The following is a 55,553-nucleotide window of genomic DNA, read 5'->3' on the forward strand; positions in this document are numbered from 1 at the left end:
CTGCGCCGCGTCCGACCGAACTGACCTTCCTCACCTACGACTTTCCCGGCTGGACAGTCTATCTGAACGGGGAGCGCGTTCCTCATCGTCGCGCCGGGCCTCACGCTCTGATTGCGCTCGATGTTCCCGCGGGGGAGCATGTCGTCGCTGCTCGCTTCGAGCATACGCCCGTTCGGCTCGCGGGCGAACTGATCAGCGGGGTCACCCTCCTCGGGCTGCTTGCTCTTGCGCTTGGTGTCCTCTGGCGCCGCGCTGCGCGTGCGGTCAATACGTGCCTCGCCGCCGGGCGCTAGTTGCACTGGCCGATCGCTTTGGATACAGTCAAAACAGCAGACCCGTGAGGATAAGTAGAGGAAGTGCGCCGTGGCCCCGAAGACCATGTTCGAAAAGATCTGGGACGCGCATGTTGTCTATGAAGAGCCGGGCAAGCCGACGCTGATCTACGTCGACTTGCACCTCATCCATGAGGTCACGTCGCCTCAAGCGTTCGAGGGACTGCGGCTTGCGGGACGGCGCGTTCGCCGGCCGGATCTCACCGTTGCCACGGTTGACCATGCCGTCCCGACGTGGTCGCGCGATCTGCCGGTGACGGACCCGATCGCCGCTACCCAGATCGCGACCATGGCGGCGAACGCCCGCGAGTTCGGCATCACCTTCTACGACATCCGCTCGCCTAACCAAGGGATCGTCCATGTCATCGGGCCGCAGCTCGGCTATACCCAGCCCGGCAAGGTGATCGTCTGCGGCGACAGCCACACCTCGACCCACGGCGCCTTCGGCGCATTTGCGCTTGGCATCGGCACGAGCGAGGTGGAGCATGTCCTCGCGACCCAGACGCTGCCGATCGTGAAGCCGAAGACGATGGAGATCCGCGTCGAAGGGACGCTGCCGCCCGGGGTTACGGCGAAGGACCTTATCCTCGGCATCATCGGCCGGATCGGCACTGCCGGCGGCACGGGCTACGTCATCGAATACACCGGCGAAGCGATCCGCTCCCTCAGCATGGAAGGGCGGATGACCGTCTGCAACATGTCGATCGAGGCCGGGGCGCGCGCCGGCATGATCGCTCCGGACGAGAAGACCTTCGACTACCTGCGCGGCAAGCCCCACGCGCCCCAAGGCGCCGACTTTGACAAGGCGGTGGCGGCGTGGCGGTCGCTCGTGAGCGACCCGGGCGCTGTGTACGACCGGACCGTCATCATCCGCGCTGAGGAGCTGGAGCCGTATGTCACGTGGGGCACCACCCCCGGCATGGTCGCCCCGATCACGGGGCGGGTTCCTCAGCTCGAGGAGTTTGCCCCCGGACCGCAGCGCCAGAGTGTCGAGCGCGCGCTGCATTACATGGGCTTGCAGCCCGGCACGCCGATCCGCGACATCGCCATCGACCGGGTATTTATCGGCTCCTGCACCAATTCGCGGATCGAAGACCTGCGCGCTGCCGCCGCGATCGTGCGCGGGCAGAAAGTCCATCCCAAGGTGCGGGCGATGGTCGTTCCTGGCTCAACGGCGGTGAAGCGCCAAGCGGAAGCGGAAGGCCTAGACCAGATCTTCCTCGAGGCGGGCTTCGAATGGCGCGAAGCTGGATGCTCGATGTGCCTCGGCATGAACCCGGATATTCTCGCGCCGGGCGAACGCTGCGCCTCCACTTCCAACCGTAATTTCGAAGGGCGGCAGGGCAGAGGCGGGCGCACCCATCTCGTCTCGCCCCAGATGGCCGCTGCCGCCGCTATCGCGGGGCACTTTGTCGACGTCCGCGAATTCGTCAAGGAGCGCTGAATGGAACCGCTGCGCGTCGTTACCGGGATCGTCGCCCCTCTTGACCGCCAAGACGTTGACACCGACCAGATCGTCCCCAAGCAGTTCCTGAAGCGGATCGAACGCACCGGCTACGGCCCGGCGGCGTTCTACGACTGGCGCTATCGGGAAGATGGGTCCGAAAATCCGGATTTCATCCTGAACAAGCCGGCCTATCGCGGCGCGAGCATCCTCGTGACGGGCAAAAACTTCGGCTGCGGCTCCTCGCGGGAGCATGCGCCTTGGGCCCTGCTTGAGTACGGATTCCGCGTCATCATCGCGCCGAGCTTCGCGGATATCTTCAACAACAACTGCCTCCAGAACGGCATTTTGACGATCACGCTGCCGGAAGAGCAGGTGAACGATCTCATCCGCCGCGCTCTCGAGCAGCCGGGGATGCAGTTGACGGTCGACCTCGAGAAGAAAGAGATCCGCGGCGACGGCATTCACCTCCCCTTTGAGGTCGACGAGTTCAAGCGCTACCGGCTGCTGAACGGCCTCGACGATATCGGGCTCACCTTGCAGCATGAGGACGCTATCGCCGCCTACGAGCAGCGCCGCCCGGAATACCTCACGTACGGGAAATAACGGCTCGGCCGCCGGCCGTCATCCGCGCGGCGCGCTAGAAGCGCAGCCGCACTCCCTTCGGCAGTTTCCCAGCGCGCAGCGGCCCGCTCGTGGTCATCTGCTTCATCAGTTTGCGCATCTCCATGAACTGCCGGATCAGTTCGTTGACATCAGCGGGGGTGGTGCCGCTGCCGCGAGCGATGCGGCGGCGCCGACTGCCGTTGAGAATTTCAGGATGGCGGCGCTCTTCTGGGGTCATTGAATAGATAATCGCTTCGATCCGCTTCAGCTGGCGGTCATCGAGCGCGCCCGAGGGCAGGCTCTTGGTGAGACGGTTCATGCCCGGGATCAGCTCGAGGATCTGCTGCAGCGGTCCCATCTTCTTCAGCTGCTGAAGCTGCGCCAGAAAATCTTCGAGGTCGAAGGTCGCCTGACGCATCTTTTTCTGCAGCTTGAGCGCTTGCTCCTGGTCGAAGGCGGCCTGCGCCCGCTCGATCAGCGTCAGCACATCGCCCATGCCGAGAATGCGCGAGGCAAGCCGGTCGGGGTGGAAGGGCTCAATGGCATCGGCCTTCTCGCCGACGCCAAGGAACTTGATCGGCACGCCGGTGACGGCGCGGATCGAGAGCGCCGCGCCGCCCCGCGCGTCCCCGTCAATCTTGGTCAAGATCAGCCCGGTCAGGCCGACCCGCGCGTGAAAGGTCTCCGCCGTGCGGACCGCGTCTTGCCCCGTCATCGCGTCGGCCACCAGCAAGGTCTCGTGCGGTGCGAGGGCATCCCGGATTGCAACCAGTTCGCCCATCATCTCCTCATCGATCGTCAGGCGGCCGGCGGTGTCGAGCAGGAGATGCGTGGCGTTCAGCTCGCGGGCACGGCGAAGGGCGTTGCGGCAGATTGCGAGCGCGCCGACGGCGGGAGGCTCATGATGCACGGGGACATCGAGCTGTCTGCCGAGAGTGACGAGCTGGTCGATAGCGGCAGGACGCCGGACGTCCGCGGCGACGAGCAGCGGCCGCTGGCCCGCGCGGCGGAGGTGAAGCGCAAGCTTGGCGGCGGTCGTCGTCTTGCCGGAGCCTTGGAGGCCGACCAGCATGATGATCGTCGGCGGTTGCGGCGCATGTTCGAGGCGGCTGTTCCCGCCGCCGAGGATCGCCACGAGTTCTTCATGGACGATCTTGATCACCTGCTGGGCGGGAGTGAGGCTGCGGAGCACCTCCGCGCCGAGCGCCCGCTCCTTCACGCGCGCCTCAAACTGGCGGACCACCTTGAAATTGACATCCGCTTCGAGCAAGGCGCGCCGCACTTCCTTCATCGCCTCGTCGATGTCACGTTCATCGAGGCGGCCTTTGCCCGAGAGCTGGCGGAAGACGGCCTGCAGTTTGTCGGAGAGCGAGTCAAACATCGTAACCCTCGTTCTGCTCGATTGTACGGCACGGGCGGCCCGCGGGCAGGCGACGCCGTGGGGAGCGTGCTGGCGAATGCGGATGCTTGCAGGCGCCGTGCGGCGGGTGCTACGCTGCGCGTGGTATGGCGCGGTTTTTGCTCCTTCGCGGAATCCAGCTCGTTGTCGTCATGTTCGTCGTCTCGACGCTGCTGTTCCTGCTCCTGCGCGCCTCAGGCGATCCGGTCATCCTGCTTGCGGGCGAGGGGGCGGATCCGCAGGTTGTCGAGCGGATCCGCGAGGCCTACGGCTTCAACGACCCGCTCTATGTGCAGTATTGGCGGTTCATCTCCGCGGCGATGGTTGGCCAGTTCGGCGACTCGATCGCGGCGCGTCGGGATGCGATGGGGCTCGTGCTGAGCCGCGTGCCGGCCTCTGCCGAGCTCGTCGGCGCCGGGTTTGGGATGGCGGTCCTCATCTCGATCCCGCTCGGGGTGACTGCGGCGGTGCGGCGCGGCCGGGTGACCGGCGTGCTCGCCCAGACCATCGCGTTCGTCGGCCAGAGCGTGCCGACGTTTGTGCTCGGCCTGCTCCTCATCCTCGTCTTCGCCGTTCAGCTCGGCTGGTTTCCTCCCTTTGGCCGCGGCTCCCCCGGGCAACTGGTCCTGCCGGCGGTCACGCTCGGAACGGTCCTGCTTGCCAAAACGACGCGGCTTGTCCGCTCGGGAATGCTCGAGGTGCTCAGTTCCGACTACGTGCGGACAGCGCGGGCGAAGGGGCTGAGCGAACGGGCGGTCATCTGGCGGCACGCGTTGCCGAACGCGCTTATCCCTGTCGTGACGGTGCTCGGGCTGGACCTCTCGACCCTGATCGGCGGGACAGTGATCGTCGAGACGATCTTTGGATGGCCCGGCTTGGGACGTCAGATCGTCGATGCCATTTTCATTCGGGACTACCCGGTGGTGCAAGCCGCAGTCTTTCTGATCGCCATTGCGGTCGTGCTGATCAACACCGCTGTCGACCTGGTCTATCGTATCCTCGATCCGCGCGTTCGGGTGAGCGCATGACCAACCTTGCTCCTGCGGTGCCGCCGATTGTCACGCCAGCCCGACTGCCTCGCGGCCGCGGCCTCCTCTCGCGGCTTGTCGCGGGGCTGCTCCGCAACCCGACGGGGCTGCTCGGCCTCGCTATCGTCATTGTCGTGGTCATCGTTGCCCTGTTCGCGGGGCAGTTGGCGCCGCAAGACCCGATCCAGCAGCGGATTGTGGCGCGGTTGCGCCCGCCGGGCTATGTCTCGGCGAACAATGTCACCTATCTCCTCGGTACAGACCAGTATGGGCGCGATATTCTCAGCCGCCTGATCTTCGGCGCCCGCGTCTCTCTCAGCCTCGGCTTCTCGGTAGTCATTCTCGGAACGCTCATCGGCGTCACGATGGGCCTCGTTGCGGGGCTCGTCGGCGGGGTTGTCGAGGCAGTCGTGATGCGGGTTGTTGACGCGCTCGTGTCGGTGCCGTTCCTGATCGTTGCTGTCGCCGTAATCGCGGTGTTCGGTCCGGGCCTGCAGCAGCTCATCATTCTGCTGACGATGTTTGTCTGGGGCCAGTTCGCTCGCCTTGTGCGCGGAGATGTGCTCTCGGTCAAGGAGAAAGAGTATATCGAGGCGGCATTTGCGATCGGCGCATCACGGCTGCGGGTAGCGTGGCGGCATGTGCTGCCGAACGTCATCTCGCCGGTAATCGTGCTTGCAACCTTCAGCGTCGCGCAGCTGATCGTCGCTGAAGGCGCTCTTTCCTTCCTCGGGCTGGGCGTGCCGCCGCCGACCCCGTCCTGGGGCTCAATGCTGAGCGAAGGGCGCGGCTATATCGACAGCGCGTGGTGGCTGAGCGTTTTTCCGGGGCTGGCGATCACGCTCACGGTCGTTGGCGTCAACTTCCTCGGCGATGCCCTGCGCGATATCTTCGACCCGCGGCAGCATCTGTAATCCCCCTTTTTGACCACGGCGGAGAGGACGAAGTTAGGACTAGGAGCGCTCTCTGCCGACGCCGCCCCACCGATAGACTGAAAACGTACGGAGGAAGCGCCCAGCGCGCGAAGCAATCATGCGGAGATCAGCTGCCACGCTGACGTGGCCGCGCCGACCCAATCGCCGGTGGCCGCGGTGGGACTAACGTTCGCCGCTCATCCACTCCCCTCGCTGATCGGCGCGATCCTGACGGGCGGTCTCGTCCTCTTCGTCGCGATGCGCCGGCGCTCAAACGCGATAACCCCGATTTTCGCGCTACTCTGCGGCGCGGCAGCCGTCTGGTGCGCCGGCAACGCGCTCGAGTTCAGCACCACTGCCCTGGAATGGCGTGTCCTCTGGGGCAAAACGCAGTATCTCGGCTCGCAGTCGGTGCCGGTCCTGTGGCTCCTGTTTGCGGTGATCTACTCCGGCCACGGGGCGTGGCTGCGCTGGTGGAAGATCGCGCTTCTCTCGGTCGTGCCGGCGCTCACCGTTGCTGCTGTCGCCGCTTATCCCGCAAGTCAGCTCGTTTGGGTCTCCTTCGGCCTGCGCGAGGATGGCCAATTCGTTGAGTCGGCGACTGTTCGCGGGCCGCTGTTCTGGCTTGCGGCGGCATACGGCTACGCGCTCGTGCTGACCGGGATTGCGCTGATCGCGCTTGTGGCATTCCGCTCGCCCGCGCTCTACCGGCGGCAGGCGATGACGCTGTTGCTCGGCGCGGTCGTTCCGCTCCTTGCCAACATGACCTTCGTCTTCGGGATGCGGCCGCTGCGCATGGATACGACACCGTTCGCCTTCGCGTGCGCCTGTCTCATCTTCGCGCTCGGCTTGTTTCGCTACCGCCTCTTCGACCTTGCGCCGATCGCCCGCGAAGTCGTTCTCGATAATTTGAGCGACGCGGTCGTGGTGCTTGATAGCCGCGGGCGGATCGTCGACGCAAACCCAGCGGCGATCCGCCTCATCCGGGCGCCGCTGAGCGAACTGCTGGGCATGCCGGCGGCGGTTCGGCTGCCATTCTGGTCCGCCCTTTCCCGCTATCTCAGCGACCCCGCGCGAACGCCGGAGACGGTGGTCGACGAGCGGTACGGTCAGGTCTATGAACTGCGCGCGGCGCGCATTCTCGCTGCGGAGAATACCGTTGCCGGCCTCGTCGTTCTCCTCCGCAACGTCAGCGACCGCTGGCAGGCGGAGCAGGCGCTCCAGCGGGCGAATGCGGAGCTGGCAGAGCGCGTGCGCGAACTGGAGCGGCGCCACTCCGAGCTCTCGCTGCTTGCCCGCCTCGCCGAGCAGCTGCTGTCGGCGGCGGACCAGCAGGCGATCGTCGACGCTGTCGCGGCGATTGCGCCTCAGCTTTTTGTCGGCGAGTCGGGGCTGGTTGCGCTGCGCGAGCACGATCGATTTCGGGTTGTCGCGGCGTGGGGCGATGGGGCGCGCGTCGGCGAGTCGCTCGCCGACGACTACAGCGGCAGGCCGTGGCTGCCGCTGCCTCCGCAAATTACGGCGCCGCTTCTCGATCAGGGAGAGCGGGTCGGGCTGTTCGTCGTGACCCAAACCTGCGCTCGTCGCGATCCCGAAGCGCTTCTCCAGTTGACGACGACTGCCGCCGACCTCATTGGCTTGGCGCTTGCCAACCTCCGCTTGCGGGATCGGCTGCGGGAGGAGTCGCTGCGGGATCCTCTCACGGGGCTGTTCAATCGCCGCTTCCTCGATGACGCGATCGCGCGGGAGATCCAGCGGGCGGACCGAACAGGAACCTCCCTCGCCCTCCTCATGCTCGACCTCGACCATTTCAAAGCGTTCAACGACCGCTACGGGCATGCGGCGGGCGACAGTGCGCTGCAAACGCTTGGTCGCTTCCTGACTGCGCGGCTGCGCGCGACGGACATTGCCTGCCGTTACGGCGGCGAGGAGTTCACGCTGCTCCTGCCTGCTACCTCCCGCGAGCAGGCGCTCCGCATCGCTGACCGGCTTCGCGAGCAGTTCGAGGCTGTGCCGATTGTCCATGCCGGCGCGCGCCTCTCCCCGCTCACCCTCTCAATCGGGGTTGCTCTCTATCCCGAAGACGGCTGCACGGCGCAGGGGCTGCTTGCAGCTGCCGACGGCGCGCTCTATATGGCGAAAGCGGCCGGCCGCAATCGGACGGCTGCCGGGGAGCCCTCGCAGCGAACCCCGCCCGCTGCCAACAGAGGCCAGCCGCTCCCCCGCCGCCCGCGGAGACTGCTCCTGCCGGACGGTCAGGAGGAGGGCGGCCAGACCCGAGCGCCGGCGCAGTAGGTCTCGATCACGCGGATGGCGGCGAGCGCATCGGGCGGGGTCGTGAAGGGATCGCGGTCAAGGACGATGAAATCCGCGGCCGCGCCGATGCGGAGCGCGCCGTCCTTCGACGCGGGGTCGAGCGCGGCGCGGCCGCCGACGCTGGCACGGAGCGCGGCGCGGAGCGGCAACGCTTCTGCCGGTGAGAGGAGCGTTCCATCGGCAGCGCGGCGCGTGACTGCTGTCGCGAGCGCCCCAATCGGGTCGGGCTCGCTCGCTGGCGCGTCGGAGCCGAACAGGATCGGAATGCCGGCGTCGAGAAAGCTCCGTCCGCGGTGGAGCCAGGGGAGGATCGCGGCGTCGACCTCGGCGAGATAGCGCGCTGCCCGCTCCCGAACCCAGCTTGGATGGACGACGACCGTAACACCGGCTGCGCGCGCCGGCGCGAACAGGTCGGGCGGCCATTCGGCGGCGTGCTCAATCCGCGCCGGGACGCCAGCTGCGCGCGCCGCTTCCACTGCGAGGCGCACCGCGGGATGAATGACGGCATGGATCGCGACCGGCCGGCCAATGGCGCTCAGCCGCGCGGCGAGGGCCTCGAGTGACGGGAGTTCGTCCGGCAGGTCGGGCAGCATCACCTTTGTCGGACCGACTGCAAGCAACGGCGTCGCGGGAAGCGCTGCCTCCGGTCCGAGAACGGTCGTCTCGCCGGGAAGGAAGAGCAATCGGAACGGCGGCGCCTGGTGAGCCCAGAGCGCCAGGCGCGCTGCGTCGTTCGTCGGGCTGGCGTCGTGGACCGCCGTGATGCCGCGGGCGAAGAGCGAAGCGGCGACCGATGCGAGCCCGCGGCGTATCTCCTCTGCGCTCAGGGGCGGCACGACCGCGCCCGAGAGCCAAGCGGCTGGTTCCCACAGGCGGCCGGTCGGCTCGCCATCCGCGCCATACTCGACATATCCAAGCTGCTGGCCGCGCTCCCACACTGCTGGCGGGATAGCGCGGAGGGCGGGCGAGTTCATCACGGCGAGATGCCCCGTGCGGTGCAGGAGGCGGACGGGCCGCGTGGTGGCGGCATCAAGGTCAGCGCGCGTCGGGTGGAGTGCGCCGAGGTCGTAGCCGGTGGCGCGCACCCAGCCAGTGCCCGGCGCGGCGGCAAGGCGGGCGAGCAGCGCTGGGAGCGAGGAGACGCCGCGGCAGTCGACGCCGACCGCGCGCTCAATCAGCGGAAAGAGATGGAGATGGGCGTCAGCGAAGGCCGGCAGCACGGCCGCGCCGGGCAGGCGGACCCGGGGGGCTTCAGCCGGCTCCTGAAAGCCGACGACCCTCCCCTCGCGGACGAGCATCGCCGAGCGCGGAGGGCCGGCGAGCGGCAGAATCCGGGGGTGGACGAAGCAGGTGAGGACCGACCTGGTATGTTTAGCCATGGCGGTGGCAACAATGGGCGACGCGTCGCGGATTCGCGAGGGGATTGTCGCTGGCGCTTTCGGCGCGGCGCTAGCGGCTGCTGTCTCGATCGGGCTCGGTCTTCTCCTCGGCGTGCCCTCGCTGCCGGAGCTGCTCTCCGACTGGCTGCTTGAGCGCACTCCGGGGCCGCTCTTCTCGTTCGCGCTCGACTGGCTTCAAACTGCTGCCAAGCCGCTGTTCTACCTCGCGATTGTCCTCGCCCTCGTCGCTCTCGGCGCGGCGGTCGGCGGCTGGGTCAGCCGGCGCGCGCCCTCATCGCTCTTGGGCGGCGCGCTGCTGGCCGCGCTCGCGCTTTGGGGCGTGCAGGAGCTGGTTGTGCTGCCGCTGGTCGGGGCGGGAGTCTTTGGGCAGGCGCCGCGGTTCGCCGGGCCGCTCGGTCCGGCAGTGCGGCTTCTTGCGCTGCTCGTCTACGGCAGCGCGCTTGCTGGGGTGCTCGCGCTGCTCCGGCCCGAGAGCCGCTTCCTGCCGACGCGGCGAGCAGCGATGCGGGCCGGCATCCTTGGCGTGCTCGCTCTCGTCAGCGGCGGGGCGCTCGCGCGGGCGCTGGGCGGCGCGCGCGCGATGGGCGCGGGAACACGCGTCACGCCGCGGCGAGGGACCGGCCTCCCCGAGCCGATCACGCCGGTCGGGCAGTTCTACAGCATCTCGAAGAACTTCTTCGACCCCGTTGTCGACCGCGCGCGCTGGCGGCTAGAGATCACCGGCCTCGTTCAGCAGCCGTTGCGCTTCACTCTCGATCAACTGCGCGCTCTGCCGCAGTATGACCAGCTCCAGACCCTGATCTGCATCTCGAACGAGGTCGGCGGCGATCTCATCTCAAACGGGGCATGGCGGGGCGTTCGCCTCGGCGAGCTGCTCAGTCGCGCCGGCGTTGCCGACGGCGCGGTCGATGTGGTCTTCATCTGCGCCGATGGCTATACCGACAGCATCCCGCTCGCGGTCGCGCTCGACCCGCGCACCCTGCTGGCGCTCGAGATGAACGGCCAGCCGCTGACCGACACCCATGGCGCGCCGCTGCGCTGCATTGTGCCGGATATCTACGGGATGAAACATGCCAAGTGGATCCGCACAATCGACGTTGTGGCGACGGACTACCACGGCTTCTGGCAGCGCCAGGGCTGGAGCGACCGGGCGGTCATTCACACGCTGTCGCGGATCGACTATCCCCGTGATGGAGCGCGCTTGCCGTTCGGCGAGATTGAGGTGGGGGGCATTGCGTTCGCTGGCGCGCGCGGCATCCGAGCGGTCGAGCTGTCGTTCGACGACGGCGCGACGTGGCGGCCGGCGGCCCTGCGCGAGGAGTTTGGCCCCCTCAGCTGGCGGTTTTGGACGTCCCGGTGGCGGCCGGAGCGGCCGGGACCGCATGCGGTTCTCGTCCGCGCGACGGACGGGAGCGGCGCGCAGCAGACAGCAGTTCGCGCTGGGCCGTTTCCGGACGGGGCAACAGGCTATCACCGGGTAGTTCTCCATGTCCAGGATCGCTGAGGAGATCCACGTGATGGGCAGGGCCGTACACTTGGGAAAAGAGCTGGCCGACGCGCCATGCGGCGACCGTGACCGCCGGGCGGGCCGCCGATGATCGACTATCAGGGAGCCGAGGACGAAGTGCTCGTTGCCCGTCTTGCCGCAAAAGATGCAGCCGCCCTCGAGGCGCTGTACGACCGGCATGCCCGTCCTGTCTTCTCGCTCGCCCTCAGGATGCTCGGCGACGTGACCGCCGCCGAAGAGATCGTCCAAGAGGTTTTCCTCAAGCTCTGGCGGAGCCCGGAACGCTTCGTCGCCAGCCGCGGCACGTTTCGATCGTGGATCCTCGGCGTCACGCATCACCGCGCGGTGGATGAACTGCGGTCGCGGCGCGCGGAGTCGCTGCGGCGCGTTGCTGGAGGAGAGGCAGAGGCGGAAACGCTCCGGGTCCCCGACACCGCTCCCGACCCTGCCGAAGCGGCGTGGCGAGGAGTGCAGCACCAGATCGTCCGCCGCGCGCTCGAGACCTTGCCAACGGAGCAGCGCGAGGTGATCGAACTCGCCTATTTCAAGGGGTTGACCCATTCTGAGATCGCGGCAACGCTCGGCGAGCCGCTCGGAACGGTCAAAACCCGGCTCCGCTTGGCCATCCAAAAGCTTCGTGCCGCCCTTGCGGCGGAGCAGCTCTGGGTGGGAAAGCGATGACCTGTGCTGACGTTCGCGACCTGTACGAGGCAGCGGCGGTGCGCGCTCTCGACCTGCCCGACTGGGAGACGCTCAAGCAGCATCTCGCCGACTGCGCTGCCTGTCGTCAAGCGCTGGAGGCCGCCGAGGAGATCGCGGTCGTCCTTGCCATGACCGTTCCGCAGGTGACACCGCCTGCCCGCCTGAAGGAGCGGATCCTCGCCGCCGCGCAGCAAGAAGCGCACCCGGCTCCGGCTGCGCAGACGCCGAGACGCGTGCGACTGCCTGCGCCCTCGTTCGGCCGCCTCGGCATGCTTGCGACAGCAGCGAGCCTTCTCGCCGCGATCGGCTTTGCCCTGTTGGCCTTCACCCTCGCCAGCGAACTGGAAACCCAGCGGCAGTTGAACGCCAGCCTCACGCAGGGCCTGCAAGGCCAAGAGGACCTAGTTCAGCTCATCTCCTCGCAGCCGCAGCTGATGAGCTACCTCACCGGCACGCCGCAGTGGCCGACAGCGCGCGGCCGGATGTACGCTTCCGGTATCAACGATACCGCGCTTCTGCTCGTTGACGGCCTGAAGCCGTTGCCTCCAGACCGCGTCTATCAGGTGTGGCTGATGGAGGCCGGTCAGCCGCACAGCGGCGGCGTCTTTACGGTGGACACCAATGGGCAGGGGCGCTGGGTCGTGCGCGCCGACAAGCCGATCCTCCGCTACCAAGCCATCATCGTCACCGAGGAGCCCGCCGGCGGCTCCCCCATGCCGACCTCGCCGCGCGTCCTCACCGGCTTGTTCTAGGCTCCGCGCTGACCTGCTATCCTCGCGGGCGGTGACAGCGTTGCCGCATGTGGTGCTCTATACCGACGGTGCCTGCCTCGGCAATCCCGGTCCGGGGGGGTATGGCGTTGTGCTCCTCTATGGCGACAAGCGCAAGGAGCTGTCCGGCGGCCGCCGGCGGACGACCAACAACCGGATGGAACTGCTTGCTGCCATTGTCGGTCTTGCGGCGCTGAAGCGGTCCTGCCGTGTCGACCTCTACACCGACTCGCAGTATCTCTACAACGGCATCGTGCGCGGCTGGGCGGCGCGATGGCAGCGCGCGGGATGGCGCAAGGCAGATAAAACCCCGGTCAAGAATGTCGATCTCTGGGAGCAGCTTCTGGCGGAGCTCGCTCGTCACGAGGTGACCTTCCATTGGGTGCGTGGTCATGCCGGCACTGCCGAAAACGAGCGCGCCGACCGGCTGTCGCTCGCGGCAGCAAAGCGGCCGGACCTTCCCCCCGACGTCGGCTTTGAGGCCGCGGGATGACCTACTTGATGCCGGAGCGCAGGAAGGCGTCGATGATCTGGCGCTGGAGGACAAGGTAGAGCAGGAAGATCGGCAGACTGGCGATCGCGGCGGCAGCCATCAAGGCGCCCCACTGATTGCCCTCCTGCGTGAGAAACATCTGCAAGCCCACTTGGACGACGGTCTGCTCCGGCTTGTTGGTCACGAGCAGGGGCCAGAAGTATTCGTTCCAGCCGCCGATGAAGTAGAGAATGGCGAGCGCGGCAAGCGGCGCCCGCAGGTTCGGAACGACAATGCTCCAGAGCGTCCGCCAGCTGCCTGCGCCGTCGATCGCGGCGGCGTCGAACAGCTCGCGCGGGAACGCTTTCATCTGCTGCCGCAGCAGGATGATCCCGAAAGCGGTCGCCAGCTGCGGCACAACCAACCCCTGCAGCGTGTTCAGCCAGCCGAGCCGCGACAGCAAGACATAATTCGGGATCATGATCACCTGGAACGGGATCAGCCACGTGCCGAGAAAGGCGAAGAAGAGGAGCCGGTCGCCGGGGAACTGCCAGCGGGCAAGCGCATAACCGGCCAAGATGCAGATGAGCAGCTGCCCGATCGTGATCAGCGCTGCCATCAAGAACGTATTCAGCAGCATAGTGCCGATCGGAATGCTCCTCCAGACGAACAGATAGTTCTCAAGCGTGAGCGAGAGCGGAAGCGGGTTTGTCGAATAGAGCTCATTCTCTGGCCGAAAGGAGGAGAGGAACATCCAGTAGATCGGCCCGATCGAGAGGAAAGACAGCCCGATCAGCACAAGATGGCCGGAGATCGTACCAAGCGGGAGGCGATTACGTATCATAGATCGAAAACCGGTCGATCAGTCGGACAGCGAGAAAGGCGAGCACGCCGAAACCGGCAAAGAACAGCACTGCCGCTGCTGAACTCCAGCCGACATTGAAGGAGCGGAAGCCGAACTGCCAGAGGATGTAATACACATTCGTCGTCGCATCCTGCGGGCCGCCCTGCGTCAGCACATTGATGAGGGGGAATACCCACTGCGCGCCGAGCAGAACGGTCATCATCACCATGAAGGAGATGGTCGGTGTCAGCAGCGGAACGGTAATGTAGCGCGCTACCTGCCAGCTTGAGGCGCCGTCGATCCGCGCGGCTTCGACATACTCGCGGGGGATATTCGTCAGCCCGGCGGTGAAGATGAGAAAGCTGAAGCCGAGCAGCCCCCAGCCCGTGATAAACACGATGACTGGGAGCGAGAGCATGCTGTCGCGGAACCAGTTGATCGTCGGCAGGCCGAGCGGCTGCTGGAGCGCGTGGTAGACGAGCCCCTGCGTCGGATGCAGGATCCAGCGCCAGACAACCGCCACCACGACCGGTGCCATCAGCACGGGGGCGAAGATGACGGCACGGTATACCCCGCGAAGAGGGCCGCCGATGCCGGCGGTCACAATCGCGAACGCGAGCGGAAGGATGACCGAGAACGGCAGCAGCCCGATGACATACAGCGCCGTGTTGCGCAGCGCGATCCCCATCTCCGGCAGGGTGAGCACTTGGAGGTAGTTGTCGAAGCCGACGGGCACTTTCGGGCGCGTCGGCAGCAGGTTCCACCGGTAGAACGACAGCTCGACGGTTTGGATGAGCGGCCAGTACACCCAGACCCCGACGGCGAGCAGCGCCGGCAGCAGGTAGAGATACGGCTGGAGCTGGCGGAGCCGGCCGAGAAGCGCGCCCCTGCTGCGCACTCCGAGACGGGGCGAGGCAGGCGCGCGCTCGCGGAACGGCGTGTCGATCGCCATCAGTGCGCCCGCGACACGGCGAGGTCGGACATCCGGTAGGTGAAGAGAACGCGCTGGTCGCTCGGCAGCACGATGCTATTGACAATGAGGGTGCCGTCGCGCACCGTGCACAGGTTGAAGCCCGCCCCATTGAGCATCCGGCCGCCGTCGCGCGTCGAGGGGTCGCCGAGAAAGGCGGTCGCGGTGCCGGTAAAGGCCGTGGTACCGGCGAACGACGCCGCGGTGACGACGTGGGTGTGGCCGGTCAGGATGCCGAGCACCGACCGGTGCGTGAGGATCCGAGCGAGTTCGGCGCGGTCGCGCAGGATCAGGTCGTCTTCGCCAACGCGGATGATGCCTCGGTGAACGACCGGATGATGGACGACGAGAATGTCGCCATCCTCTGCCGGGTTGGCCAACTCGCGGTCGAGCCAGGCGAGCTGTTCCTCTCCGAGCTCGCCGTAGGTCGCGCCCGGCACCATCGAGTCGAGGACGAGGACGCGCACGCCGCCGAACCGCTGGCTGTAGTAGTACGGCGTTGCTTCGTCTATGCCGCGCTCGCCGAGGATCACGTCGCGGAAGGCGACGCGGTTGTCGTGATTGCCGAGGGAGAGGAGGACGGGCGCTCCGAGCGGCGCGAGTTCCTCCTCAATCAGAGAGCGCAGCTGCGCGTAGGCCGCCGGCGCGCCCGCATGCGCGAGGTCGCCGCTGATGACGATGAAGGCGGGCCGCAGGCCGGTCCGGCGGATTTCCGCCGCCACGGCGCGGAAGTTGGCCGCCGGGTCGACTTGCCCGAACAGCAGGTCCTCTGCCCCCCCCGTCAGGTGGGTATCGGTCAGGTGGAAGAAGATCAGCTCGTCCACGTCCATCCTCCAGCCGGTCATCGCCGTGGCATCAGCTCCTGCGCGCGGGTCTGCGCCTCGCGCATGGTTCGTTCCGGGTCCGCTCCTTGGAGCAGCACCGCCTGCTTCGCCTTCAGGTAGATGTCGCGGATCTGGACATGGTTGTCGCCGGGATAGGAGGTGCTCGCTTCCATGCCGTCGAGCTGTTCGAGGTTCGGGAGGACGAGCGCGGTCTGGGCCCAGCTCTTGAGGTAGCGGTCGTCCCGGATGAGCGAGGGACGGAGCGGCAGATAGCCCATCTGAGCGGTGATGACGTTGTAGGCGCGTTCGCTGGTCAGGAACTTCACCAGTTCCCACGCTGCGCGCTGCTTGAGCGGGTCGCGCGACAGGATGCCGAGCCCCGCGCCGGAGTTGGTCGGCTTCACCGGCTTTGCCCCGAAGGCCGGCATGCCCGCTGCGCGCAGCTCCCACTTGTCCTTTGCCGCCGCGATCAGGCGCGCCTGGACCGCGCTGGTCTGGAGATACATCGCCATGTTGCCAGCGGAGAACGCGTCAAGCGCTTCTGCTCCTGTCAACTTGACGTGCACGCCCGAATTGACGAGATCCTGCCAGATCCGGAATGCCTCGATGGCGGGCGGCTCGCCGAAAGTGACCCGTGTCCGATCGGGGCTGAGCACGCCGCCGCCGTTGCTCAGGAGGATCGCCTGCGAGCACCAGTCGAGCTCGATGCAGGCGATATACAGCCCCTGCTTGCCGGTCCGCTGGGTGATCTGCAGCCCCATCTGCTTGACCTCATCCCACGTCCGCGGCGGGCGGTTCGGGTCCAGCCCGGCCTGCCGAAAGAGGTCCGCGTTGTAGAACAGGGTCGGCGTGCTGAACACCCACGCTAGCCCGTGAAGGCGACCGTTGCGCCGCGTCAGGTCGATCGCCCGGGGATGGATCGGGAACTCGCCGCCAAGGTGCGCCTGCAGTTCGTCGGGCGGCACGATCTCGTCGAGGGGGATGGGCGCGATGTTTTCGACAACGAGGTCCCACTCCCGCAGCAGCAGCATCGACACATCCGGCGGATTGCCGGCCGCCAGTTGGGCGCGCACGCTCGGGATGATCTCTTGGTCTGGGGTCGCCTTCGTCTCGACCTTAATGTTCGGATGGAGCTTGGCGAACTCTTCCAGAAGCAGGAGCTGCGCGTCCCGGTTCGGCCCTGCGGTTGCCAGCAGGTAGCTCTCAAACCGGATCGTCACCGTCTGGTCCTTGGGGATCGGCGGAGGATACGTCCGGGGCGCCGTCGGGTCGCTCGGGCTTGGGGCGGCTGTCGGGCCTGCCGTAACGCAGGCGGTGACCAGCAGCGCCGTCAGTCCGGTCCAGAGCAGGCGGGGAAATGGCTGGAGCGTCATGCGCCTCCTTTCGTCCTCATTCGACAATGGCCTGGCGCAGCCGGTCGATCTCACGCCCGCTGAGGCCGGCGGAGCGCGCGTAGCGCTCCGCCCCGCCAAACTCGTGGCGGAGAAATCGCAGCGTCGCGAGCATCAGCTCCGGCGGGCAGATCAGAAGCTGCTGATAGTCTTCCCAGGCGATACCTGCTGCAGCCGCGCGTTGACGCGCTTCATCCCAATAGCTGTCGGTCTGGCACGCACGTGTCAGCGCATAGTCATGCGCGACAATTTCGTCCGGCACGCCCGCGAGCGACAGGACGAGCGCAATCACGATCCCCGTTCGGTCCTTGCCGGCAGTGCAATGGACAACGGCCGGCAGCGAGTCGATGAGCGTCCGCAGAACCGTCGCGAGGCGCGCTTGTCCCTCTACGAGGATCGTCCGATACACCTCGTCCAGCGAGCGCAGCGACCGCGCCGGCCCATCGTCGAGCAGCGGAATGGCGCGGCGGACCAAGCCGTCGCTGTCGAAGGCGTAGGGCGCGAGGGCAATCTCACTGGGACGCCGAAGATCGATCAGCGTGCGCACGCCGAGCGCGACGAGAGAGCGCCGCCCCGCCTCGGTCAGCCGATGCGGGCTGTCCGCTCGGTAGAGGGTCCGCCAGCGGGTCTGCCTGCCGTCACGCGTCGGGTAGCCGCCGATGTCGCGCAAGTTGCGGACGCCGGCGAGGTCGAGAGAGCGCGAAAGGGCGAGCGAATGCATGCAGCTCCTGGGAGGGGATCGTCCCTCCGTGGGAGGGTAGCGGGGCAGAGGTAAACCCACGGTTCGGGGAGGGTAAACGTTTGGCCAGATTCGTAAACGTTTACGAAACGGCCGGTCCGCAGATTGATTGCGGCTATTGCTGCGCCTACGATTGCAGGAGGGAGACGCCCTCCATGGCAACGGTCGAGTTCGAGCATATCGAGAAACGGTTCAAGACCAAACACGGGAGCGTGACCGCCGTGCATGACCTCACGCTCGAGGTGCGCGACGGCGAATTTCTGGTGCTCGTCGGCCCGTCGGGCTGCGGCAAGACCACCGCGCTCCGCCTCGTTGCCGGCCTCGAGGTGCCGACCGCCGGGCTGCTCCGCATCGGCGGCCGCGTCGTCAACGATGTGCCCCCCAAAGACCGTGACATCGCCATGGTCTTCCAAAACTACGCCCTCTATCCCCACATGAGCGTCTACGACAACCTCGCCTTCGGCCTCAAGATGCGCCGCCTGCCCAAGGCCGAGATCGACCGCCTCATCCGTGACGCGGCCGAGATGCTCGAAATCGGCGACCTGCTGAAGCGCAAGCCGAAGGAGCTGTCCGGCGGCCAGCGCCAGCGCGTTGCGCTCGGCCGCGCCATTGTCCGCCAGCCTCAGGTCTTCCTGATGGATGAGCCGCTGAGCAATCTCGATGCCAAGCTCCGGGTCCAGACGCGTGCCGAGCTGATCAAGCTGCATCGGCGGCTGGGGGTGACGACGATCTACGTCACCCACGACCAGACGGAGGCGATGACGATGGGGACGCGGATTGCGGTGATGAGCGGCGGAGTGCTGCAGCAGCTCGACACGCCGCAGCGGCTGTACGATGCGCCGGTCAACCGCTTCGTCGCCGGGTTCATCGGCTCCCCAAGCATGAGCTTCCTTGAGGGCGCGCGCCTCGATGACGGTGCGCTCTGGGTGGAAGGGGTGTCGCTGCCGCTGCCAGCCGAGGCGGCGGCCCGGCTCGCGGGGTACCGCGGGCGGACGGTCGTGCTCGGGCTGCGGCCGGAGGCAGTACGGCCGCCGCGACCGGGCGAGGAGGGGGCGGCGCTCTCGCTCCCGGTCGAGGTGGTGGAGCCGCTCGGCAGCGACGTCTACGTCACCCTGCGCCTTGGGGGGCAGACGCTGCTGGGCCGCTTCGACCCCCGATTGGCGCTGCGGCCGGGCGCGAACACGCCGGTCGCGCTCGACCTAGCTGCTGCCCGGTTCTTTGACCCAGCGACTGGGCTGGCGATCGGCCGCGCCGCCTGAGGAGTGCTACACTTCCTGCTCTAGCACGGGGCTTCCGTGGCGAGAACAGGAGCGCGCCATGCCTCTTCCCTTGCTCGACGCCACGCGCGCGAACCATGCCCTCGAACACGCGACAATCACCATCCTCCTCGGGCGGCTGTCGCGCCCGGTCCGCATGGTCGGGCGCGCTACTCCCGGAGGGTTTTACCTCCACGGCGACGTGCCGACCGCGGAGCTGACCGCGGCGGTTGAGGAGGCGCTCGCCCGCCTGCAAGCCGGCGAGGCGCGTCTTGCCATCTCGCCCCTCTGCGGCACCAACCTTGCTGTCGCCGGCGTGCTCGCCGGGCTGTCCTCGGTGCTCGCCTTCAGCGCCGCCAACCGGCCCGACCGCTGGCTGCGCGCTATCCTCGCGGCGACCGGCGCGGTGCTGCTCGCCCAGCCGCTCGGCCAGCTCGTCCAGCGCCACGTGACGACCTCGCCGAACCTGCGCGGAATGCGCATCAAACGCATTCTACGGACTGGCCGCGGGGCGTGGACCATTCACCGCGTCGAGACCGCCTGGTCGTAGCCACTTCGCTTCGATCCGATCGAGCGTTCCATCAGCGCGCATCGCGGCCAGCATCGCGTCGATCTCAACCAGCAGCCCCTCGTCGCCGCGCCGCGCCGCCACCACGAACGGCTCGAGCGTGAAGGGCGGACCGGCGATGACAACGCCGCTCGTTGGGCCGGCGGCCTCCACCGCCGACAACCGGTCGAGGATGCCCGCGCTCGCCTGGCCGTCGCGCACTGCCGCCACGACGGCCGCCGGCGAATCGCGGGTCAGCACCGCGATGTGGCCGCCGGCGGCCAGCCGTCGCCCTTCGATCTCGCCGGTGCTGCCAAGCTCAACGGCGATCGTGCCGCGCAGCGCCGCCGGACCGGGCGGCGGCGCCGTTCCAGCGCGGACAAGAATGACCTGCCCCGCGTTGAAATAGGGCGCGCTGTAGATCACGTCGCGGCGGTATTCCGGCAGCGGGGGGATGCCTGAGATGATGATGTCGAACCGGCGCTGAAGCAGGCCGTCGAACAGCGCCCCGATATCCATCCCGATGAAGTCCGGCCGCACGTTGAGGCGCCGCGCGAGTTCGACCGCGACATCGACGTCGAAGCCGGACAGGTTGCCCCGGCTGTCAAGCGAAGCGATCGGCGGGTAGCTCGGGTCTATCCCGATCTTGAGCACGCCCTGAAGACGCGCTTGGGCAGCCCGGGGGTTCGGCGGCGGAGCCGGCGGGCGGACGCTCGCGCCGAGGAGCAATGCGCCCACCACACTTCCGAAGGCAACAACCCCGATCGCGCGCAGCAGCCGGTCCATCGCCCCAATGCTAGCGGCTCGCGGCCGGACGAAGCCCGGGAAACCGTTACACTTCTTCCGGGGTCGATCCGTTCGTTCCCGACGAACCACTCTTGGAGATGGTGATGGCACGCCTCCGCACGGCGGTGATCGGCGCGACCGGCGTCGTTGGTCAGCAGTTCCTCGTGGCGCTGCGCGGGCATCCGTGGTTTGCGGTTGAGGGGCTGGTCGCATCCTCGCGCTCGGCCGGAAAGCCGTACCGCGAGGCCATCCGCGACGGCGCGGGCGCGCTCCGCTGGTACGTCGCCGAGCCGCCGCCGCCCGAATTGCTCGACCTGCCGGTGAGTGCGCTCGAAGACTTCGACCCGGAGCGCTACGACCTGATCTTCTCGGCGGTCGAGTCGGATTTGGCCAAGGAGATCGAGCCGCGCTTCGGCGCCGTCCGTCCGGTCGTGACGACGGCCTCGGCGTTCCGCTACTTCGAGGACACGCCGCTCGTCATCCCCGGCGTCAACAACGACCATATTCAGCTGGTCCGTCGCCAGCAAGCGGCGCGCGGCTGGAAAGGGTTTGTCGTTCCTCAGCCGAACTGCACCACCACCGGTCTCGCGATCACGCTCAAACCGCTGCACGATCGCTTCGGCCTCCGGCTCGTTGTGATGACCTCGCTCCAAGCGCTCTCCGGCGCTGGCCGCTCGCCCGGGGTCGCCGGGCTCGACATCCTCGATAACGTCATCCCGTACATCCCGAACGAGGAAGAGAAGGTGCAGCGCGAGACTCGGAAGATCCTCGGCACGCTGACGGACGACGGGATCGTGCCGGCGCGCTTCGCCGTCTCCTGCACCTGCACCCGCGTCAATGTGCTCGACGGCCATACAGAGACGGTTTTCGTCTCGCTCGACCGGCCGGCGACGCTCGACGAGGTGAAAGCGGCGCTTCGGGAATATGATGGGTTCGGCTCGCTGCGCTTGCCGTCGGCGCCGCCGGAGTACATCCTCGTTCACGATGACCCGTTCCGTCCTCAGCCCCGCCTCGACCGCGACACGAACGAGGGCATGACGACGGTCGTCGGCCGCCTGCGCGCCGACCCGGCGCTTGAGAACGGCGTCAAGTACGTGCTTGTCTCGCACAATACCAAGATGGGCGCAGCGCGGGGCGCGGTGCTGACCGCCGAGCTGCTTGTCTGCGAGGGGCTGCTGGGGTGAGCCCGGGCGCCCTCGCCGGCGTGCGCGTCGTCGATGCAGCGACCGGCTGGGCTGCCCTCGCAGGACGGCTGCTCGCCGACCTCGGCGCTGCGGTGGTCAAACTGGAGCCGCTCGCCGGCGAACCGGGGCGCACGGCGCCGCCGCTCGTCGCCGGCGAAAGCTTGCCCTTCTGGCGGCGCAATCTTGGAAAGCGGGTTGTCCGCCTGGCGCCGGAAGACCCTCGTCTCGGCGCACTGCTGGCGTCGGCCGATGTCGTGATCGAGGGCGGGCCGGCACAGCCCTTCGACCTCGCGCCGCTCGTCGCGGAGCGTCCCGACCTGATTGTTGCTGCTCTCCGTCCGTTCGGCGCCGGTCCGCGAGCCGCTTGGCGGGCGACCGACCTTATTGCCCAGGCGGCTGGCGGGATGCTCGCCCTCAACGGCGCGCCCGACCGCGAGCCCTTGGCTGTCGCCGGCGAACCAGCCTATGCCCTCGCGGCGCACTATCTCGTCGGCGGTGTGCTTCTCGCGCTCCGCGCGCGGCGCACGGTCGGCGTTGGCCAGCGGGTTGAGGTGACGCTGCAGGAGGCGGTCGCCTCGGCGATCGAGCCGGTCGGCGCGCTCTACAACGCCGAGGGCCGGGTCGTTCGCCGCAGCGGCGACCTCCATTGGGTGCGCGGCTACGCCATTGTCCCCTGCGCCGACGGAGATGTCGCCGTCGCCTGGAACCGCAATTTCCCGCATCTTGTCGCGCTGCTGGCGAGCGACGGCATGGCCGACGATCTCACCGATGAGCGCTATCTCGACCCGGCGGTTATCGACGCTGAGATCGATCATCTTCGCGCCGTGATCGGCCGTTGGGCGGCGACGCGGACACGCGCCGAGATTTTCCACCGCGCCCAAGAGCTGCGGCTGCAATGGGCGCCCGTCAACCGGCCGGCGGACGTGCTGGCCGACCCCCAGCTGGCGGCGCGCCGCTTCTTCACTTGGCTGCCCGGGCCGGGCGGGCGGCTGCCCGTCGCAGGAACGCCAGCGCAGCTTTCGCGGACGCCGTGGCGGCCTGGTCGGGCGGCGACACCGGCGTCCGCCGTCGCCCGGCAGGCGCTGCCGCGCCAAGCGCCCCCGCCCGGCGCACGGGGAGCGCTCGCCGGTATCCGCGTGCTCGACTTCACCTGGGTGCTTGCTGGGCCGTACGGGACGCGCATTCTTGCCGACCACGGCGCGGAGGTCATCAAAGTCCAGACCGACCGCAAGCTGGTCGGCTATGTCGGCGACGGCTACTTCGCGACGTGGAACCGCAACAAGCGCAGCATCACCCTCGACCTCGACTCCGCGGAGGCGCGCGCGCTGGCGCGGCGGCTGGTCGCGCTCTGTGATGTCGTCGCCGACAACTTTTCCGCGCGCGTGATGCGTCAGTGGGGGCTGGATGACGAGACGCTGCTCGCGATCAAGCCGGACCTGATCATCGCGCATCTGACCGGCATGGGACGGAGCGGCCCCTATGAGCACTACGTGTCCTACGGGCCGACGGCGCAGGCGCTCTGCGGCATGAGCGCCCTCACTGCCTACGGGCCGGGCGAGCGGCCGCTTGGTCTCGGCTTCTCGCTCTCCGACCATATCGCTGGGCTGGTGATGGCGAACGCGATCCTCGCTGCGCTCGACCATCGCGACCGCACTGGCGAGGGCCAGGTGATCGACGTCTCCCAGTTCGAGGCGTCCGCCAGTTTCCTCGAGGAGGCGTATCTTGAGGCTGCTGCCGGCCTCCCCGTCGACCCGCGCGGGAATAGGGGCGACCGGGGCTCGGTTGGGCCGGTCGGGCTCTTCCGCTGTGCCGGCGACGACCGTTGGCTTGCCGTGGAGGTCGAGACGAGCGAGCAGCAGGCGGCGCTCGCGCGACTGCTCGGCGTGCCGGTCGCCGACCTCGCTGCAGCGCTCGCGGCCTGGGCAAGCGAGCAGGACGCCGATGCCGCGATGCGGCTGCTCCAAGGCATCGGCGTCGCGGCAAGCGTTGTCGCGACCGCCGTCGACCTAGTCGAGCGCGACGAAGGGCTGCGGGAACGGGGGTTTTGGTGGATGGCCGCGCATCCGACGCTCGGCCTCTTCCGCACCGACGGGTCGCCGATCCGGCTGGAGAGAACGCCGCCGCCGGCGCCCCGCCCGAGCCCGCTGCTTGGTCAACATAATAGTGAGGTCTTCGTCGACCTCCTCGGCCTCGCTCCGGAAGAGGTCGCGCGGCTGGCAGCGGCGGGGGTGATCCGCTGAGGCGGCCTATAATCGTGGCCGGACGACCAGTACGATACGCTTGCCGGAGCGGTGCGGGGTGAGAGAGTGATGACGACGAAGGCAACAGTGTGGGTGTGCGGCGGCGTGGTGGGCGTGATGCTGGCGCTTGCGGCGTGCCAAGGCCCAGCGGTGACGCCCGGCCGTGCCGACCTTCCGCCGACGGCCGCGGCGTTCGCCACGGAGCTGAGCGCCGTCCAGACTCAGGTCGCGACCATGCTGCCCGGCATCCAAACCCAAGCGGCGACAGCGCTGCCCGCGCTGCAGACCCAAGCGGCGAATGCCGCGGCGACCGCAACCGCCGCTGCCCGGCGCTGAGCGAGGCGTTCGATGAGCAACCGACGCAGTATCTACGACCAGGTCGGCGGGGAGGCGACCTTTTTTGCCCTCGTCGACCGCTTCTACGCCGGGGTCGCGACCGACCCTATCTTGCGGCCGATGTATCCAGAAGGGGACCTCGCCGAAGCGCGGCGCAAGCTGGCGCTTTTCTTCATCCAGTATTTCGGCGGGCCGATGACCTATTCCGCGGAGCGCGGTCATCCGCGGCTGCGGATGCGGCACCTGCCCTTCCCGATCGACAAGGCCGCTCGCGACGCTTGGATGCGTCACATGCATCGCGCGCTCGATGAGACGCCGCTGCCGGAGGAGATCCGCGCAGAGATGCGCGCCTACTTCGAGCGGACGGCGACCTTCCTGATCAACCGAGTGCCCGACGGCACGCTGCCGGTCCGCAGCGTTGTCGAGCCGTCGGAGCACTAAAAACTCAATAGAAGGGTCATTATGCCCAGTTTTTCAGGAGCGCGGCCGCGCCGACGGACGAGAGCGCCCTGAGCGCAGCGCGCCGGCATCCGGGCAGCTCGTGCTGACTCGTCTTGGCGGCGCGCCGAGCGTGGAAGCCCGCGAACGCGCAGCGGAACCCGTCCCGCGCTAAGCGCTCGCGGGCGGCGCCTTTCAGCGCCGGAGCTCGGGATCGCTGTCCCCGCGCTCGGAGGGAGCGTTGCCTCACTCGGACGGCGCCTGCTCGCTGAAGCCGCACAGCTCCCCGCTCGGCGGACCGGCGATGGCGCGCCGCGGGGCAGGCGCGTGCATCGTTACGTCAACTTCCCGGCTGAGCGTGCCAGCTCCCAGCCGAAATCGTCGCTCTCGACTGGAGGGAGAGACCGCGCAGCGCGCCGGGCCTCCTCGAGCGTGGTCAGCGCGAACCGGACTGGATCGCCCGGCGCGCGCTGGGCGAGGAGCGGCAGGTCGGCCCGAATGACGACTGCCAGCACGGGATAGCCGCCGGTCGGCTGGTGGTCGGCGAGCAGAACGATCGGCTGGCCGTCGCCGGGCACTTGGATCGCGCCAAGCGGCAGCCCAAGCGAGGGAACATCGGCGCGGCGCGGGGCGATGGCTGGTCCCTCCAGCCGGGCGCCCATCCGGTTCGACTCGGGCGCGAGCCGCCATTCCGCCCCGACGAGCCGGGCGAGCGCGTCCGGCGGGAACCGCCGTCGGTGGGGGCCCGGAACGACGCGCACGGCCTCTTCGAGCCCGAGGTCGTGCTCGGCGGCGCGGCCGGCGCGTGCGGGCGGGTCCGGAATGAGGAAGGCGGCGAGCGTGTCACCCGCCTGAAGCCCTCGCCCGCCCAGCCCGCCGAAGCCGCCGGCAAGGTCGGTGCTGCGCGAGCCGAGGACGACGGGAACGTCGAGACCGCCGGCGACGGCGAGATAGGCACGCGCGCCGCGCCGGCGCTCGCCGAACGCGACCGTTGCGCCGCGCTGCGCTGCGACGCTCCACCCGGGCGAGACAGGACGCCCGTCGACCGTCATCCCGAGGTCGGCGCCGGCCAGCCCGAGGATGGCGGCACGGAGCAGGCGCAGCACAGGTCCCGCGAGGGTGATCTCCAGCAGCGCGGCCTCGTCGGCGTTGCCGGCGAGCCGGTTTGCCAGCGCCGCCGACCTAGCATCGAGCGCGCCACCGGCTGCGACGCCGAACTGGCCGAACCGTGCCCGCGGCCGGATATCCTGCACTGTCGTCAGCAATCCGCCTGTCAGCACCTCGAAGACGGGGGCGCTTCTCACGTCGCGATGAACCGCACCCGATCGCCCGGCATCAGCCGCGCCGGGGGCACGGCTGCCGGGTCGAAGAGGGTGACCGCCGTGCGGCCGACGAGACGCCAGCCGCCGGGGGTCGCCCGCGGGTAGATCCCTGCCCAGCCATCGGCGAGCGCGACCGCCCCCGCCGGCACGCGCACGCGCGGCGTTGCCAAGCGCGGGACCGCAAGCCGGCGCGGCAGCCCGATCAGATAGGGGAAACCGGGCGCGAAGCCGAGGAACGCAACTGTCAGCCGAGCGCGGACGAGCGCGTTGATCACGCCCTCGGGCGAGAGCCCGGCGAACTGAGCGACCTCGTCTAGATCTGGTCCGTCTGCGCCGCCGAACGCGACGGGAATGTGATGTTCGCGGCTCGCTGCCGCCGCCAGCGGCGCCGCCAGCGCTGCCCGCGCTGCGGCCGCGATCGTTTGCTCGTCAATGCTGTCCAGCTCGACGAGCACGCTCGTTGCGCCGGGAATAACGGCTGCAACGCCCGGCAGCCCATCGAGCGCGCAGCTAAGCTGGGCGACGCGGCGCGCCGCGGCAACGCTCGGCCGGCGCGCGATCTCGATCAGCAGCGCTCGCTCGCCGAAGGGACGCAGCCGCCACTCGCTCACGCCTCCATGGTATACCTTGCTCAAGACACGAGACAGCAGGGCCGATGACGATGCGTTCTGTAGACTTCAACGCCGATCTTGGCGAGAGCTTTGGCCGCTGGACGCTCGGCGACGACACGGCGCTCCTCCCGTTGATCTCGAGCGCGAACGTCGCCTGCGGGTTCCACGCCGGCGACCCGGCGGTGATCGACGAGACCGTTGCCCGCTGCCGCGAGGCTGGCGTCGCCGTCGGCGCCCAGCCGAGCTATCCCGACCTTCAGGGGTTCGGGCGCCGGTCGATGGCACTCACCCCCCGGGAGATCGAGCAAATCGTTCTTTATCAGGTCGGTGCCGTTGCCGCCTTCTGCGCCGCTCACGGCGTTCCGCTGACGCATGTCAAGCCGCACGGCGCTCTCTACAACGATGCGGTGACCGATCCCGTTCGCGCGCGCGCCATCGCGCGCGGCGTCGCCCGGGCTTGGCCCGGCCTCCCGCTGGTCGGCTTGGCGGGGTCAGCGCCGTTCGAGGAGGCGGCGCGCCGCGAAGGGCTGCCGTTCGTGCCGGAAGCGTTTGCCGACCGCCGCTACCTGCCCGACGGGACGCTGCAGCCGCGCTCCGCTCCCGGCGCGCTCATCGTTGACCCTGACGAAGCGGCAGAGCAAGCGCTCATGATCGCGCGCGACGGCGCGGTGCGCTGCATCGATGGCAGCGTCATGACGCTCCGGGCCGAGACGATCTGCTTTCACGGCGATACGCCCGGCGCGCCAGCCATCATCGCCGCGGCGCGCCAGCGGCTGGAACGTGCCGGGATCGAGGTCCGCTCCTTCGCGCTCAGAAGTCTGTGAAGCGAAACCACTCTTCCCCGCCGAGCACACCTTGGATGCGCAGGCGCTGGGGCAGATAGCGATAGGTGGCGTGCGCGTCCGGCCCGGTGCGATCGAGCAGTTCCTGCATGCGCGGACCGCTCTTCGAGATACGCCGCGCCAGCAGCCGCAGCTTCTCCTCGCCTTCCACCAGCTCGGCGATCGTGTCGAGCTGGATCAGCCAGCGCATCGGCTCGTGCTCGAGGTGGCTCCACGACCAGACGAAGGTCGCTCGCGGGTCGCGGGCGAGTTCGCGCGTTTTCAGGCTGCCTGCGCGCGTGAGCGTCTCGATCACCCAGCCCTGATTGAAATAGCCCATCAGCCGGATGCGCGGAAAGCCGCGCGCGGGATAGGTGATCATTTGGACGTTCTTCATCCGGCTGATGTGGTCGAGCGCGATGGCGCGCGCCCGCGCCGCCAGGTCGGCCGGCTGCTCCCTCATGAGATCCCTCCGCTCACGCAGTGTAGCCCATCGCTATAATCGCCGGAGCGGAGGCAGTCCTGCTGAGCGTCATCTTGCGGAATGGGCAGGCCTCATGACTGAGCGCGCTGATACGGTGATCATCGGCGGGGGGACCGCCGGCTGCGTTCTTGCCAACCGTCTCTCGGTTCACCCTGACCACACTGTCGTGGTGCTGGAAGCGGGACCCGACTTTGGCCCGGTTGCCGAAGGCCGCTGGCCGCCCGAACTGGTCGGCGGGGCCTATGTCGAAACCGACTACGACTGGGGCTACGAGATCGTGGTCCACGGTCAGCGGCTGCGCTACACCCGCGGACGGGTGATCGGCGGCTCGTCGGCAGTCAACGCCACCGGCATCAGCTGGGGGCTGCGGCGCGACTACGACGCGTGGGCGGCGGCGGGCAATCCCGGCTGGAGCTTCGACGACCTCGTGCCATTCTTCAAGCGGGTTGAGCGCTTCGAGGGAGAAGGGCTGCCCGCCCGCGGACGTGACGGCATGCTGCCGGTCACAAAGGTCGAGAGCACCTCGCCCTTTCTGGAAGCGCTCAAAGAGTCGTTCGAGGCCGCTGGCCTGCCGCCGGCTGATATCGGCGGCCCCGACGCGATCGAGGGGTACGGCGTGACGACGCGCAATCAGCGGGACGGCCGTCGCATCCACGCGGCCGAGGCGTACCTCGACCCGGCGCGCGGCCGGCCAAACCTGACCATTATCGACGAAGCGGTCGTCGACCGGATCGAGTGGCGGGACGGCCGGGCGACGGCGGTCCGCTACCTGCGCCGCGGCGAGGAGCGCGTGATCGCGGCGGGACGCGTCGTCCTCGCGGCCGGTGCAATCGGCGACCCGCTCGTGCTTCAGCGGTCGGGCATCGGCCCGGAGGAGCGGCTGCGCCGCCTCCTGCCGCCGGGGCGCGCCATCCATCCCCTGCCCGGGGTCGGGCAGAACCTGCACGATCACTTTGGCACCCGCGCCTACTACCGGCCGTCGCTCCAGTTCTACCGGCTGCTGGCCGAGCGCGATCCTGCTTTGCCGCCGGATGGCCGCTTCAGCATCTCGGCGCGCGTCCGCAGCGACCGTCGGCTCGACGCGTACGACCTGAACATCGGGATCGCCCATACTGCCCGGCCGCAGCGGCCGGCGAATCCGCTGGCGCCCCTGCCGGATGTCATCACCGCGATTGTCTTTCTCGTTCACCTGAAGGGGACCGGGTCGGTCGCAATTTCAGGACCGGACCCCGCCGACCCGCCGGTCATCGACCCCGGCATCGGCGACAACGACGATATCGAAGCGGTCGCGCGCGGGGTCGAATGGGTACGCGCGCGCTTTGCGCACCGCTCGATGTGGGACTGGGTCGGCCTCGAAGAGCTGCCCGGTCCGGCGGTGAACGGTCCCTCGATCCGCGCTTGGGTGCGCAATCATCTCGCGCTCTATCACCACCCGACCGGAACCTGCAAGATGGGTCCGTCGAGCGACCCCCTCGCGGTCGTCGACCAGGCCGGCAAGGTCTACGGATTTGACAATCTCTACGTTGCCGACGCTGCCATCATGCCGAGCATTCCGCGGGGCATGATCATTCTCACCGTCTATGCGATCGCGGAGAAGATCGCTGCGGGGCTCGCCGCCTAATAGCTTGCCAGCGGCACGAAGACGGAGAAGGCGGAGCGCGGGAGCGACCCGCTCGGCGCCTCCGGCGGCGCGGGGCGCGTCGGCGCAGGGGAGGCGGGAGTCGGTGTCGGCGTGGCGGTCGGGACGGGCGTTGGAGTGGAAGGGAGAGGCGTCGGCGTGGGGGTCGGATGGAGATTGCTGATCCGGCGCGCCCAGGCGGCAGCGTCAATCCGGCCCGCGCCATACTCGTCGTCGCGTCCCGGCGGGCCGAGATCGAGCGCCGTCTCAATGATCTGCTGGCGGACGTGGTCGGCGGTGAGCGAGGGCGTTCGCGACCAGATAAGCGCTGCCAGCCCGGCGACCATCGGCGAGGCCATCGACGTGCCCGAGAGGGAAAGATACCCGCCGCCGCGGTAGGTGCTGAGGATGCCGACGCCGGGAGCGGCGACGCCGACCGCGCTGCCTCGTGTGCTGAAGCTCGCTCGGCGGTCAGCGGCGTCGGTCGCGGCGACGGCGAGCACTCCTCGCGAGGCGCCAGGATAGACTGGGGTATTCCCGTTCGCGCCGGTGTTGCCGGCAGAGGCGACGATCAGCATGCCGGCAGCAGTCGCCCGATCGATCGCGTCTTGGAGCGCGACCGAGTTTGTCGTCGTCCCGAGGCTGATATTGACAATCTTCACCCCTCGCTCGCGGGCATACTCCAGCGCTAGGATCAGGTCGGACCCGTAGCCCGCACCGCTCCCGTTCAGCACTTTCAGAGGCAGGATCGGCACTCCCCAAGCCAGGCCGGCCACCCCGATGCCGTTATTGCCGGCAGCAGCGATGATGCCGGCAACGTGGGTGCCGTGGCCGTAATCGTCGTTCGGGGAGTCGTTTTTGTCGACAAAGTTCCATCCTGGCAGGATGCGGCCAGCGAATTCAGGATGGGCAAGGTCGATGCCCGAGTCGATGACGGCGACGGTGATCGCGGCAGTGCCGGTGATGATGCTCCACGCGACCGGCGCGCCGATCTTCGGCAGTGCCCATTGCTCTGGGTAGCGGTTGTCGTTCGGTTCGAGCTGAGCGTAGATCGGGAAATCGCGCTCGATGTGGCGGACGCGGGGGTCGCGCCGCAAAGCGGCAACGGTTGCCTCCTCGCTGCCGGGCGCGGGCGTGATGATTGCAACGTGCTCGGACTGCGCGAGGCGTGGTATCCCCGCGGGTCCCGGCGGCTGGGCGTCCCCCGTTACCGGCGCATAAAGCACGATCAGCCGCCCAGACGGGTTGTCTGGCTCGGCGGCTTGTCCGATCTCCGGCGCCCGGACAATGAGGAACCCCGCGCCGCCCGCCAGGACGAAACAGAGGAAGAGCAAGCTGGGACGCATGCCGCCCGCGCGCTCGAGAAATTGCGCCGCTCGGCCGAGAACTCCGGCGTCGCTGGATGCGCGCTCCTAGGGCGTATTTCGGTCTGCAGCGCTTCATTCCGAAGAGGCTCGCGCGAGAACTGGGCAAGAAATCCCACGGCGCTCTCGGAAAGAGCGTCTTGCGGATGGATCCAAAAAGTCCTACCGCCGGTAGCTCCACTCGCTTGACCGGTAGAAAGCGATCAAGGCGGGGAGGCGCTCGCGCTCCGCTGCGGTCAGCGTTCCCCGGTCAAGCGGTCCGACCGTTGCCGCAAACCCCGCGACGATCGCCGCGCAGATCGCTGCAAGCGGAGGGAGCGGGAGCAGTTCCTCGAGCGCAGTCGCCTCGCGCTCGAGGCGCGCGACCAGCGCCTCCCGGTCGCTAACCGCGAGCCGCTCCGCGAGGGCCCGACGGTCGAGCGAAAGAGGGAGGCTGCCGTGCTGCAGCACTGCGCCGTCCCGACGGAGCTGGGCGCTTCCGACAAGCTTGCGCCCGCCGGCAGTCAGTTCATAGGCTGAGGGGATGTCGTAGCACGCCGGTCCGCTCGGCCGCGGCGCGCGCGGACGCGGCAGCGCAATCGCCAGCGCCGGCACGCCAAGCTGCGCCAGCCCAGCGGCGAGCGCGGCGGCGATCCGCTGCGCGGCAAGGGCAATTCCGCCGACGACGAGGGGGTCGTCCGCGCGCGCGATGACCGCGTAGGTGATCTCGCGGTCGTGCAGCAGCGCTCGCCCGCCGGTTGGCCGTCGCACCCAAGCGCGGCCGGGCGTTCCCGGGGGGGCGGCGAGCGCTCGCTCCACCGCTTGGAACGCGCCGAGGGAGAGACAGGGCGGCGACCACTGATACAGCCGCAGAGTGGGCGGCGCCTGCCCAGCGGCGACCGCGTGGTGGATGGCGGTGTCGATCGCCATGTTGGTGGCGCCGTCAGCGGCGGGGTCAAGCAGGAGACGCCACGTCACTGCGTCGGTAGGATCGCTTCGATCAAGCGGTCGGCGGCGCTGTACGGGTCGAGCTTGCGCGCGGCCACCTCGGCGACCACCTCCTCGAAGAGAGTGCTGTCGCCGACCGCTCGGCTCAGGCGTGCCAGCAGTCTCGTCCGGGTCACTTCCAGCACGCGGCGCTCAGCTTGGCGCCGCGTCAGGCGGTCGAGCCGGCTGCTCGCCGCGAGATAGGCGAAGTGGGCGTCGATCTCTTCGCGCAGCCGGTCGACCCCCTCGCCCGTGGTCGCAACGGTAGGCACTATCGGCGGCGGTCGATCGAGCGGCGCGCCGAGCGCGATCATGGTGCGCAGCTGACGGACCACGGCATCCGCGCCCTCGCGGTCTGCCTTGTTGACGACGAAGATGTCGGCGACCTCGAGCAGGCCGGCCTTCATCGCTTGGATATCGTCGCCCATCCCCGGCACGAGCACGACGATCGTCGTGTGCGCCTCGCGGACGATGTCGACTTCGGCTTGGCCGACACCGACGGTCTCCACGACAATAACATCGTTGCCGACTGCGTCGAGGATGGTGATGACATCGCCGGTCGTCTCGGCCAGTCCGCCGAGCGCTTCGCGCGCCGCCATCGACTTGATGAAGACGCCGGGGTCGCCCGCGAGGTCTTGCATGCGGATGCGGTCGCCGAGCACTGCGCCGCCGCTCAGGGGGCTGCTCGGGTCGACCGGAACGATCGCCACGCGCTTCCCTTGCCGCCGCATGGCGAGCGCCAGCGCATTGACCAGTGTGCTCTTGCCAGAGCCGGGCGCGCCAGTGATCCCGACGACGTGGGCGTGTCCTGAGCGCGGATAGAGGGCGCGGAGGGCAGCGCGCCCGTCGGGAGTTCCGTCTTCGACGCGCCGCAACAGCTGTCCGAGCGCCCGGCGGTCTCCCGCAAGGGCGCGATCAACGAGGTTCATCGCTGCTCCTATCTCGAAGCAATTGTCGCGGATCGGCGCGCGGCGCGACCTCTACACTTTCTACCATGCCGAGCGCGGGCTCTCTCCTGACCGGTTCTTTCACCGCTCGGGTGGCGAAGACGCGGCTGACGCCCGGGCTGTCGCTCGTCGTGCTGGGCGGCGCTCTCGCGCTCGTTCTCTGGCCGCTCTTCGCCGTTTCGCTTCCGGTCACCCATGACGGGCTCAACCATCTGCAGCGCCTCGTCGCGTTCGACGCGCTGCTGCGGAGCGGCCTTCTCTATCCGCGCTGGTATCCGATGTTCGCCTCGGGCTATGGCTATCCCCTCGGCAATTTCTATCCGCCGCTCGCGCTGTATGTCGCGGAGCTGCCGCTGCTGGCGGGCGCCGGGCCGACGCTCGCGCTGAAGCTGGCGTTCGCCCTCGCCCTTGGCGGGGCGGCGGCGGGCGCCGCGCTCTTCATCGGGCGGGTGACGGGCGCTGCTCCCGCAGGGGTGCTGGGCGGGGTCGCCTTTCTTGCCGCGCCGTATTTCGTTGCGACGGTGTATGACCGCGGAGCTCTGCCGGAAGCGCTCGCGCTCGCGCTGCTGCCGTGGTCGCTCTGGGCGATCGATCGCTGGGGTGGCGGCCGAGCTGGCCTGCCGCTGCTCGCCGCTCTCCTTGCTGCTCTCGTGATGACGCACCTCGTCGTCGCTGCGGCTGGCTGGGCCCTTGCTGCGCTCTGGTGGGGCGCTGCCTCGCGGAGGCCGCTCTGGCGGCTGCCGCTGCCGTTCCTGATCGCGGCCGGCTTGTCGGCCTTCGTCTGGCTCCCCGCGGCACTCGAAGCGCCGGCGGTCTCGCTTGACAACTTTGCGCGGAGCACGAGCGCGGCGGCGAACGCGCTTCCGCTCCGCGATCTCGTCGATCGAGCGCTGATCTCCGAAGTGGGGACATTCCCCTACCGTTTGGGGCTGATTCAAGTTGTCCTTGCGGGGATCGGGTTCCTTGCCGCGCTGCCTGTCCGCGGCGCCCGGCGCGCGGCCGTGATTGCGCTTCTCCTCTTCGCAGGATGCGCTCTTGCGGCCACGACGCTCGCCGCCTCCCTCTGGGCCCAGCCGGCGCTCCAAGCAGTCCAATTTCCTTGGCGGCTGCTCGGCCCGGCGTCGCTCTTTGCGGCTCTGCTCATCGGATTCCTCGCCAGGGGCCGGTTGGGGTGGGGAATTGCGCTTGCCGGCGCGGCGCTGCTGCTCCTCGGGGGGGTGGGCGGACTGCGTCCGGCCGACCGCGAGGTTGACGACCGCACGCTCTCGGTCGGCGGGGCCGCCCGACGGGAGTGGACAGAGGGGACGATCGGCACCACCACCGCTGCCGAGTATCTGCCGGCCGCGGCGCGTGCGGCCTACGCGCCGGGCCCGCTGCCCGCAGCGATCACGGCTGACGCGCCGCCGCTCCGCTCGGCTCGCCTCGAGTCGTGGACCCCGCTCGGCTGGCGGCTGGCCGTCGTCGCGGACGAGCCGACCGTGCTTCGTCTCCATCAGTTTGCGTTCCCCGGCTGGTCGGCATGGGTCGACGGGGCGCCGACGCCGGTTCGCGCCGACGGGCCGCTTGGACTGGCCACCGTCGCGCTTCCCCCCGGGGAGCACACCGTTGACGTTCGCTTCACGACAACGCCCCCGCGGATGGCAGGAGCGCTGCTGAGCGGGCTGACAGCGGTTGGGCTGGGATGGCTGATCGCGCCGGCGGCGGCCGCCGGCGCTGCTGCCGGGATGCTCGCGCTGGGGATCGCGCTGGCGCTGCTGCCGCTGCCGCGCAGTTCGACGCTGACCCCGGCCGATCTCGGCGGCATCTGGCTGACCGGGGGCACCGCGGAGGCCGGGCATGACCGCGTGACGACGACGCTCATCTGGCTCGCGGCTCAGCCCGGGGGTGAGCGGCTGACAGTTCGACTCCGCGACGAGAGCGGAAGGCTGCTCGCCGAGGCGGTTGGGTATCCCCTGTGGAACACCGCGACCCGCTGGTCGGCAAACGAACTGATCTCCGACCAGCGGGCGCTGGCGATCCCGGCCGGCCCGGCGCGGCAGGCAACAATCGAGGTCGAGGCGGCGGGACGAACGGCTGTTGTCGGCAGCATCGCGCTGCCCGCGAGGACAGAGCGAGCGACCCCCCTTGCCAACCGGCTCGAAGCGCGTTTTGGGGAGCAGGTGGCCCTCACGGGCTGGGAGGTGACCGGCGTCGGCCCTGACCGGTCGCTCCAGCCGGGCGGCGCGGTCGACCTGACGCTCGAGTGGACGGCGCTCCGCAGCGTTGACGAGGACTATACGGTCTTCGTCCATCTAATCGGCCCGGATGGCCGCCGCTACGGCCAGTCCGACAGTCAGCCGGCAGCCGGGCTGGCGCCGACAACCCTTCTGCTGCCCAGCGCGCCGCTGCGCGAGCGGCGGCGGGTGCCGGTCGCGGCCGACGCGCCGCCGGGACGGTATCAGCTCGAGGTCGGCCTCTATCGGCTGGCAGGCGGCGACCGGCTGCCGCTGGCTGGCGGAGGCACAGCGGTCACGCTCGGGCCGTTCAAGATCGCGAGCCGGCCTGCTTCCCTGCCGGCAGTGGATCCGATCGAAGCGCAGTTCGGGCCGATTGCGCTTGCCGGCGGTCGTGCCGAACCGGAGGCGCTCACCCTCCTCTGGCGCGCTGTCGAGCCGCCGACCCGTGACCTGAGCGTTGCCGTGCACCTGCTGGACCCATCCGGGCGGCTGGTTGCCCAAGCTGACGGCCCGCCCGATGCCGGCCGCTACCCGACGAGCCTATGGTCGCGGGGGGAGCTGATCCTCGACCGCCGCCCGCTCCCCCGCGTCGCTGCCGACCGCGTCGCTGTCTGGCTGTATGACCCAGCGAGCGGAGCGCGGTTCGGGGAGCCGGCACTCCTCCCGCTCCTGCCGCGCTAGCTGCATCGCGCCCCCAGCAGCCTGCAGATGGCCGCCGACGCCATCGCTGGGAGCGGCAGGGGCAGATGTTGACTAACTTGACCTACAAGGTAGATACTGCCTTCATCACAGGTCGTCGCGACAAGCGCGTCAGGGTGGAGTGAGGAGAGAATGTCAGTGCAGGTTCGGCTTCCGGGCCCGCTCGAGTCGCTGACCGGCGGCAAGCGCGTGCTCGAAGCAGAAGGAACAACGGTGAGCGAGGTGCTTCGCCACCTGAGCGAGGTGTATCCCGGTCTGCGGGAGCGGGTCGTTGCCGAGAACGGCGAGATCCATCGGTTTGTCAACATCTACCTCAATGATGAGGACATACGGTTCATCGGCGGGATCGAGACCCCCGTCAAGGATGGCGATACGCTGGCGATCTTGCCGGCGCTCGCCGGCGGCGCCGACGATGAAGGTCGCTAATATCATCGAGGCGGTCGGCCGAACGCCGCTTGTCGAGCTCTCTACCCTCTCGCCGAAACCGGGGGTCCGGCTGTTTGCCAAGCTGGAGGGGGTGAACCCCGCCGGTTCGGTGAAGGACCGCGTCGCGCGGGCGATGATCCTTGAGGCAGAGGCGAGCGGGGCGCTCACGAAGGACAAGATCATCCTCGAGCCGACGAGCGGAAACACCGGGCTTGCCCTTGCTCTCCTCGGTCGACGGCTCGGCTACCGCGTGGCAGTCGTGCTGCCAGACAACGTCGGCCCCGAACGGCAGCAGGCGCTGCGCGCGTTCGGGGCCGAGATCATCTTTTCCGATGGGCGCTACGGCTCGAATGGCGCGATCCTCAAGGCGCAGGAGATCGCTACTCGCGATGCGCGCTATTTCATGCCGTTCCAATATGCCAATCCAGCGAACCCGCGGGCGCACTATGAGACGACCGGGCCGGAGATCCTTGCCGACCTCGAGGGCGAGGTCGATGTCTTTGTCGCCGGGCTCGGCACCGGCGGCACCTTGATGGGCGTCGGGCGCCGGCTGCGCGAAGTGAACCCGAAGGTGAAAGTCGTCGCGGTCGAGCCGCATCCCGGCGAGCAGGTCCAGGGGCTTCGCTCGCTCGCCGACGGCTATATCCCCCCCATCCTCGACCTCGCCCAGCTCGACGCGAAGTTCGTCGTCCGCTCGGCCGACGCCTTCGCCGGCGCGCGTCTCCTCTTGGAGCGGGAAGGGATCTTCTCTGGTGTCTCCGGCGGCGCGGTGATCCAGGGCGCGCTCCGCGCCGCGAGCCGCATCGAGCGGGGAAATGTCGTCGCGCTGCTCGCAGATGCGGGCTGGAAGTATCTCTCCGCAGGGTTCTGGACGGCGCCGCGCGACCAGTTTGAGCAGATGAGCGGCGACCAGCTCTGGTGGTGACCGGCGCCTCGACAACCGGTCCTGCCGGAGCGGCTGCTCGCCGGCGCCTCGCGGAGACGGCGCTCCCTCCGGCCGCGGAGGAGCTGCGCGCAGTGCGGTCTCCCCTGTCGATCCCGCGGTCGGCCCGGCGGCGGGCCATTCGCCGGCACGCATCCGCTCTCCCAGTCCGGCTGCGCGCCGACGGTCTGGGGGCGTCCTTTCGGACGAGGAGCAGCGAGGCGCAGCGTCTTCCGGGAGAGCGGAACCGTTTTCGCGGTCCTCGCGCCGCCGCGGCCTCCTGCTCGGCGTTCGGCCGATGACCGCCGCGGTGGCCTGCGCTGTCGTGCTCACGGCGTCAGAGAGCGTGGCGGTGAGCGCCCCAGTGGTGCACAACCCTCTCGCCAGAACTCGGCGGCCCGCCATCCCGGAGCGGCACGTTGCCGAGCTCTGGCTGCCGCCGGCGGCGAGCATGGGCAGAGAAACGCTCGTCTGCGCTGGCGGACGTCCCTTCCAGCGGGGGCGGCGCGCGCCGCGCCGTGTTGTGCGAAGTTCGGCCGGTTGGCTGGCCGCTCTATACTTCCTGCATGACGGTCGCAACGATCTTCCGCATCGTCCGCTTCAGCAAGAGCGACCTTGAGCACGAACGCAAGAAGCTGATCGCAACCTACTTCTCGGCCTATCGCCGTTTCCCGGAATATGCCTACCGCGATCCGGGCGAGGTCGAGGAGTACCTCAACTGGCTGTTTCGCGGGGACAAGAAGGGGTTTTTCGTCGCCCGGGCGGGGCGGGAGATAGTCGGCTGGATGTCGGTCCATGATTCATGGCGCGGCTGGCGAAGCGAGCAGCGGGAGGCGCAGGGCGAACTGCAGGAACTCGTTGTCGCTTCCGAATTTCAGGGGCAGGGGCTCGGGCGGCGGCTGCTCGCGCTCGCCATTCGTCACGTTGCGCACGCCAAGCGGCGCAGCATCGGCCTCTATGTTGGGGAGCGGAACGAGCCGGCGAAGCGCCTGTACGAGCGCTATGGCTTTACGGTCGAGTCACGCTGGAGTATTTGGCTCCGCATGCGCCGGCCAATCGACCCAGTCGTCGATGAGATGCTTGAGCGTATCCCGGACGACCCCAAGGTCTGACAGCCGCACGGTCTCGCGGTCGCTGTGCGCTGTGCCGAGCTCGCCGGCGCCGAACACCACCGCGGGGATCCCTTTCAGCACGAGGTTCTGCGCGTCGGTCCAGCTGGCCATCCCGCCGAGGCGTGGCGTCCTGCCGGCGCGCGCGACGGCTGCAGCAAGCCGGCGGACGATTTCCGTTTCGCTGTCCAACTCGAACCCGGGCGACTCGTCGAGGATAGTGAGCGTGCCCCCAAATTGGGCCACGACCTCGGCGACGGCCGCACGCGCCTCGGCGAGGTCGATGTGGGGCCAGATCCCGAGGTCGAAGCGGATGGTGCAGAACGGCGGCACCACGCCGACTTCGTAGCCGCCGGCGATGGTGCCGAGGGTGGTCCAGGGCGGGCCGAGAAGCGGATGGTCGGTGGTGAAGTAGGGAAGGGCGCAGATAGCGCGGTAGCAGTCGACAGCAGCGAGGATGGCATTGTGCCCGTACTGGGGCTGTGTCCCGTGCGCCGGCCGTCCCGGCATCCGCACCTCGCACTCGAGGAAGCCGCCTTGCGCCGGGCAGATCGCGAGGTCGGTCGGTTCGAGCACAACCGCCATCGCCGCTCGCGGCGCGAGCGCGAGCGAGCCGCGGCCCAGCCGCTCTTCATCAGCGGTGATTGCGACCTCACAGGGGCCGCGGCTCGCTTCGAGCGCGGCGAGCAGGGCGGCAATCTGCCCTTTGGTGTCGTTCACTGCTCGGCCGATGAGCAGGTCGCCTTCGCGCCGCAGCGTGAAGGGGTCAGGGTGGTCGTAGGGAGGGAAGGTATCGGCGTGGCTGCAGAGCAAAGGGCCGCCCTCGCCGCGCGTCGCGACGACATTGAATCGCCCCGGGAGGACCTCCTGCAGCTCGACCCGAAGCCCGAGCCGGTCAAGCGCTCGCGCAATGAAGCGTTGAACCTCAGTTTCGCTCTCGTGGGAAGGGAAGGCGATCAGCTCGGCGGTCAAGGCCGCCAGGTCGAGGCTCATCGCGCCGCGGCGAGCCGCCACGCTTCCGAGTTGAGGAGCTCGCTCACGGCGGCTCCCAGCTTGTCCGGGTCGTGACGGATGACCGTCAAGCTTTTATGGACGTCTCGCCCTTCCCGGTCGATGAACAGCTCTTCGCGCATGTCGGTCATGAGGTCTGCCTCGATGAGGAAGGCGCCTTCGATCAGCGTGAACTTGTCGGCGGTGTTCGCGAATGTCACCCGGCTGAGCATGGCCACGTTCGGATCGAAGACGACTTGCGACTGCTTCTTCTCGCGGTAGGCGGCGAGCAGCTTGTCGTTGGGCGGCCGCTTGTTCACCAGAATGTAGTCGATCTGGATCTTCGCCAGCGAGTGGATGGCGCGCACGTGATCGGCGACGGTGAACCCGTTGGTCTTGCCGGCCTGGGTCATGATGTTGCACACGAAGATCGTCTTTGCCGAACTGCGCCGAACGGCCTCGGCGATGTCGGGCACGAGCAGCGGCGGGATGACAGAGGCGAACAGGTCGCCCGGCCCGATGACGATAACTTCGGCCTTTTCGATCACCTCGAGGGCATCCGGGTTCGCCTCCGGCACGCCGCCGCCGACGCGCTGAACGCTGACGTGAGCGATCGGCTCGCCGCTCGTGCGTTGGAGGATCGCCGTTTCGCTCTCGAGGTGCGCGCCGTCGCGCGTGGTCGCCGTCACGATCACCTCATCGTTGCTGGCGCGCAGCACGCGGTCGCGCAGCAGGCCGAGCTCCGAGCGGGTGCGCGCTGGACCGCGGCCGAGAGTAATTCCCCACAGGTTTGCGGTCACGTTCTTCAGACCTCGGAGCGCGATCGAGAGCCCGGGCCCGCCGCCGATGCAGACGATGACCGGCGCGTTTCGCAGCGCCTTCTCGCGGTAGAGGATATCCACCAGCCGCTCGTCGCCGGTGGTCGCGAGGAACGGCTGAAGGAGGGAGCGGTTGAGGCGGATAATGGCGAAGGCAGTGAGGGCGACCCCCGCGCTGATAAAGAGCACGCCGCGGATCCACCGGTCGATGAACTGGAGCGTCAGCCAGTAGAACACCTCCGGCAAGGGGGCCTGGCGATAGATCGTCACCAGCAGGTAGCCGATCCCGAGGCTGATCATGGCAATGCCGACGAGGAGGGCGAGCACCCACCGCTTCACCCCCATCCCGACAATGAACCAGCGCAGGTCCGGACGCACGGCCATCGGCGCTATTCGACCGTCACGCTCTTCGCGAGGTTGCGCGGCTGATCGATGTCGCACCCGCGCGCAACACCACAATAGTAGGCGAGAAGCTGGAGCGCGACGACATTTGGGATCGGCGCGAGCAGGTCGTTGACGCGGGGAACGACGAGACAGTCGGTCAGCAGGGCGCGCAGTTCGGTATCGTCATCGGCAATGAGGCCGGCGACCCAAGCTTTGCGCGCCAGCACTTCTTGCACGTTCGAGACCATCTTCTCGTAGATCTCGCTCTGGGTCGCAATGGCGATCACGGGCGTTCCCGGTGCAAGCAGCGCCAAGGCACCGTGCTTCAGTTCGCCGGCGGCATACGCTTCCGAGTGGATGTAGCTGATCTCCTTCAGCTTGAGGCTGCCTTCGCGCGCGATCGGCTCGTCGAGATTGCGGCCGATAAAGTAGACGTCGTTGTGCTGGGCGAGGCGGTCGGCGAAGGCTTTGATCTGGTCGGCGTGAGCGAGCACGCGCTCAACGACCCCGTCGAGCGTCCGCAGCTCTTGGCTGAGGTGAGCGAGCAGTTTCTCGTGGTGATGGGGGCGGAACTGCGCGAGGTACATCAGCAGCAGATGCAGCGCGACAATTTGTGCGGTGAAGGCCTTGGTCGATGCAACCGCGATTTCCGGTCCGGCGCGCGTGAGCAGCACGTGGTCGGCGATCCGGCTGAGGGTGCTGCCGATGACGTTCGTGATGGCGATGACGCTCGCGCCCCGCTCCTGAACCCCGCGCACGGCGCTGACCGTATCGGCCGTTTCACCGGATTGCGAGATCGCGATCACGAGGTCGGGGGGGCCGCCGCCCGGCGGGCGGGAGCGGGGCGCCCCCGCGAGCGCCACCAGGACCGGCACGCCCAGCCTGGGCGCGCACCCATAATAACCGACCACACCGGCGTGAAAGGCGGTACCGCAGCCGAGAAAGAGCACGCGCCGCGCTCGGCGGATTACGCTTGGCGGGAGCAGGAACTCCTCGAGCATTACGCGGCCGTCGGCGAGCAGGCGGTCGCGCAGCGTATCGCGAATGGCGCGCGGCTGTTCCTCGATCTCCTTCAGCATAAAGTGGGGATAGCCGCCCCGCTCGGCGATGTCGGCGGGCCAGTCGACGCTCAAGACACGCTCGCTGGCAGGCCGGCGGCGCCCCACCACCGGCTCGGCGCGGAACAGGTCGACATGGACAGTGGTCGGCGTCAGGATGGCCATCTCGCCGTCTTCGAGGATCACCACCCGCTTCGTGAACCGCAGCAGCGAGGAGATATCGGACGCGACGAACAGCTCGCCGGCGCCGATCCCAATCACAAGCGGGGGGGTGTCGAGCTTGGCAGCGATCAGCGTGCCGGGGTGGAGACGCGAGGCGACGACCAGCGCAAACGACCCCGTCACCTGCCCGAGCGCCGCTTTGACCGCGGCTTCGAAGTTTCCGTCGTAGTGCAGGGCAACGAGGTGGGCGAACAATTCGGTGTCGGTCTGCGACCGGATGACGCACCCGCGCGCGCGCAAGCGCTCGCGCAGGTCGTTGGAATTCTCGAAAATGCCGTTATGGACGACGGCGAAATCGCCGGCGCTGTCGGTGTGCGGATGGGCGTTGACATCGCTCGGCTCGCCGTGGGTCGCCCAGCGGGTGTGGCCGATGCCCGTCGTGCCGGAGAGGGTGAGGCCGGCGAGCCGCGCGGCGAGGTCGCTGACTTTCCCGGCGCACTTGACTACCTGCAGCGCGCTCCCGTCGACGACAGCGACCCCTGCCGAGTCATAGCCGCGGTAGGTGAGATGGGTCAGCCCTGCCATGAGGACCGGCAAAGCTTGGTTGCTTCCGACGTAGCCGATTATGCCGCACACGGGCGCTCCTCACGCCGTGCGCCTCCGCGGGCGCAGGGCACGAAGACGGGGGGCAGCGCATCGCCGCGGCGCTCCAGGAGGCACACCTGAACAACGGCGGCGGCGGGGACAAGGTTCCGCGCGCCGCCAGCGGCAGAGCAGAGCGGCTGGGTCGAATGGGGCGCGGTCATCCGGATTACGAGCCGAGCACGCCGGCTGCTACTAGGCCGTTCGGGTCGTGCAGAACCCGCGGTCGGCCGCGCCCGATCCCGTAATAGATGAACCCCTCACGCCGCATCTCGCGCGGGTCATAGATATTCCGTCCATCGATAATAACGGGCCGCTCCATCACCCCCTTCAGCTGGCGAAGGTCGAGCTGTTTGAACTCGTTCCATTCGGTGACAACCACGAGGGCGTCGGCGCCCGTTGCCGCATCGTAGGGGTCACGCGCAAAGACGGTCTCCGGCGGCAGGTGCGGCCGCGCCTGCTCCATCGAGAGCGGATCGAAGACTCGCAATTTCGCGCCTTCGAGATGAAGGAGGTGGGCGATCTCCAGGGCCGGCGCTTCTCGCGTGTCGTCGGTCTGCGGCTTGAACGAGAGGCCGAGCAGCGCGATCGTCTTCCCGTCGAGCGAGCCCAAGATGTCGCGGAGGCGCAGCACCACAAGGCGGCGCTGCGAGCGGTTGATCTCCATCACCGCGTACAGAAGCTGGGGATGGCGCCCGTGGATTGCGGCCATGTGGGCGAGTGCCTGCACATCTTTCGGGAAGCAGGAGCCGCCATAGCCGACGCCCGCTTCAAGGAAGGCAGGACCGATCCGCTTGTCGAGCCCCATGCCGCGCGCGACTTCTTTAACATCTGCCCCCAGCTCGTCGCAGATGACGGCGATCTCATTGATGAAGCTGATGCGCGTCGCGAGGAAGGCGTTTGAGGCGTACTTGATCATCTCGGCGGTGCGCGTATCGGTGATGATCACCGGGGCGGCGAGCGGCTTGTGCAGTTCGGCGACCCGCTGCGCGGCTTCGTGATCTTCCGCTCCGAGGACGACGCGGTCAGGGTTCATGAAGTCGGAGATAGCGCTGCCCTCGCGCAGGAACTCAGGATTGGAGACGACGGCGAACTGGGCATTCGGATTGATCCGCCGGATGATCGTCGTGACGAGGTCGCCGGTGCCGATGGGCACGGTGCTCTTGTTGATGATGATCGTTGGTCCGCGCAGGCTCCGCGCGATCTGCTCGGCGGCGGCGCGCACATAGCGCAGGTCGGCTTCGCCGTCGACCCCAGAAGGGGTGCCGACGGCGATGAAGACAAACTCCGATTGGCCCACCGCGCGGTCGTAGTCGGTAGTGAAGTGGAGGCGCCCCGCTGCCATGTTGCGCCGGACCATTTCTTCTAGCCCGGGCTCGTAGATGGGCAGCTTCCCTTGGAGCAGGCCATTGACCTTGCGCTCGTCGATATCGACACCAATGACGCTGTTGCCGAGGTCGGCAAAGCACGTCGCTGTAGTCAGCCCGACGTAGCCAAGCCCAATGACGCTGATCTGCTTCACTCTCCCGTCCCTCCTTGGGTAGCTGGCGCTTCAGCGGCCGGACTGTCGCGCAGTATAGCGCCGCCTCTCTGCTCAGAACAACCGCCACTTACAGCGCCAGTGCGCAACAGCGCTTCGAGTTATCCTCCGGCGAGGAGCGCAACAAGGTTCACCAAGACCAGCGGATTGGTGACGAGCGCAATCGCGATCCCGAGAGCGTATCCCCACCCGAGCGAGAGCGAGGTGAGCCGACTGACAAGAAGGACACAGAGGCCGATCGTAATGAACGCGGTCGCAACTTGCGAGGCGATGATGAGGGGAGCCTCGCCGGGCCCATGGGGCGCCTGGGTGAAAGCGAGGGCATAGAGCACCGAGCCGAGCAAGAAGTTGAGCGGTCCGGCGAAAGCAGCGGTCACCGTCATCACCACGAGCCCGCGCCAATTCGGGGGTGCCGGGGGCGTCGCGGGGTGCTCTCGCGCTCGCTTTCGTTTCTTCGCCACGGGCGGCTAGGGGTTATCCCGCGTTTCGAGTTCGAACGCGGCATGAAGCGCCCGCACCGCATCCACGACCCGGTCAGCGGCAATAATGCAGGTGATCCGGATCTCGGAGGTCGTGATCATCTCGATGTTGATCCCGGCGCGGTACAGCGCGTCGAACATCCGCGCGGCGTAGCCGGGAGCGCTCTGCATCCCGCTCCCCACGATGCTCACCTTGCCGAGATCGCTGGTGGTGGTGACGGCCTCGGCGCCGATCGCTTTCGCCACCTCCTGCGTCAGCGCTGCCGCTTTCGGCAGGTCTGCCTTGGCGACCGAGTAGGACAGGTCGGTCTTCCCGTGATGCCCGGTGTTCTGGACGATGACATCGACCGAAATGCCGGCCTCGGCGAGCGGACCGAAAACCTGCGCGGCGATCCCGGGGCGGTCGGGCACGCCGATGATCGTTACCTTGCCGACGTTGAGATCGTGGGCGATTCCGCGCACTTTGTTGCCTTTCTCCATCGAAACTCCTCGGTGAATGAGGGTGCCCGGCCGGTCGTTGAAGCTGGAAGCGACGAGGATCGGCTGGTCAAACAGTTCCCCCAGTTCGACCGCGCGCGCTGCCATCACCTTTGCGCCCTGACTGGCCAGTTCCAGCATCTCTTCGTAGGAGATATCGTCAAGCTTCCGCGCCTCAGGGACGATGCGAGGGTCGGCCGTGAAGATCCCGTCAACGTCGGTGTAGATTTCGCAGGCCGCTGCCTCGAGCGCCGCCGCCAATGCCACGGCAGTGGTGTCGGAGCCGCCTCGGCCGAGCGTCGTGATGTCAAATTCCTCGGTAAAGCCTTGGAAGCCGGCGACGATCACGATCCGGCCGCGGTCCAATTCGCGGCGGATCCGCACGGGGTCGACATCGAGGATTCGTGCGGCGCCGTAGCGCGCTTCGGTGCGGATGCCGGCCTGGTAGCCGGTCAGGCTGATCGCCTCGTGGCCGAGGTCGCGCAGCGCCATCGCGAGCAGCGCAATCGAGACAATCTCCCCGGTCGAGAGCAAGAGGTCGAGCTCCCGCGGGTCGGGATTGGGGGTGATCTGGTGCGCCAGTTCGATCAGTTGGTCAGTCGTCTTCCCCATGGCGGAGACGACGACGACCACGCGCCGCGAGCGCTGCTGGTAGGTCGCGCTGACGCGGCGTGCGACATTGCGAATGCGCTCGGGGTCCGCGACAGAGCTGCCGCCATACTTCTGAACGATGATATCGGTTCGCACACTTCGTCTCCTCGCAAGAATTGTAGCGGCCGGTTGACGGGCCAAGGTCAACCCCTCACAATCTGTCAGGGCTGACACACCGCACTAAGTTTCCGCGCTGCGCGACAATCAATCGGCGGCGTGTCTCCTCCCGTCTCACTTCGCTGTTCGGAGACCAGCAGTGTTCGACGCTCTTGTCGCGCTTCACAACGTTTTGCGCTGGGTTGTCGTGGCAGCAGCCGTCATCGCGCTCGTCAACGCGTTTGCCGGCTGGTTCGGCAATCGCCCTTGGACTGCGCGCGACCGCCGTCTGGGCGCATTCTTCGCTATCTCAATGGATGTCCAAGTCGCGCTTGGGCTGATCCTCTGGGTTCGCTTCGTTCTCACCCTTCCCGGCGGATTCGAGGCGGCGATGGGGGAGGGAGCGCTGCGCTTCTTCGCCCTCGAGCATCTGGTGGGAATGATCGTGGCCCTCGTCCTCATCCATGCTGGCCAGATCCTCGGGCGGCGCGCAGCAAGCGACCGCGGGCAATTCCGCCTGAACGCGCTCTTCTTTCTGGTCGCCACCCTCGTCATCCTCGCCGCAATCCCGTGGCCGGGGCTGCGCTACGGACGAAGCCTCTGGCCCGTGCTCTAGCGTCGGGCAACCCAGAGGCGGCAGGGCGCGCTGAATGCCACGACCGCGGCCGGCTCGTCGACGAGGTCTGGCCGCCAGTGATCTTCAACCCAGCGGAGCCCCGCCTCAGCCAAGCACGCGAGCACTTCGGCGCGGTCGGGAATGTGGAGAAAGGTCTCGGCGCCTTCGTGCTCGAAGAGCAGTCCCCCGAATTCCGGAAGGCGCGGGTCGCGCTTTCCCTTCCGCCAACGACGCGCCTCGGCGCGCCAGAACCCCGGCTCGGGCTCGAAGCGCTCCCGGTCATGGGTTGTGAACAGGAAGACGCCGTCCGGCCGGAGCACTCGTCGCGTCTCCGCCAGCGCCCGGATGCGGCGATCGCGGCCAGGGATCTGCATCAGGCCGTTGAACGAGAAGATCGCGCCGTCGAACGACTCGTCGGGGAAGGGCAGGTCGAGCGCATCGGCGACGGTAAACCGGAGCGGGTATCCTGCCGCTGCGGCGAGCTGCCGGGCCGCCGCGATAAGCCGAGGCGAGAGATCGACCCCCTCGACCCGGCGATAGCCGAGCCGCGCCAGGCCGATCGTTGTCCGGCCGGCGCCGCAGCCGAGGTCGAGGATCCGGTCGGAGGGGCGGAGCCACCGCTCGATGAGGAGCTGCTCCGAGCGCCACAGCCCAACCGCGACGGCGCGGACGGCGAAGCGGACGGGGCCATCCTCTTCGTAGGAGCGGCGAACGAAGGCGGTATCGAGCATCTCCTCCCTGGTTGAAGCGTGGCAGAGCAGCTTGATATACTTGTGCGCACGAGCTAAACGAGTGTAGCTCAGTTGGTAGAGCAGCGGTCTCCAAAACCGCCGGTCGGGGGTTCGAGTCCCTCCACTCGTGCCAGCCGGTCCGGCTGTGATGCCCAGGTGGTGGAATAGGCAGACACGCCGTCTTGAGGGGGCGGTGCCGAAAGGCGTATGAGTTCAAATCTCATCCTGGGCACCGACGGGAGATCGCAAGGGCGGGAGAAAGCGCTCCCGCCCTTTTTCGTCGGCCGAGGGCAGGCGTCTAGCGAGGCGGGGGGGCGGTGTGGTACGATGCGTGCAGAGCGTGGGCATGCCCAGTCGCTGGCGACGTAGCCAAGTGGTAAGGCAGCGGTCTGCAAAACCGCGATTCACCGGTTCGAATCCGGTCGTCGCCTCCTGATCCGGTCTTTTCTTGCCTGGGACAGTGGTGGAATGGCAGACACAGCGGGCTTAAACCCCGCAGCCGCAAGGCGTGCGAGTTCGAGTCTCGCCTGTCCCACCTGCTGGTGCAGCCCCTCCCCCCCTTCTCGACCCGCCTTCTTCTTCCCTCACCGGCATCATGCTGTCGGCTGAGCCGGCGGCGCGGCGAGACGGGACTGCAGCTTTCCCTCGAGCTGGTACAGCTTCACCGCATTGTCGCGCAGGAACTTGCGCTTCGGCTCTGGACGGAGCCCGAGCTGGTCGATCTCGGCGCGAGCGCGCTCTGGGTCGATGACCGGGAAATCGGTGCCGAACAGCACTTTCTCTTGCCCCCAGCTATCGATGTAGCGCACCAAGGCCGGGTCCCAGTGTTTGGGCGCATACGCATCCGACCCGATGTAGACGTTCGGATGCTTATAGGCCATCGCGATCATCTCCTCCGTCCACGGCCAGCCGATGTGGATGCCGACGATCTTCAGCTCCGGGAAGTCGCACGCGACGGCGTCGAGCGTGATCGGGCGGCCGACACTCCGCAGCGGACGGTCGGCGCTATAGCGCAGGCAGTTGCCGACTTGGATCTGGATCGGCACATTCAGTTCGCAGCACTTAGCGTAGAATGGGTAATAGCGTGCGTGGTCCGGGGGCAGCTCGAACCAGTGCGGATAGAGATGCGCCCCGACGAAGCCGAGCTCCTTCACGGCCCATTCGAGCTGGCGGACGCCGGTCATCCCTTCGGTCGGGTCGATCCCGGCCAGTCCCGAAAATCGGTCCGGATATCGGGCGACAAGCTCGGCGACTTTCTCGTAGGGGAGGCGGAAGCTCGTTGGATGCCACGCTGGCCCCGCTTTCGTCGCCACGAGCAGGGCGTGCGCGATCCCGGCGCGGTCCATCTTCTCGAGAAAGGCGTCAATGCTGATCCCGGCGAGGGTGGTGGCGCTCACGCCGATCTTCTCGCCGAAGAAGCTGCGGCTCCAGCTTGGCCGAAGGGCGACAATCTCCGGCGTGTAGGGGTTCACCACGATATCAATTGCGTCGTCCATCTCATTCTCCTGCTGGCCAGAATGATGGCCGGTTGGCCATGCTGCTGCCCACGTTCTACACTCTGAGCCGCACTTCGGAGCGCCCATGATTCTCTGCGCGAACCCGAAAGCGCAGTATCTTGCGCACCGGGACGAGATCGATACGGCGATCCGCCTAGCGCTCGAAAGCGGCCGCTATATCCTCGGTGAACAGGTGGCCGCATTCGAGGCAGAATTTGCCGCCTATCTCGGCGCGGCCTATGCGGTCGGCTGCGGCAGCGGCACGGAGGCGCTGCGGCTCGCCCTCGGCGCGCTCGGGATCGGCCCTGGCGATGAGGTCATTACGGTCTCCCATACTGCGGTCGCCACCGTCGCCGCGATCGAGCTGGCGGGCGCAACGCCCGTGCTCGTCGATATTGACCCCCAGTTCTATACGCTTGACCCGGCGCGGCTGGAGGCGGCGATCACGCCGCGAACGAAAGCGATCATGCCGGTGCATCTCTACGGCCAGCCGGCCGACATGACCGCCATCGCCGCGGTCGCGCGCCGCTATGGCTTGCGGGTCATCGAAGACTGTGCCCAAGCCCATGGCGCCTGCTGGGGAGGCCGTCGGGTGGGAGGGCTCGGCGACGCCGCCTGCTTCAGCTTCTATCCGACCAAAAACCTCGGCGCGCTCGGCGATGGCGGCATGCTCGTGACCAACGACGAGGAGATCGCGAAGGAAGCGCGGCTGTTGCGCGAATACGGGTGGGCCGACCGGTATGTCTCGCACCGCGCGGGGTGGAACAGCCGCCTCGACGAACTGCAGGCGGCGATCCTCCGCGTCAAGCTGCGCTACCTCGACGCCGATAACCTCCGCCGCCGCGCCATCGCCGACCGCTACGACCGTGAGCTGGCCGACCTCGGCGTCGCGCTCCCGGCTCGGCGCCCCGGCGCCGCTCACGTCTTTCATCTCTATGTCATTCGTCACCCGGAGCGGGATCGCCTGCTCGAGTTCTGCCGTCGTCACGGCATCGCGCCGGGCGTCCATTATCCGGTGCCGGTGCATCTCCAGCCGGCGTACCGCGGGCGTCTCCCCGGCGCGGATCAACTGCCGGAGACGGAGCGCGCCGCCCGGGAAGTACTCTCTCTGCCGATGTACCCGGAACTGACGGAGGACGAAGTGGCGAGCGTAATCGCGACGGTGCGCGCCTTCGCCGCAGAGCTGCGATGACTTTCGCGGGCAAGCGCGTTCTGATCACGGGGGGGCTCGGCTTCATCGGCGCCAACCTCGCTATGCGGCTCGTCGAGCTTGGCGCCGAGGTGACCGCGGTCGACTCGCTTATTCCGCAGTACGGCGGCAATCTGTTCAACGTCGACCCGATTAAAGACCGGATCCGAGTGAACATCTCGGACGTTCGCGATGAATACAGCATGGCCTATTTGGTCCAGGGCCAGCACTACCTGTTTAACCTCGCCGGCCAGACCAGTCACCTCGACTCGATGCTCGACCCCTACACCGACCTAGAGATCAACTGTCGCGCGCAGCTCTCCATCCTCGAGGCGTGCCGCAAGCACAATCCCGAGGTTAAGATCGTGTTCGCCAGCACGCGCCAGATTTACGGGAAGCCGGAGTATCTCCCCGTCGACGAGCGCCATCCGCTCCGTCCGGTCGATGTCAACGGCATCAACAAGATGGCCGGCGAGTGGTATCACATCCTCTACAACAATGTCTACGGTCTCCGCGCTACCTCGCTGCGGCTGACCAACACCTACGGCCCGCGCATGCGGATCAAAGACGCGCGCCAGACCTTTCTCGGGATTTGGATCCGGCGCCTGATCGAGGGCCAGCCGATCGAGGTGTTTGGGGACGGCGAACAGCTCCGTGACTTCAATTATGTCGACGATGTGGTCGACGCACTCCTCTTGGCGGCCGAGCGTGAGGAAGCGAACGGCGGGGTCTTCAATCTCGGCGCTGGCGATTGGCTCTCGCTGAAAGCGCTCGCCGCGCTGCTCATTCGGCTCAATGGCGCCGGCGAGTATCGCATCGTTCCCTTCCCTGAAGACCGGAAGGTGATCGATATCGGCGATTACTACGCTGACTTTCGCCGCGTCAAGCAGGCGCTCGGCTGGTCGCCGAAGGTGCCGCTTGAAGAGGGGCTGCGGCGCACTCTCGCCTATTATCATCAGCACTGGCGGCATTACGTCTAATCACGCGGAGCAGAGTGATGCGGCTGCTTGCCGGTTGCGCGCTTCTCCTGCTGCTCTTCGCCGGCAGTGCGGCAGCGCAGGAGCGTCTTGTGCCGCCGATGCCCAGCCGCCATGACGAGGAGCTTGCCCTCCTCCTCTCCTCCCTCATTCGCGACGAACCGGCGGTCTATGGCATCGCGGTCAAGCATCTGCTCACGGGGCAGCGCGCTGCAGTAAACGGCGACCGCGTGTTCGAGGCGGCCAGCCTCTACAAGCTGGCGGTCATGGTCGAGCTCTATGCGCAGAATGCCGAAGGCGAGGTCGACCTCGATGCGGAATTGCCGGCGTGGACTATCGTCGGCTATGACGCAGCCGGCGCCCCCATCTATGGTGAGCCGACAACGTACAGCGCTCGTGAAGCGATGATCGACATGATCACGCTGAGCGACAATGAGGCGGCACACTTTCTGCTTTTCCGGCTCGGCCCAAGCCGCATCAATCAGCGCATGGCGGCGCTCGGCTTTCCAAATACGACCGTCGATTGGGATACCGCGACGACGCCGAATGAGATCCTCGCGATGCTCGAGCAGATGGCGACCGGCCAGCTCGTCAGCCGCGAGGCGAGCGCTGAGATGATCGACGTTCTGCTCGGGCAGCGCGTGAACGACCGCATTCCGATCGGGCTGCCGCCGAATGTCCCCGTTGCGCATAAGACGGGCAATCTGCCGGGGATGGCGCACGATGCGGGCATTATCTATGCCCCCAGCGGCCCATTCGTCCTCGTCATCATGACCGATGACCTGTGGGACACCGCTCGCGGATATGCGGTTATCCACGAGCTGACCCGGCAGGTATATCGCTATTTCGAGCACCGCCCGGCGCCGATCAGCAGAACACCCTAATGCGCTCTCAGCAAAAGGCGCTTCGCGCGAATAAGGGGAGCGGCGCCGGCTACGCGTCGTGCTGCGCGAAAAGCAGGATGCTCTCGCGCACCAGCTTGGCGGCGGCGACTGCGGCAATGCCGGCGGGGTCGATGGCGGGGAGCACCTCGACGACGTCGAGGGCGACAACCGTGAGGCCGCGAAGCGAGAGCAGAAAGCGGTGCAGCTCGCGGAAGGAGGGGCCGCCGGGCTCCGGGCAGCCCGTGCCGGGGGCGGCCGAGGGGTCGAGCACGTCAATGTCGATCGTGAGGTAGATTGGAACCCGCTCGAGCACACCGCGCGCTCCCGCGGGCAGGCTCAGCTCGGGCGAGGCGTGGAGCAACTCCTGCGCGTAGCGCCACTCGGGGGCCGTGCCCGACCGTCCCCCGACCTGCGCGACTCGCCGCGGGCCGATTTCGTCGCAGATGCGGCGCAGAACAGTTGCGTGGCAGACGCTCTCCCCAGCGTAGCGGTCGATCAGGTCGAGATGAGCGTCGACGGCAAGAAGATGCAGGTCGGGATAGCGGGGGAGCAGGCCGCGCACTGCCCCGAGCGTCAGCGTGTGCTCGCCGCCGAGCAGCACCGGCAGCGCCCCGGCGGCGGCGATCGTGCCGACCTGCTCCGCGATTGCGGCGAGGGCGGCATCCATCCCGAGGCCATCGAGCGGGAGGTCGCCTAGGTCGGCAAGAGCGAGCGCGTCGAGATCGCGGTCGAGGGCCGGGCTGTAGGTCTCGAGGCTGTCCGAAATGGCGCGGATGGCGGCAGGACCGGCAGCGGTGCCGGGTCGGTACGACTCGGTCAGGTCCAGCGGAACGCCGAGGATCGCCACATCCGGCCGTGTCCAGCCGGGACGGCTAGCGAGAAACGGTCGCGGTGCGGGGGAGGAGGCCGACAGCATCATCCTGGTCACTGGCGAGACTGCGGGCGAGGTCTGCGGGCAGGGCGAACGCCGCCAGGTGGATTTCCGGGGTGTAGTAGCGCGTGGGGATACTTTCCAGCCGGCGGGCGATCTGAGCGCGTGACACCGAGGCGAGGTCGAAGCCGTTTGTCGCGGCGAGGAAGCTCCAGATCACGCCGGGGTAGGACGGAATGCTCGCCAAGTACGGCGCGACGACGGGAAAAACGCGGCGCAGCTGGCGCGCCGCGCTGCCCAGCTCTGCCCCCATTAGGAGCGGTGAGCCGCTCTGCGTAACGAACACGCCGCCTGCCGCAAGCGCCCGGAAGACGGAGCGGTAGAACGCCTCGCTGAAAAGCGCTTCTGCCGGACCGACCGGGTCGGTGGAGTCGACAAGGATGGCATCGAACTGCTCCTCGGTCTCGGCAAGATAGCGCGCGCCGTCCCCGATGATCAGCTCGGCGCGCGGGTCGTCGAAGGCGCCGGCTGCGATCTCGGGCAGGTATCGCCGGCAGACCTCCACCACTGCCGCATCCAGCTCGACTTGGATAGCGCGCTCGACGGTCGGGTGCTCGAGGACACGCCGAAGCGCGCCGCCGTCGCCGCCGCCGATGATCAGCACCCGCCGCGGCGCCGGCAGGGCGCAGAGGGCCGGATGGACGAGCATCTCGTGGTAGATGTGCTCATCGACAGTCGAGGTCTGGATCGCCCCCTCGAGGATGAGGGTCGTTCCGAGAAGCTCCGTTTCGATCACCTGGATCGATTGGTGCGGCGACCGGCCGCGGTAGATCTCGCGGCGGACGCGGTAGCCCTGCCGATAGCCGTGGAGCGGCGCTTCAGCGAACCAGTGTTCCCGCGGGAACACGGGCTCGGGTGTCGACAATTCCACGCTTCATCTCCATGACTTGAACGTGCCCGGGCGCGAAATAGCGCTGGAGCACTGGCGCCACTTCTTCTGGGCGCACTTTTTTGCCGCAAGTGAAGACATCCACCGCCGCATAGCCCAATTCGGGCCAGGTGTGGATCAAGATGTGCGACTCCGAGATCACCGCAACGCCGGTAACCCCTTGCGGCGTGAAGGGATGAATGAACAACTCGAGCAGCGTCGCGCCGCATGCCTCGGTTGCTTCAATGAGCGCGCACCGCACGGCCTCGACCGAGTCGAGGTTCTCGTTACAGCCCCACATCTCCATGATGAGGTGGCGACCAACACTTTCCATCGGTACCCCCCTTACCAGAGCATGACGGCTGCAACCGTGCAGCCATGCCGTTCCACGCGATGCTCGCACGACTCTAGGATGAGCTCGTGCAAATCCAGCCCGCGGCGCGCGAACGCCTCTTCGACCTGCTGCCGGACGATCCGCTCAGCCTCAGCCGCTGTCATCGCGCCGGCATGCTCGAAGATGACGCCGTACTGGTCCTTCGACCGCCCGATCCCGACGCAGCTTGCGATCACTTGGCCCGGAGTGGCGCTTTCTGCGACCGAATAGACCACGGGGGCGAGGGTCCCTTCGACCAGATGGCTCGGCCGCTCATACATCCGCTGCGCGCCTTTCGGCAAGATGCTGCTCACTCGGATCAGGTTCAGGTTGCCCATTCCTGCTGCGAGGAGCGCATTGTCGAAGGCGTTCAGTTCGGTGCCGCCCTCAGCGGCGCCGGAGGTGACCCAGTACCGCTCAGGAACTTGCCACATCGGAATCCCTCTTGGTGTGGAGTAGGCTCTCCGCGCCGACGTAGAGGGTCGCCTCATCGACCGGCGCGGCGGCGAGGACCGAGTCCTCGAATGTTTCGATCCGGTAGAGCGACGACCGGTACCAGTGCGTGAGCGGCGGCCGACGGAGCGGCGGCAGGTCGTCGCGCACGCTGCCCACGAGATAGTCCCAGTTCTCGTAGGTGCTGAAGTCGCGAACGATGTCGGTGATCGCAACCCGGTAATAGCCGGTCAGCCGCGCCTGAAGGGCGCGCCAATTGCGGAACGACGACTCAATGACCGTCATCCCGAAGTAGCCGGCACAGCCGGCACCGCGCAGCGACTCTAGGCCGCGACCAATGAACAGTTCGAGGCCGGCGAGCGTATCGGGCGGGTCGGTGAAAAAGGTATGGAAGGCGCCCGCGAGCGAAGATGGAAGAGGGTCGCGCAGGTCAACGGTGAGAACGTCGAGGGCCAAGCGCTCAGCCGCTGCCACCTGCCGGATGAACTCATTCAGCCGCTCATCGATCTCGACGACCACCACGCGGTTCGGCAGGCCGGTCAGCGCGGCTGCGATCCCGATCAGGTCGTCGTCGCCGAGGACGATCAGGTCGCGCCCGGCGAGATCCCCGCGGTCGGCAAAGGCGGCGAGGCGCGCAAAGACGGTGTCTGTCGTGACGTAGGCTTGGTCGTAGACGGCAATGGGACGGGGACGTCCCTCCGCGATAGCGTCAAAGCGGCGGCGCGCCTCGGCAAGCTGCTCGTCGCTGACGCCGCGCCCAGCGCAGGCGGCGCAGCGCAGCGAGGGCGGCGGAACCGCGTTCCGCTCGGCGGCAAGCGCTCGTCCTCGTTCAGTGAGCGCGATCGACGTCTCTCCGACGTCGGCGAGCCCGTCGGCAGCGAGCACCCGCACCGTCTCGACAACTTGGTTGAACGGACACTTCGCGAGATCCACCGCCTGCCAGATGTCGGCCGCAGCCGGGAGGGCGGCCAGGATCCGCTCGATATCCCGTTCTGTCGTCGGGATCGCGGTTCGTTCGCTGACAAGGGCAGCTAGCCGGGCATACAATCGTTCTCCCCCTCAGGAGGCCGGAGCTCCTCACCCCTAACCCGCACCGAGGCGCGCGGCGTCATCGGTTCACCCCGACGGCGCCGGAAAGGGCCTGTTTGGGTTGGTACGCCCTTTGCGGGCGCATCCCCGACACGACAAAACCCCCGGCTCACTGGACGAAGCTGGCGGAACAGCCGCGCCCGGCCAACCGAGGGCCTTGAGGTCAGGACCACCATTATATAGCGAGCCCGGCGCGTTCGCAAATCGGGCGACGGCAAGGCGTGGCGGCGCCGGCAGACGAGGAGCGCTCCGAGCGGAGGGAAGCGCGCTCGCCTGCCCCCGAGCGGCGAACTGGTGACCGGTGCGGCGGAGGCGCCTCCTCAGCTCCGGCGCAGATCGCGATCGCGCGGCAGCGAAGCGTCGCATGCCAAGCTGCGAGCAGAGGCGCTGCATCGCCGGCTGGTGCGCGCGCCGCAGTCAGGAGCGGTCGGCAAGTGCGCTCACTCGCGGAATGCGAAGGCCGAAGGGCAGCGCCGCAAGAAGGTGTTCCGCTTTTCGCGCGGCCGTCGGGCCGGCTGGTGCATCCTCGCCGGCCGCGCGGCGCGAGGAGAGCGCACCCTCCCGCCCTTCGACGCCGGCGGCCAGCGGGAGGCCCTTGCCGCCGGCGTGCTCCTTAATCTGCGTTCCGAAGCGCAGCGGCCTGCGGTGCTGGCGCGCGCACTTCCGGCCAGGGGCGCGTGGGCATGCGGCGATGTGCCG

54 protein-coding genes and 4 tRNA genes (2 of these 58 running past the window's edge) are annotated in these 55,553 nt (G+C 67.9%); 31 read left to right on the plus strand and 27 right to left on the minus strand.

Annotated elements, in window-relative coordinates:
- The 3 genes from NZ773_12685 to leuD form a co-directional block, all read left to right on the plus strand.
- On the plus strand, positions 1-293 hold the final stretch of the coding sequence (locus NZ773_12685; protein MCS6802780.1) for a hypothetical protein. 1,489 nt of this gene lie to the left of the window's left edge; only the last 293 of its 1,782 coding nucleotides appear in the window; its start codon lies off the left edge, out of view; the stop codon is at positions 291-293.
- Between the two features lie 70 nt (positions 294-363).
- Complete coding sequence (gene leuC / locus NZ773_12690; protein ID MCS6802781.1) at positions 364-1,776, plus strand: 3-isopropylmalate dehydratase large subunit; 1,413 nt, start codon at positions 364-366, stop codon at positions 1,774-1,776.
- A complete protein-coding gene (leuD, locus tag NZ773_12695; GenBank protein ID MCS6802782.1) occupies positions 1,777-2,382 on the plus strand; it encodes a 3-isopropylmalate dehydratase small subunit in 606 nt (201 codons plus the stop codon).
- 34 nt (positions 2,383-2,416) lie between these two features.
- Here the strand turns inward: leuD and ffh are convergent, their stop codons facing one another.
- A complete protein-coding gene (gene ffh, locus NZ773_12700; protein ID MCS6802783.1) occupies positions 2,417-3,763 on the minus strand; it encodes a signal recognition particle protein in 1,347 nt (448 codons plus the stop codon).
- Positions 3,764-3,888: 125 nt separating this feature from the next.
- Here ffh and NZ773_12705 point away from each other — a divergent pair, with 125 nt between their 5' ends.
- The 3 genes from NZ773_12705 to NZ773_12715 all read left to right on the plus strand — a co-directional run bounded on the left by NZ773_12705 (position 3,889) and on the right by NZ773_12715 (position 8,018).
- On the plus strand, positions 3,889-4,809 hold the full coding sequence (locus NZ773_12705; protein MCS6802784.1) for an ABC transporter permease: 921 nt from the start codon (positions 3,889-3,891) through the stop codon (positions 4,807-4,809).
- Positions 4,806-5,723, plus strand: coding sequence for an ABC transporter permease (locus NZ773_12710; GenBank protein MCS6802785.1), 918 nt, complete (start codon positions 4,806-4,808; stop codon positions 5,721-5,723). The genes NZ773_12705 and NZ773_12710 overlap by 4 nt, the downstream gene beginning before the upstream one ends.
- 144 nt (positions 5,724-5,867) lie before the next feature.
- Positions 5,868-8,018, plus strand: coding sequence for a diguanylate cyclase (locus NZ773_12715; GenBank protein MCS6802786.1), 2,151 nt, complete (start codon positions 5,868-5,870; stop codon positions 8,016-8,018).
- On the opposite strand, the gene NZ773_12720 is transcribed toward NZ773_12715, so the two are convergent.
- Positions 7,979-9,418, minus strand: coding sequence for an amidohydrolase family protein (locus tag NZ773_12720; protein MCS6802787.1), 1,440 nt, complete (start codon positions 9,416-9,418; stop codon positions 7,979-7,981). The genes NZ773_12715 and NZ773_12720 overlap by 40 nt on opposite strands.
- Positions 9,419-9,431: 13 nt before the next feature.
- Here NZ773_12720 and NZ773_12725 point away from each other — a divergent pair, with 13 nt between their 5' ends.
- The 4 genes from NZ773_12725 (at position 9,432) to rnhA (ending at position 12,911) form a co-directional block, all read left to right on the plus strand.
- A complete protein-coding gene (locus NZ773_12725; GenBank protein ID MCS6802788.1) occupies positions 9,432-10,943 on the plus strand; it encodes a molybdopterin-dependent oxidoreductase in 1,512 nt (503 codons plus the stop codon).
- Between the two features lie 90 nt (positions 10,944-11,033).
- Entirely contained in the window at positions 11,034-11,627 is a 594-nt protein-coding gene (locus NZ773_12730) for a sigma-70 family RNA polymerase sigma factor (protein ID MCS6802789.1), read from the plus strand.
- A complete protein-coding gene (locus NZ773_12735; protein ID MCS6802790.1) occupies positions 11,624-12,400 on the plus strand; it encodes an anti-sigma factor in 777 nt (258 codons plus the stop codon). The genes NZ773_12730 and NZ773_12735 overlap by 4 nt, the downstream gene beginning before the upstream one ends.
- 40 nt (positions 12,401-12,440) lie before the next feature.
- Positions 12,441-12,911 (plus strand): ribonuclease HI, encoded by a 471-nt coding sequence (rnhA, locus tag NZ773_12740; protein ID MCS6802791.1) that lies wholly within the window; start codon positions 12,441-12,443, stop codon positions 12,909-12,911.
- A gap of 1 nt (position 12,912) precedes the next feature.
- On the opposite strand, the gene NZ773_12745 is transcribed toward rnhA, so the two are convergent.
- Genes NZ773_12745 through NZ773_12765 form a run of 5 tightly spaced genes read right to left on the minus strand, consistent with a single transcriptional unit; the run spans position 12,913 to position 17,640 of the window.
- On the minus strand, positions 12,913-13,734 hold the full coding sequence (locus tag NZ773_12745) for a carbohydrate ABC transporter permease (protein ID MCS6802792.1): 822 nt from the start codon (positions 13,732-13,734) through the stop codon (positions 12,913-12,915).
- The gene (locus tag NZ773_12750; protein ID MCS6802793.1) at positions 13,724-14,686 is read right to left on the minus strand and encodes a sugar ABC transporter permease; all 963 of its coding nucleotides are present in this window, start codon (positions 14,684-14,686) and stop codon (positions 13,724-13,726) included. Before NZ773_12750 ends, NZ773_12745 begins: the two co-directional genes overlap by 11 nt.
- Positions 14,686-15,528, minus strand: coding sequence for a metallophosphoesterase (locus tag NZ773_12755; protein MCS6802794.1), 843 nt, complete (start codon positions 15,526-15,528; stop codon positions 14,686-14,688). Before NZ773_12755 ends, NZ773_12750 begins: the two co-directional genes overlap by 1 nt.
- 17 nt (positions 15,529-15,545) lie before the next feature.
- Positions 15,546-16,901, minus strand: coding sequence for an ABC transporter substrate-binding protein (locus tag NZ773_12760; protein ID MCS6802795.1), 1,356 nt, complete (start codon positions 16,899-16,901; stop codon positions 15,546-15,548).
- A 16-nt stretch (positions 16,902-16,917) separates the two neighbouring features.
- On the minus strand, positions 16,918-17,640 hold the full coding sequence (locus NZ773_12765; GenBank protein MCS6802796.1) for a tyrosine-protein phosphatase: 723 nt from the start codon (positions 17,638-17,640) through the stop codon (positions 16,918-16,920).
- Between the two features lie 173 nt (positions 17,641-17,813).
- Here NZ773_12765 and ugpC point away from each other — a divergent pair, with 173 nt between their 5' ends.
- On the plus strand, positions 17,814-18,917 hold the full coding sequence (gene ugpC, locus NZ773_12770) for a sn-glycerol-3-phosphate ABC transporter ATP-binding protein UgpC (GenBank protein ID MCS6802797.1): 1,104 nt from the start codon (positions 17,814-17,816) through the stop codon (positions 18,915-18,917).
- A gap of 58 nt (positions 18,918-18,975) precedes the next feature.
- A complete protein-coding gene (locus tag NZ773_12775) occupies positions 18,976-19,464 on the plus strand; it encodes a DUF6391 domain-containing protein (GenBank protein MCS6802798.1) in 489 nt (162 codons plus the stop codon).
- Here the strand turns inward: NZ773_12775 and NZ773_12780 are convergent.
- Positions 19,408-20,247, minus strand: a complete 840-nt coding sequence (locus tag NZ773_12780) for an ABC transporter substrate-binding protein (GenBank protein ID MCS6802799.1) — start codon at positions 20,245-20,247, stop codon at positions 19,408-19,410. The genes NZ773_12775 and NZ773_12780 overlap by 57 nt on opposite strands.
- A 104-nt stretch (positions 20,248-20,351) precedes the next feature.
- Between NZ773_12780 and asd the strand changes: the two genes are divergently transcribed.
- From asd to NZ773_12800, 4 genes are all read left to right on the plus strand, one after another.
- Positions 20,352-21,431, plus strand: coding sequence for an aspartate-semialdehyde dehydrogenase (asd, locus tag NZ773_12785; protein ID MCS6802800.1), 1,080 nt, complete (start codon positions 20,352-20,354; stop codon positions 21,429-21,431).
- A complete protein-coding gene (locus NZ773_12790) occupies positions 21,428-23,671 on the plus strand; it encodes a CoA transferase (protein ID MCS6802801.1) in 2,244 nt (747 codons plus the stop codon). The genes asd and NZ773_12790 overlap by 4 nt, the downstream gene beginning before the upstream one ends.
- 69 nt (positions 23,672-23,740) lie before the next feature.
- The gene (locus NZ773_12795; GenBank protein MCS6802802.1) at positions 23,741-24,007 is read left to right on the plus strand and encodes a hypothetical protein; all 267 of its coding nucleotides are present in this window, start codon (positions 23,741-23,743) and stop codon (positions 24,005-24,007) included.
- Between the two features lie 12 nt (positions 24,008-24,019).
- Positions 24,020-24,448, plus strand: coding sequence for a globin (locus NZ773_12800; GenBank protein MCS6802803.1), 429 nt, complete (start codon positions 24,020-24,022; stop codon positions 24,446-24,448).
- Between the two features lie 332 nt (positions 24,449-24,780).
- Here the strand turns inward: NZ773_12800 and NZ773_12805 are convergent, their stop codons facing one another.
- Positions 24,781-25,749, minus strand: a complete 969-nt coding sequence (locus NZ773_12805) for a biotin-dependent carboxyltransferase family protein (protein ID MCS6802804.1) — start codon at positions 25,747-25,749, stop codon at positions 24,781-24,783.
- Positions 25,746-26,378 (minus strand): 5-oxoprolinase subunit PxpB, encoded by a 633-nt coding sequence (gene pxpB / locus NZ773_12810; GenBank protein ID MCS6802805.1) that lies wholly within the window; start codon positions 26,376-26,378, stop codon positions 25,746-25,748. The genes NZ773_12805 and pxpB overlap by 4 nt, the downstream gene beginning before the upstream one ends.
- A 50-nt stretch (positions 26,379-26,428) precedes the next feature.
- Between pxpB and NZ773_12815 the strand changes: the two genes are divergently transcribed.
- Complete coding sequence (locus tag NZ773_12815; protein MCS6802806.1) at positions 26,429-27,202, plus strand: LamB/YcsF family protein; 774 nt, start codon at positions 26,429-26,431, stop codon at positions 27,200-27,202.
- Here NZ773_12815 and NZ773_12820 read toward each other — a convergent pair.
- Positions 27,189-27,662: a pyridoxamine 5'-phosphate oxidase family protein gene (locus NZ773_12820; GenBank protein ID MCS6802807.1), complete on the minus strand. Its 474-nt coding sequence runs from the start codon at positions 27,660-27,662 to the stop codon at positions 27,189-27,191. The two genes, NZ773_12815 and NZ773_12820, sit on opposite strands and share 14 nt — an antisense overlap.
- A 94-nt stretch (positions 27,663-27,756) precedes the next feature.
- Between NZ773_12820 and NZ773_12825 the strand changes: the two genes are divergently transcribed.
- Positions 27,757-29,304 (plus strand): FAD-dependent oxidoreductase, encoded by a 1,548-nt coding sequence (locus NZ773_12825; GenBank protein MCS6802808.1) that lies wholly within the window; start codon positions 27,757-27,759, stop codon positions 29,302-29,304.
- On the opposite strand, the gene NZ773_12830 is transcribed toward NZ773_12825, so the two are convergent.
- The 3 genes from NZ773_12830 to meaB all read right to left on the minus strand — a co-directional run bounded on the left by NZ773_12830 (position 29,301) and on the right by meaB (position 32,560).
- The gene (locus tag NZ773_12830) at positions 29,301-30,647 is read right to left on the minus strand and encodes a S8 family serine peptidase (GenBank protein MCS6802809.1); all 1,347 of its coding nucleotides are present in this window, start codon (positions 30,645-30,647) and stop codon (positions 29,301-29,303) included. The two genes, NZ773_12825 and NZ773_12830, sit on opposite strands and share 4 nt — an antisense overlap.
- Positions 30,648-30,827: 180 nt before the next feature.
- The gene (locus NZ773_12835) at positions 30,828-31,622 is read right to left on the minus strand and encodes a hypothetical protein (GenBank protein ID MCS6802810.1); all 795 of its coding nucleotides are present in this window, start codon (positions 31,620-31,622) and stop codon (positions 30,828-30,830) included.
- On the minus strand, positions 31,619-32,560 hold the full coding sequence (meaB, locus tag NZ773_12840) for a methylmalonyl Co-A mutase-associated GTPase MeaB (protein ID MCS6802811.1): 942 nt from the start codon (positions 32,558-32,560) through the stop codon (positions 31,619-31,621). The genes NZ773_12835 and meaB overlap by 4 nt, the downstream gene beginning before the upstream one ends.
- Before the next feature lie 65 nt (positions 32,561-32,625).
- Between meaB and NZ773_12845 the strand changes: the two genes are divergently transcribed.
- The 4 genes from NZ773_12845 to NZ773_12860 all read left to right on the plus strand — a co-directional run bounded on the left by NZ773_12845 (position 32,626) and on the right by NZ773_12860 (position 37,953).
- On the plus strand, positions 32,626-35,475 hold the full coding sequence (locus NZ773_12845; protein MCS6802812.1) for a hypothetical protein: 2,850 nt from the start codon (positions 32,626-32,628) through the stop codon (positions 35,473-35,475).
- 150 nt (positions 35,476-35,625) lie between these two features.
- Entirely contained in the window at positions 35,626-35,919 is a 294-nt protein-coding gene (locus NZ773_12850) for a MoaD family protein (protein ID MCS6802813.1), read from the plus strand.
- A complete protein-coding gene (locus NZ773_12855) occupies positions 35,906-36,844 on the plus strand; it encodes a cysteine synthase family protein (GenBank protein ID MCS6802814.1) in 939 nt (312 codons plus the stop codon). The genes NZ773_12850 and NZ773_12855 overlap by 14 nt, the downstream gene beginning before the upstream one ends.
- A 563-nt stretch (positions 36,845-37,407) precedes the next feature.
- Entirely contained in the window at positions 37,408-37,953 is a 546-nt protein-coding gene (locus tag NZ773_12860; protein ID MCS6802815.1) for a GNAT family N-acetyltransferase, read from the plus strand.
- Here NZ773_12860 and NZ773_12865 read toward each other — a convergent pair.
- The 6 genes from NZ773_12865 to NZ773_12890 all read right to left on the minus strand — a co-directional run bounded on the left by NZ773_12865 (position 37,861) and on the right by NZ773_12890 (position 45,247).
- A complete protein-coding gene (locus tag NZ773_12865) occupies positions 37,861-38,943 on the minus strand; it encodes a M20/M25/M40 family metallo-hydrolase (protein ID MCS6802816.1) in 1,083 nt (360 codons plus the stop codon). The two genes, NZ773_12860 and NZ773_12865, sit on opposite strands and share 93 nt — an antisense overlap.
- Positions 38,940-40,142, minus strand: coding sequence for a 2-phospho-L-lactate transferase CofD family protein (locus tag NZ773_12870; GenBank protein ID MCS6802817.1), 1,203 nt, complete (start codon positions 40,140-40,142; stop codon positions 38,940-38,942). The genes NZ773_12865 and NZ773_12870 overlap by 4 nt, the downstream gene beginning before the upstream one ends.
- 5 nt (positions 40,143-40,147) lie before the next feature.
- Positions 40,148-41,998 carry a glutamine--fructose-6-phosphate transaminase (isomerizing) gene (gene glmS / locus NZ773_12875; GenBank protein MCS6802818.1) on the minus strand — a complete coding sequence of 617 codons (1,851 nt, stop codon included), beginning with the start codon at positions 41,996-41,998 and terminating at the stop codon, positions 40,148-40,150.
- Between the two features lie 175 nt (positions 41,999-42,173).
- On the minus strand, positions 42,174-43,526 hold the full coding sequence (locus tag NZ773_12880; GenBank protein MCS6802819.1) for a UDP-glucose/GDP-mannose dehydrogenase family protein: 1,353 nt from the start codon (positions 43,524-43,526) through the stop codon (positions 42,174-42,176).
- 119 nt (positions 43,527-43,645) lie between these two features.
- Positions 43,646-44,005, minus strand: a complete 360-nt coding sequence (locus tag NZ773_12885) for a hypothetical protein (protein MCS6802820.1) — start codon at positions 44,003-44,005, stop codon at positions 43,646-43,648.
- A gap of 6 nt (positions 44,006-44,011) precedes the next feature.
- Positions 44,012-45,247 carry an aspartate kinase gene (locus NZ773_12890; protein ID MCS6802821.1) on the minus strand — a complete coding sequence of 412 codons (1,236 nt, stop codon included), beginning with the start codon at positions 45,245-45,247 and terminating at the stop codon, positions 44,012-44,014.
- A gap of 160 nt (positions 45,248-45,407) precedes the next feature.
- Between NZ773_12890 and NZ773_12895 the strand changes: the two genes are divergently transcribed.
- Positions 45,408-45,863, plus strand: a complete 456-nt coding sequence (locus NZ773_12895; protein MCS6802822.1) for a hypothetical protein — start codon at positions 45,408-45,410, stop codon at positions 45,861-45,863.
- On the opposite strand, the gene NZ773_12900 is transcribed toward NZ773_12895, so the two are convergent.
- Positions 45,860-46,594 (minus strand): class I SAM-dependent methyltransferase, encoded by a 735-nt coding sequence (locus tag NZ773_12900; GenBank protein MCS6802823.1) that lies wholly within the window; start codon positions 46,592-46,594, stop codon positions 45,860-45,862. The genes NZ773_12895 and NZ773_12900 overlap by 4 nt on opposite strands.
- Before the next feature lie 57 nt (positions 46,595-46,651).
- Between NZ773_12900 and NZ773_12905 the strand changes: the two genes are divergently transcribed.
- From NZ773_12905 to NZ773_12920, 4 genes are all read left to right on the plus strand, one after another.
- Positions 46,652-46,727 (plus strand) — tRNA-Trp (locus NZ773_12905).
- Between the two features lie 17 nt (positions 46,728-46,744).
- Positions 46,745-46,826 (plus strand) — tRNA-Leu (locus tag NZ773_12910).
- A gap of 127 nt (positions 46,827-46,953) precedes the next feature.
- A tRNA-Cys gene (locus tag NZ773_12915) sits at positions 46,954-47,025 on the plus strand.
- A gap of 23 nt (positions 47,026-47,048) precedes the next feature.
- Positions 47,049-47,129, plus strand: a tRNA-Leu gene (locus tag NZ773_12920).
- Between the two features lie 58 nt (positions 47,130-47,187).
- Here the strand turns inward: NZ773_12920 and NZ773_12925 are convergent.
- Positions 47,188-48,090, minus strand: a complete 903-nt coding sequence (locus tag NZ773_12925) for an amidohydrolase family protein (GenBank protein ID MCS6802824.1) — start codon at positions 48,088-48,090, stop codon at positions 47,188-47,190.
- An 85-nt stretch (positions 48,091-48,175) separates the two neighbouring features.
- Here NZ773_12925 and NZ773_12930 point away from each other — a divergent pair, with 85 nt between their 5' ends.
- Genes NZ773_12930 through NZ773_12940 form a run of 3 tightly spaced genes read left to right on the plus strand, consistent with a single transcriptional unit; the run spans position 48,176 to position 51,140 of the window.
- Positions 48,176-49,282 (plus strand): DegT/DnrJ/EryC1/StrS family aminotransferase, encoded by a 1,107-nt coding sequence (locus NZ773_12930; protein MCS6802825.1) that lies wholly within the window; start codon positions 48,176-48,178, stop codon positions 49,280-49,282.
- Positions 49,279-50,259: an NAD-dependent epimerase/dehydratase family protein gene (locus NZ773_12935; GenBank protein MCS6802826.1), complete on the plus strand. Its 981-nt coding sequence runs from the start codon at positions 49,279-49,281 to the stop codon at positions 50,257-50,259. The genes NZ773_12930 and NZ773_12935 overlap by 4 nt, the downstream gene beginning before the upstream one ends.
- A 17-nt stretch (positions 50,260-50,276) precedes the next feature.
- Positions 50,277-51,140 carry a class A beta-lactamase-related serine hydrolase gene (locus NZ773_12940; GenBank protein MCS6802827.1) on the plus strand — a complete coding sequence of 288 codons (864 nt, stop codon included), beginning with the start codon at positions 50,277-50,279 and terminating at the stop codon, positions 51,138-51,140.
- 49 nt (positions 51,141-51,189) lie between these two features.
- Here NZ773_12940 and speB read toward each other — a convergent pair whose 3' ends face one another.
- Genes speB through NZ773_12965 form a run of 5 tightly spaced genes read right to left on the minus strand, consistent with a single transcriptional unit; the run spans position 51,190 to position 54,812 of the window.
- Positions 51,190-52,059 carry an agmatinase gene (gene speB / locus NZ773_12945; protein MCS6802828.1) on the minus strand — a complete coding sequence of 290 codons (870 nt, stop codon included), beginning with the start codon at positions 52,057-52,059 and terminating at the stop codon, positions 51,190-51,192.
- Entirely contained in the window at positions 52,013-52,942 is a 930-nt protein-coding gene (speE, locus tag NZ773_12950; protein MCS6802829.1) for a polyamine aminopropyltransferase, read from the minus strand. The genes speB and speE overlap by 47 nt, the downstream gene beginning before the upstream one ends.
- Positions 52,890-53,273: an adenosylmethionine decarboxylase gene (gene speD / locus NZ773_12955; GenBank protein ID MCS6802830.1), complete on the minus strand. Its 384-nt coding sequence runs from the start codon at positions 53,271-53,273 to the stop codon at positions 52,890-52,892. Before speD ends, speE begins: the two co-directional genes overlap by 53 nt.
- A gap of 11 nt (positions 53,274-53,284) precedes the next feature.
- Positions 53,285-53,746 (minus strand): arginine decarboxylase, pyruvoyl-dependent, encoded by a 462-nt coding sequence (locus NZ773_12960; GenBank protein ID MCS6802831.1) that lies wholly within the window; start codon positions 53,744-53,746, stop codon positions 53,285-53,287.
- Positions 53,730-54,812 (minus strand): bis-aminopropyl spermidine synthase family protein, encoded by a 1,083-nt coding sequence (locus tag NZ773_12965; GenBank protein ID MCS6802832.1) that lies wholly within the window; start codon positions 54,810-54,812, stop codon positions 53,730-53,732. The genes NZ773_12960 and NZ773_12965 overlap by 17 nt, the downstream gene beginning before the upstream one ends.
- 336 nt (positions 54,813-55,148) lie before the next feature.
- Between NZ773_12965 and NZ773_12970 the strand changes: the two genes are divergently transcribed.
- Positions 55,149-55,553, plus strand: the 5' portion of a protein-coding gene (locus NZ773_12970; protein ID MCS6802833.1) for a hypothetical protein. Its footprint extends 234 nt past the window's final position; 405 of the gene's 639 nt are visible here — the first part of the coding sequence; its start codon is at positions 55,149-55,151; its stop codon lies beyond the right edge, outside the window.

The organism is Dehalococcoidia bacterium, assembly GCA_025054935.1.
GTDB lineage: Bacteria > Chloroflexota > Dehalococcoidia > SpSt-223 > SpSt-223 > JANWZD01.

Bases quoted from the DNA above. Each gene is read 5' to 3' on its own strand.
- NZ773_12710 (MCS6802785.1), top strand. From the start codon at position 4,806: ATGACCAACCTTGCTCCTGCGGTGCCGCCGATTGTCACGCCAGCCCGA.
- NZ773_12745 (MCS6802792.1), bottom strand. From the start codon at position 13,734: ATGATACGTAATCGCCTCCCGCTTGGTACGATCTCCGGCCATCTTGTG.
- ugpC (MCS6802797.1), top strand. From the start codon at position 17,814: ATGGCAACGGTCGAGTTCGAGCATATCGAGAAACGGTTCAAGACCAAA.
- NZ773_12845 (MCS6802812.1), top strand. From the start codon at position 32,626: ATGCCGAGCGCGGGCTCTCTCCTGACCGGTTCTTTCACCGCTCGGGTG.
- NZ773_12725 (MCS6802788.1), top strand. From the start codon at position 9,432: ATGGGCGACGCGTCGCGGATTCGCGAGGGGATTGTCGCTGGCGCTTTC.
- NZ773_12960 (MCS6802831.1), bottom strand. From the start codon at position 53,746: ATGTGGCAAGTTCCTGAGCGGTACTGGGTCACCTCCGGCGCCGCTGAG.
- NZ773_12860 (MCS6802815.1), top strand. From the start codon at position 37,408: ATGACGGTCGCAACGATCTTCCGCATCGTCCGCTTCAGCAAGAGCGAC.
- speB (MCS6802828.1), bottom strand. From the start codon at position 52,059: ATGATGCTGTCGGCCTCCTCCCCCGCACCGCGACCGTTTCTCGCTAGC.
- NZ773_12900 (MCS6802823.1), bottom strand. From the start codon at position 46,594: ATGCTCGATACCGCCTTCGTTCGCCGCTCCTACGAAGAGGATGGCCCC.
- NZ773_12940 (MCS6802827.1), top strand. From the start codon at position 50,277: ATGCGGCTGCTTGCCGGTTGCGCGCTTCTCCTGCTGCTCTTCGCCGGC.
- NZ773_12830 (MCS6802809.1), bottom strand. From the start codon at position 30,647: ATGCGTCCCAGCTTGCTCTTCCTCTGTTTCGTCCTGGCGGGCGGCGCG.
- NZ773_12775 (MCS6802798.1), top strand. From the start codon at position 18,976: ATGCCTCTTCCCTTGCTCGACGCCACGCGCGCGAACCATGCCCTCGAA.
- NZ773_12705 (MCS6802784.1), top strand. From the start codon at position 3,889: ATGGCGCGGTTTTTGCTCCTTCGCGGAATCCAGCTCGTTGTCGTCATG.
- NZ773_12800 (MCS6802803.1), top strand. From the start codon at position 24,020: ATGAGCAACCGACGCAGTATCTACGACCAGGTCGGCGGGGAGGCGACC.
- NZ773_12720 (MCS6802787.1), bottom strand. From the start codon at position 9,418: ATGGCTAAACATACCAGGTCGGTCCTCACCTGCTTCGTCCACCCCCGG.
- leuD (MCS6802782.1), top strand. From the start codon at position 1,777: ATGGAACCGCTGCGCGTCGTTACCGGGATCGTCGCCCCTCTTGACCGC.
- asd (MCS6802800.1), top strand. From the start codon at position 20,352: ATGGCACGCCTCCGCACGGCGGTGATCGGCGCGACCGGCGTCGTTGGT.
- speD (MCS6802830.1), bottom strand. From the start codon at position 53,273: ATGGAAAGTGTTGGTCGCCACCTCATCATGGAGATGTGGGGCTGTAAC.
- NZ773_12750 (MCS6802793.1), bottom strand. From the start codon at position 14,686: ATGGCGATCGACACGCCGTTCCGCGAGCGCGCGCCTGCCTCGCCCCGT.
- NZ773_12870 (MCS6802817.1), bottom strand. From the start codon at position 40,142: ATGGCCGTGCGTCCGGACCTGCGCTGGTTCATTGTCGGGATGGGGGTG.
- NZ773_12795 (MCS6802802.1), top strand. From the start codon at position 23,741: ATGACGACGAAGGCAACAGTGTGGGTGTGCGGCGGCGTGGTGGGCGTG.
- NZ773_12825 (MCS6802808.1), top strand. From the start codon at position 27,757: ATGACTGAGCGCGCTGATACGGTGATCATCGGCGGGGGGACCGCCGGC.
- NZ773_12780 (MCS6802799.1), bottom strand. From the start codon at position 20,247: ATGGACCGGCTGCTGCGCGCGATCGGGGTTGTTGCCTTCGGAAGTGTG.
- NZ773_12865 (MCS6802816.1), bottom strand. From the start codon at position 38,943: ATGAGCCTCGACCTGGCGGCCTTGACCGCCGAGCTGATCGCCTTCCCT.
- NZ773_12760 (MCS6802795.1), bottom strand. From the start codon at position 16,901: ATGACGCTCCAGCCATTTCCCCGCCTGCTCTGGACCGGACTGACGGCG.
- meaB (MCS6802811.1), bottom strand. From the start codon at position 32,560: ATGAACCTCGTTGATCGCGCCCTTGCGGGAGACCGCCGGGCGCTCGGA.
- NZ773_12820 (MCS6802807.1), bottom strand. From the start codon at position 27,662: ATGAGGGAGCAGCCGGCCGACCTGGCGGCGCGGGCGCGCGCCATCGCG.
- NZ773_12730 (MCS6802789.1), top strand. From the start codon at position 11,034: ATGATCGACTATCAGGGAGCCGAGGACGAAGTGCTCGTTGCCCGTCTT.
- NZ773_12925 (MCS6802824.1), bottom strand. From the start codon at position 48,090: ATGGACGACGCAATTGATATCGTGGTGAACCCCTACACGCCGGAGATT.
- ffh (MCS6802783.1), bottom strand. From the start codon at position 3,763: ATGTTTGACTCGCTCTCCGACAAACTGCAGGCCGTCTTCCGCCAGCTC.
- NZ773_12935 (MCS6802826.1), top strand. From the start codon at position 49,279: ATGACTTTCGCGGGCAAGCGCGTTCTGATCACGGGGGGGCTCGGCTTC.
- NZ773_12855 (MCS6802814.1), top strand. From the start codon at position 35,906: ATGAAGGTCGCTAATATCATCGAGGCGGTCGGCCGAACGCCGCTTGTC.
- NZ773_12735 (MCS6802790.1), top strand. From the start codon at position 11,624: ATGACCTGTGCTGACGTTCGCGACCTGTACGAGGCAGCGGCGGTGCGC.
- NZ773_12765 (MCS6802796.1), bottom strand. From the start codon at position 17,640: ATGCATTCGCTCGCCCTTTCGCGCTCTCTCGACCTCGCCGGCGTCCGC.
- NZ773_12930 (MCS6802825.1), top strand. From the start codon at position 48,176: ATGATTCTCTGCGCGAACCCGAAAGCGCAGTATCTTGCGCACCGGGAC.
- NZ773_12850 (MCS6802813.1), top strand. From the start codon at position 35,626: ATGTCAGTGCAGGTTCGGCTTCCGGGCCCGCTCGAGTCGCTGACCGGC.
- NZ773_12815 (MCS6802806.1), top strand. From the start codon at position 26,429: ATGCGTTCTGTAGACTTCAACGCCGATCTTGGCGAGAGCTTTGGCCGC.